Genomic DNA, 57,671 nt, shown 5'->3' with positions numbered 1-57,671 from the left:
GTCGACCCAAGCCTGGGATTTGGCGCGACGTCTGACCGACTTGCTGCCGCATAGTGACAGCGCGGCAATCCTTGGTGCCAAGCTGGTAATGGACGGCACTGTTCCCGCAAGCTTGCCCAGCCTGGCGCAGGAGTTGCTGCGGGACGAAGAATACTCGATTATCCTCCCTCTCGGGGACGAAGAATTGCTTCGCCGCATGGCCCTCTTGTCACGCCGGGATTTTCTCGATGGCCGCACCGTTTCGGTTGCGGGCTGGCGTATTTCATGGACCGAAGCAACCTTGTCCGGACTAGTTTACCTGACCCTGCAGGAGCATGATCAGAGCGGGCTTCATTTATGACACTAGCTTCTGCCTTTACAGGGTTTTTTGGTGAAATCCTGGATGGACGTCTTGGGCGGTTGGGATTTTTGTGGCGATTTGCCGCCCTTCTCGGTATCTTCTTGGCTATATCTGTCGGGCTGGGGATGACCGGGGGAATTGCTCGGTTTGCCGGGGCCTACTTCGTTATTGTAGCCATCTTGGGCTTTACCATGGCCAACATATTTGCCAAGCGATTGCGTACCTTTGGCCTGTGGGGCTGGAGCACCCTGCTCTTGTTCATCGCGGCCGGCGCGTTGTTGGCCTCTTTTGTTCCCGGCCCTTTCGAAATTTACTATGCGTTGATCCTAGTCTTCTTGCTGGCATTTGTTCCGGGCAAATCCGGCAATCGGAGCGGAGCGTGAGCATTCCGCACGCCTTGAGTGTCAGCGTAATAATTCCGACCTACAATCGATGCGATCTTGTCTGCTGTGCGGTGGAGAGTGCGTTGGCCCAGACGCTTGCACCAACAGAAATCATCGTCGTGGACGACGGATCAATTGATGACACACGCGACACATTGCAGGCTCGGTTCGGTGGCCGTATTGAATATGTTGCTCAGCCCAATCAAGGGGTGGCGGCGGCACGCAATACTGGGATTGACCACGCATCCAGCGCTCTGATCGCCTTTCTCGATAGTGATGATGTCTGGACGCCCACAAAGTTGGAACAGCAGGTGCCACTGATGGCAGACGAAGAAATCGTACTGTCAGCGACGAATTGGGCGTGGCAGGGGGATGAACTCAGGGACCAGTACGGCAAGATCGGTCTGGCTTGCGGCGAGCCCGTCAAGGTCGAGCACGATCCGATTGTCAGGCTGTGCTCCAGAGGCGGGCACGGGCTTAACATCCAAACCTGTATTTGCCGCCGCGCTGATCTGCTGCGCTTCGGTGCCTTCAACACGAACTTGCGGATCAGCGAGGACATGGACTTGATCTTTCGCCTGGCTGACGAGGGCGCATTTGCAATCCGATCGGAAATTCTCCTCATCCGCGGTTCTGCCACCGGCGGTAACAATTTGACCAAACCGAAATCGGATGCCTGGTATGAGGAAAATATAGATAACATCTTGACCATTCTGGAAAACCGCAGATCTGCGCCAAAGAAGCGATCTCAACAATCCCGTAAGGCCTTGCGCCGCCGGATGACTCAACTCTGTGCGTTCCGTGCTAAGCTTTACGCGAAACGTAGAGATTATCGCCAAGCCCGACGTGTCAGCCGACAAGGCCTTTCCGGCATGGTTCCGTCAAAACACATGCTGGTCTGCGCAGCAGGAATACTCTGCCCACAACTCCTGCTTTTGAAGAGGCGCAAACCGTAGCGGAGTGACTATTTTCTGTTCGCTCCCAGCATCTTTCTACGCTGATGCGGATTTGACTCCCCGAACACAACAGTTTCCGCTGCAACCCGCACATTCTGCAGCAGTCGTCGTCGGCGTTTATAAGTTTCACGTAGCAGCGCCGAGTAACATTGCATTCGTGTAGAGAATTCGAGTTCAAGGCCGCGGGGCGTCTGCCAAGCCTCACGCATGAAATACCAATCGGGGAAAGTGATCTTTTGGGGCTGGCCAGTGAACCATTGTTGGTAGGCTTGGCTGTTCGATACCAACGCCGTTGACTGCTTGGCATGGCGTCGCAGCACAAATAGAGGTTCGGACACGATGCCAAAGGCACCCAACAGAGCGAGACGAAACAAAAGAACGTTATCCCCGCCACGATGGTTGCCGATCAACCGGGTTCGTTCCAGCGCATCCCGGCGGATCAAACCGAACACTTCGTAGCAGCGATGCCCTTTTTGCACAACCTGTCGGAACCGATCAGCAGCGCCCTTGCCCAACATGTCAATTTCTGGAACAAACAATTCCTCCTCACCGGTTTCGTCGTGCAGGATTTTTGTTTGCGAATGGCAAAGGACTAGATCGGGATTGCGTTCTAACTCTTCAAACGTTTTTTGCAGGAATTCTGGTTCTAACAGGTCGTCACAAGCGCACCATTTAAAATAGTCGCTGCTCGTGTCATAGAAGGAAAAATTGAAGTTGTTAGCCGCACCCACGTTTTCTTCCTGTACAAAGACCCGCACCCTCGAATCTTGCGCGGCATAATCCTGACATATTTCAGTCGTTCGGTCGGTTGAGGCATTATCTGAAATGGCGAGCTCGAAATCCCCGAAGGTCTGAGCCAGAATAGAATTTATGCACTCTTCAATGTACGCTTCCCCGTTGAAGACCGGAAGCCCAAGACACACTCTCTTCATTTACCGGAAAACCTTTCGTTGATCTGCGCTCGACATCTGCCGACCACGCAAACATCTCTTTTCCTCAATACCTGCAATTGCGTTCAAAACAGTTTCACCCCCGCACGTCAGACGTATTTGTGGACAAAAGAAGTATCCGCCGGGAAGCGCTCATAATCCTCACGCGTCTTAAGGGATGGGCAATATATATCATTTTTCCACTCATGTTCCGCGACGCCAAGACCGTTCAGGGTCGCCGCAATCATATCCGGGTTTTTTAAAGCTTTAGTCGCTATTGGATTGCGGTTTGCATGCGGCTTACTGACATGCGCTTCGCTTCCTAGAAAATCGGCAATCCGGGATGCGGCATCCGGGTCTCGGATAAAATTTATCAGCAATAAATCGTCAGGCCTATTCCTAAAATAGGACAGAACATCCAGATGGTATTCATCGCGACGACGCAGCCAAATACGGGCGGAACTCTCTTTGGCTGACCATAGCGGGTGCCGTTTCTTTTTCTTAGGTAAGCGCTTGATATGCTCTATTCTGCTATCAAGCCAAGCATCAAGATCGCGCACCTGCAAAATAAATTTCGAATTTGGAAACAATCGGTCAAGTTTGCGGATATCGTCAGGAGGGCCATCGGTAAAACAATCATAGCGATAAAAGATCGCCTGATGTGACGTATCGCGCCACTTTATCCCATGGTAAGAGCGATATCCAAGATCCTGAAAGATTTTATGGATCGAGGTTGTGCCGGTCTTGTTCTCACCTATTGCAAAGATTTTTCGGGCTTTTCGCCCCGCCAAGATACTTCGCAGTTGCATCGTCTGGTCCGCAATAAATCCAGTCAAATCTAGCATCACGCCAACCTTTCAATTCATAAAATCCAATCCGACGCAAATCTATGAAGACTCTTGCATGGTGCGCGCAGCATTCCAACCGCAATTCAAATGATGTACCGATACTCGATCGCATGGGATCGCCAGCTTGCCGTCATGATAGACAAACTATATGAAGTCTCATACTGCCTGCATCATACAAAAATCAGGACATTATTTTGGTAAAGTGGACAGACATTTCCTGTATTTCATGGCAGGAGTAAACGTTTACATGCGGACCAGAGGGCCATGAACGTGCCGCGCAACAACAGCGTAAGCCGTTTTGTAGTAAACGCAACCAGTTCGGTGCTAACTGTAATTCTTCGACTGACCGCCTTAGTCTGGGTCAACCAATATCTACTGCAGCGTATTGAGCCGTCAGAATATGCACTACTCCCAGTCATAACCTCACTGCTGATCATTGCTGAGTTGTTTCCCAATGTTTTTCTGCGGGGGCTATCACGCTTCATGGTCGAGGCCGACGCGCGTAGAGACGGCGACGCTTTAACAACTATTGTTTCTTCGATGTTTCCGGTGTTGGTCACTGTGGCGCTAGCGCTATTTTCCGCAGGCCTCTATTTGGCAATGCATATTGACTGGGTGATCAATGTTGATCCTCAATACCGAACCGAAGCACAAATGATGCTGTTGATGCTGGTCAGCATCCTGTGTCTGAGGGTCGCCACCACACCTTTTCGGGTCGGACTGCATGTGCGCATGCGCTTTGTCGAGCAGAACATTATTCTGCTGGGATCGGAAATTCTGCGGATCGCCATTCTTGTAAGCCTTTTATTCGGGATCAGCGCCCAAGTCTTGTGGGTTGTGGTGTCTACCACCATCGGGGGACTCGCCAATATGCTTGTGCTGATCCTCTACACCCTATCGATATTGCCGGAAGCCCGCTTCCGCCTGTCTCACATTTCGGGAGCAATAGTTCGGCGTCTGCTGAACTTTAGTCTTTGGACCCTGTTTGAAGGTCTTAACAAGATGGTTCTGCAAGCTGCACCTGCATTGCTGCTCAATCGCTACAGCAGTGCTATAGACGTGTCTTCGTTTCACGTTGGAAATCTGGCAAACACACAAATCCGCAAACTGATCCTCGCCGCTGAAACACCGGCCAAACCAGCGCTTACCACCATATACGCAACCGAGGGTGAAGACGCTCTACAGAGTTTCTACTATCGTGGCGGGCGTTACTATCTTTGGGCTGCGCTGTTCCTATTACCGCCCCTGTGTGTTTTCGCCACACCTCTGATCGAGCTTTATGCAAGCAAAAAATACATCTCGGCAGCAGGTGCAATGACACTTCTGCTTGCCACGTATCCGTTCATCTGGGCCAGTGCAATGTTTTATCAGGTTGCATATTCCATCGGTCGTATCCGTGCTTTCAACCTGTGCATGATGGCGCTCAGCCTGACAGCCCTCGTCGGAATGTGGTATTTCGTGGTGGTCCGGGACATGGGCGCGATTGGTGCGGCGCTGGGGCTTGGTGGTGCCTACGCACTTGTCCACCTTCTGATCATGTGGCCCTTTGGCCTAAAGTTGATAAAAGGCAAATGGTCGATATTTTTGCGCAAAACGCTTCTGCCCGGGCTGACCCCTTTTGCGCTAGCGACTGGAGCCTGTTATGGCTATCTACAGATTTCCCCGCTTGCTACCTGGCTGCAGTTCTTTGGCGGTTGCGCGGTCTCTGCCATTATCTATGCCCTAGTACTCTTCGGCACCTGTATCGATCATGAGGACCGAAAGCTTCTTCGGCGCGCACGCAACAAGATCGCCAGCCGCCTGAACCGTGACAAATAGGATGATCGGGAAACTGCCCTACCCGTCGTTCTGTAATTCCATTAGTCGGGTATGCGCGCCATAGCTTTCCGCCGGGCTGCCTTGCACGGGCCGCAGGTTGTAGATGGTGATAGGCTGGCCCTCCTGAAGCCCGGTGAACAAATCTGAATAGTAGAACCTGCCCTGTGGTTCGAGATGCTGCATGACGATGTTTTCATATTTCAGCGCTCCTTTTTTCCCGGATACGATATTAGATTGCACAATCGCACCGGAAGGCACCGAAATCCGTGTTGCTGGTCTTTTGGCGCTAAATGCGTTGATCAGCGTATTGTCCTGAACAGAAATATTCTTGCCATCTTTGACCCTGATCCCGTTGGCCATCCGTGTGTAGATGATGTTCTGCCGGATGCTGAGAGTGCTGTGTCCGCCTTCGCCCCCAAAAAAAATCCCTTGCATGTCGAACCGGTTCTGCAACAGCAGGATATTTCCGGTAATTTCGAGATTTTTGGACGGCGTTCCCTGGAATTGCATGAAGTCTGCATGCGTATCTTCGCTCGGGTAGAAATGCGTCGGCCCAATATTGTTGCGGATTATGCCATCGGAAACGGCCCCAAATTTGAACGCATCTGCTCCGATATAATCTATTCTGTTGTCAGCCAATGTGAAACGGGCCGTACCAAAGTTTCCGATCCCGTTCAGAACATCATGGATATAGCTGTTCGCAACTGTGATTTCTTCACTCTGGTCGCGGATTTCGATGCCAAACTTGACTGCATTCACCGGCGCAACACGATTAAGCGGGCCGCTAATGTCTGCGTCAACGATTTCTACATTCTGGCTTTGCATGATCCGCACGGCCGACCGCCCTCCTATGGCTTCGACCCGGATGCCGCTCAGCCGCAGGTTGCGGACCTCCGAAATATACAGCTGATCAAAACGGGCTTCGCCGTGGGCATTGAGGGTCACCATTTTATCAAAGGACAAACCATGCAAATGAACGCTGCCATAGTCACCGGGGGCCAAATCGATACGGTCTCCGGCCGCGGCTTGAGCCAGATCGTCCTGCAGGATAGTGGCTAGATCCTCAGCGCGCCCTAATCCTGCCCACACACTGATCATCATTAAAAAGCCTGGCAGCAGCAAAATACTCTGTCGCATTCCTCCCCCTCTTTCCTAAGTGCAATCAGTTCCAGACACGGTGGTGACAGGCCGAGCATGAAAGCGTCGTTCCATGCGCCGCCCAAAGCGCATCAATGGGCCTTCGAAGAGTCGAAACGACAACACAGCTTGGGCCTGTGTCATAATCAGTGCAACCGTTACAACCCCCCAAAACGACAGCACTGAAGCTGGCTGAAACACACCCGGTACTCTTAGTAGAAGTTCAATATTGAACAAGTGAAATAGGTAGGTGAAATAGGAATAGAATCCAATCGCCGAAAACCATGACAGCGCCTGACCTCCAGCGTCTTTATAATAAGTCTCACACACCACTATTAAAAGGCAGGTGATCAAAGCGATGAATGTGTACTTCAACGAACTCCAAAGCGCGACATCCCAGAATACGAAAAGGTATGATAGCCCTGCGAGCAAGGCCAGTGTCCAAATCAGCGGTGTGCTCGCCGCGCGGCGCTGCATGCAGACCGCGACAATCCCACCTATGGCGATAGAATCGATCCGGGCCGGCGGGAAGTTATAAACAGCTTCGAAGCCGGAAAGATTGAGGTGCAGCCGCAATGCCATTGAGGCGATGCTGATCAGAACCAAGAACGCGGTGAAATTCCGACGCAAAGTCCAGGCTGCCAACCCGAAGAGAATATAGGCGAACTCCTCTACCGAAAGTGACCATGTGATGGTGTAGGGAACGGCCTCAGGACCGTCGAAAAAGATCATCCACCCTGTAAGGAACAGATAGTTGATCCAGACCCGACCGACATTCTCCTGTTCGAACCCTAGAACCAAACTCGAGCACAGAAACAATGTCACCGCGACCATGTAGAGAGGCACAATCCGGAACACGCGACGCAAAAAGAAAACCTTAATACTCTCCGTATCCGACCGTCGCAGCAGGAAACCGGTGATCAGATAGCCGCTGAGTGGAAAGAATACATCCACCCCAAGTAGGCCGTAGCGCCGGGCAAACTGGGCTACTGGATCCAGATTGGCAGCGTCATAACGCGTGGCAACATGGTAGGCGAGAACGGCCAAGATAGCGAACGCACGAATGCTGTCCAACGGCATTGAGCGTTTTTTTCTGAATACGGCTTCGGGGGCAGAAGATGGCGGATTATTCGACATGCAGCCACCGCATCACTTCTGCACGATCATAGGCGCAGAACGCGTATACCGCACGGCTTGGGCAGGAAAACGGGAATAGCGCAGTGGTCGCTCTTCTTCGGCAAGGGCTGTTTCGATATGTGGATCCTGCTTCGGGTTGGCCGTTAAGAACCATAATCCACTTCCTAACATGAAAAGGACCATTGAATACACTTCGCCCCAGATTGCGACCGTGCCCAACACCAGCATGACACTGATAAGCGTGAATATCCATGACCGCCGCAACGCGACCAACTCAGGGTCTGCACTGAAATCGCGACGCCCAGCAAGAATCATAGCCACCACAAAGGCACCTGCCAGCAACAGAAATGCCGGCATCCCAAAACGAACTGCAACAAAGAGCCAAAAATTGTCGACACTGCCCGTCATCCATGCAGGCAGGGGCCAAGAATTGTACCCAACACCAAAAACCGGCGCGCGTTGAATCTGCTCAACGCCATAATTAAACAATATCCGTCGGGAGAAAGCAGTGGAGGGATTGAACGATATTCGCGTCACTATCGCATAGATAGCCGAGCGTGTTGAGGCCAATTCAGCCACCACATATGCGGAGATCGAAATTACCCAGAAAACGGTCCAACGATTGGAAACCCGCTTAAAAAGGATCGACCAACCGATCAGCCCGACTTGGGCCATCACGGCCAATACTGGCCCACTGGAAACCGAGAAAAAACAGCACACTCCAACGATACCAGTCAGTGCGGTACGACGAAACCAACCCAAGCGCTCCGTTAGCCCGACATATACTAGCGAAAACATCAGAGAGCAGTAGATTCCATAATGAATCGGGTGTGGGAATACAAATTGCGCACGCCACAGCCCGAACCGCGGGTCATGGTTGATATCTCCATGAGACCGAAGCCCGGGAAGCTGCGCAACCCAGCGCGGAATGGTGGTCTTGCTAGTAATCACCTCATAAAACACAAAAGGCAAAGATAGAACAACAATCCAGGCCAGAAAGCGGATCATGGCAACAAAAGTAGCCTTGTCCCGGATCGTCGCCCGCGCGGTCAGGTATCCGCCCAGCAAGATCACAGTATTCGAGCCGGTATACTCGATTGCCACACGGGGCGTGTGATTGACCAGCATGGCCAATGTCATCCATGCCGCATAGCCAAAAATCAGGAAATCCGGTGCCGACAACCGCCCATACTTACCGCGCAGCAGATTCACGGTCAGGACCGGGACAATAAAAAGGAACAACAACTTGGATGGTGTAAGAACGACCGAGCCCACCGAAAAAAAAGCGGGGAAAAGCAACGCGATCAGAACGAGTTTGGTCAGAAACGGCAGCCTTGCTTTTTCCCCCGCGCCCGACTGACCCGTCGCATCGTTGTGCGCTGGTGCTGCGCCTCTTTGGCTGCCGGTCACGGTCTGCATTACAAACCGCCCCGCAAAAACAGTTCCCGTTGAACTCCCATAGCTCCATGCCTAGCATTGCCTGTGACAGAATACAGGGCCGCGCAAGCAAATTTGATGGCCGATATCGACTGGAGATTATGTTTATGCCGATTACCCGCATCGGGCCCAAGCTGGTCTATTTTGCCCATATCCCCAAATGCGCTGGCAGTTCGGTCGAAGATTACATGAGCGAACGGTTCGGACCTCTGGCTTTTCTGGACCGGAAATATTTGTCCGTGGACCCGGACGGGCGCTGGTCCAATACCTCGCCACAGCATGTGGACTGGGCCATGCTGGAACGTCTCTTTCCCGTGGGCTTTTTCAGCGACATCTTCACCGTGGTGCGACACCCGCTGGATCGGGCCGTCAGCGCCTATCGCTTCCAATCCGAAGTTGAAGGAACTGTCGATCAGGGCACAAGCTTTGGTGAGTGGCTGCAATCCGAAGCCGATCTTTGGGCGACAAGCCCGTACAGGCATGACAATCACAGCCGTCCGCAAGCCGATTTCCTGCCACCGTCCGGAGGGCCTGATTGCGCCATTTTCCATCTCGAACACGGGCTGGATGCGCTTATTCCCTATTTTGACGCGTTGGCCGGAACGCAAGCCAAGCCGCGTGCCATGGGGCATGCCCTGCGCGCCAGCGCTCCAAAGAGCGGTGCGTTCAAACCGGACGCGGCCGACCGCGCGCTTGTCGCCAGGATTTATGCCGCCGATTTCGAGCGATTTGGATACGTGCCGGCCACCCGGATGCCACTGGCCCTTGCACCGGAGCTTTCCGCTGACTTCCTTGCGGAAAACGCGGCGGCGCAGGCGCAGGCGAAACGGCCGCTGTATCAGCTGGTAGCACGCGCGCGGCGCCGGGTTCGGAGATGGCAGGGGTGAAAAGAACCCGTTCCTGTGTTCAGGTATTCCCGGCATGGGATCAGCTTATCTTGCTCTTCACAAGCCGCCACAGAAATCCGGGGTTGTGCCGCAACCCTGTCAGATAAAAGCGACGCGCCATTTTGCTTTTGCCGTGCCGGGCCAGAATACGGCCAATGCGCCACATCATTATCCCATAGGCATCAGGATAACGCGCATAGGCCTCTCGGTTTCGCTTCACAATCCGGATCAACCCGATCGCCTTGGCACGTTTCAGTTTCGAGATGCCGTCGGGCGAGGAAAACGCCATGACCACCGGTTCGGGGTATTCCGCGATTTTCGTGTGTTGCGCCAGCGACGAACTGAACGCCCAGTCGGCGTTCGATCGGGTGACATCATCGAACCACAACGGCTCCGGATAACAATCGCGTCGAAACAAAGCGTTTTGCAGACTGATGCGGTTTTCGATCAGATATTTGCGAACCTGATCCTCATGCGGCTTCATGATGCGATGTGGCGGTGGCCGCATCGAAACCAGACCGACCCCATAGGAACCATCTGGCCCGCTGCCGTAAAGCACCTTGGAATGGATGACGGCCCCTACCTCGCGCGGGGCCGCTTCCAACAAATCCACCTGCATTTGAAGTTTGCCGGGCAGCCACAAATCATCGCTGTCCTGAAAGGCTATATAGCGCCCCTTGGCCGCAGTCAGGCCGGTATTGCGCGCGGCGGAGGCGCCACCATTCTTCTCGCGCTTGATGTAGCGAACCCGTGAATCCCCGATTCCATCTACAATAGGCTGCAAATCCTCGGTCGAGGCGTCATCGACGACAATCAATTCGAGATCACGGTATGATTGGTTAAGAACACTGCGCATCGAATCTTCAAGACTGGCGCTGCGATTATAAACCGGCAGAATAACCGAAACGGCTGCACTCATAGACTGCCTCACTTAAAAAATAACTGCGGTGCAGCATAACATGCTGCTGCGGCACGCACCATCAGCAACACCGCTCAATCCCGGAGGGGTGGACGTTCGCACAACAATACCTCACTTTTTCCAAAAATTTACATCACGAAGCAACAATGCCGCCATTTCAATACGGACCGCTAGGTTTGTTCTTGGGGGGGTTATAATATCATTTACAGGACCAGAGACATTAGATCATGCCCGACATCTTCCAGCTGAGCGTTATCATTCCACACCTCAATGCACCGGATGCCTTGCACAGATGTCTGACGGCGCTGGCGCAACAGGCAGATGACGGGGTTTCTTTTGAGGTCATCGTTGTCGACAACGGCTCGGCTGAAACGCCGGACGAGATCTGCGCCGCTTTCCCCTTTGTCCGCCTCGCCCATGAACCGACCCCAGGACCCGGTCCCGCGCGCAGTCGCGGGGCTGCGCTGGCCAGGGCTGAACTGCTGGCCTTCATCGATTGCGACTGCATTGCGCAGCCCGGCTGGATTAGCGGCATCGTCGATTATTTCAGCCACCAACCCGACACGGGCGTGATTGGCGGCGATGTCAGGATTTCACGCGTTAACCCTGATGCAGCCAACGCAATCGAGGCTTATGAAAGTGTCTACGGGTACCGCATGCAGCTTTATATTGTGCGGGATGGCTATGCTGCGACCTGCAACATGGCGGTGCGGCGCGAAGTGTTTCGCAAGGTGGGCGATTTTGCTGGAATCACAATCGCCGAGGATGTGGACTGGGGGCGCCGCGCCACCACGCTTGGAATACAAACTCGTTATGTGCCGCAAATTGCAATCAAGACGCCGGCGCGCAGCTCCTTCCGTGAGCTGACCCGAAAATGGGATCGTCATATTGGCCACGACTTTGCTGAAATTTCAGGCATCGACGGACAGCTGCGGTGGAGTGCTCGCGCACTGATGCTGGCGGCGTCCCCTATGGGTGAAGTGCTGCGCATCTTCCGCTCGGACCGTGTTTCGGGGGTGCGGGAACAGTTTCTGGCACTGTTTTGCCTGACACGTATCCGCCTTTACCGGTGCCGCCGCATGTTTGCGCTTTTGTTCGGCCGGGACGCGCAGGCCGCGTCTGCCTGGCGGCAAGGAAGCTGATCCGCATGTCACACAAAGCCCCATCGTCGCAAAACCGCTTGTTACTGAACCCAGATGGGGTACAAGTTTTCAAGCAGATTTATTTCAAGCAATCAGTGAAAATACAGCAAAGAGTGCCATGACCAGAGAAGCCATTTTTAACGATTTGAACGAGATTTTTGCCGACGTTCTTGATCTCGACGACCTGTCTCTGACAGAAACAACCACCGCGGACGAGGTCGAGGAATGGGACAGCCTGAGCCATATCCGCCTGGTTGTGTCGATCGAACAGCATTACGGGTTCAAATTCTCAACCGCTGAGATCGAGGCACTGAAGTCGGTGGGAGATCTTGTAGACTGCATTCAGGAAAAAACCGGTTAGCGGAGTGGATCATGGCTGTGTTCTCTATCGAAGGGCTCCACTGGTTGCGTCCTGCTCCATCAGATTTTCGCGCCAGGTTGCGCGCACTTGATCCCGCCACAGAAACCGGCGCGATGGCCGTGCTGGCCAATCACGCGCTTGATCTCAATAAGCTGACCCAACTGAACCGGGCGATGGACAAGGTGGACCCGGCACAGGCGAAAAGTGCATCGCTGTCCCCGGTTCGCCTTGCTGTGCTGGCGGATGCGACCACCGAATATACGGCCCCCGCGATCCGTGCCAGCGCGCTGCGCCACGGAGTTTTCGCCACGCTCTACGTACCGGACTATGGTCAGGCTACGCAGGAAGTGCTGAATCCTGAAAGCGGGTTGGCCAGTTTTGGCGCTGACATGGCGTTGCTGGCGCCGGACTATCGCAGTCTGGGACTGGCCACGGTGCATATGGACCCTGCGGCAGCCGAAGCAGCAGTGGCAGGTGCTATGGCCCATATCCGCAGCCTGCTTGACGGGCTGGCGCGCTCTGCGATCCCGACAGTTATCCTGCAAACCCTGCCTATTCCTCCCGATCCCTGGTGTGGGCACCATGATCGCCGGGCCCCAGGCTCGATTGCGGCACAGATCGCTGCCTTCAATGAAGACCTCCTGGCGCTGACTGAAGAATACTCCGTTACCTTGCTGGACATTGCTGCGCTGGCCGACACGGTTGGCCGGGCGCGCTGGTTCGATCCCGCTTATTGGCACCGGGCAAAACTTCCTTTCTCACTTGATTGTGTCCCCCTTTATGCTGATCACGTCGCCCGGATACTGGGCACATTGCGCGGCAAAGCGCGCAAATGCTTGGTTCTGGATCTCGACAATACATGCTGGGGCGGTGTTATCGGTGATGACGGGATCGACGGTATCCGCGTCGGGCAGGGTACGCCGGAAGGCGAAGCCTTTCTTGCAATTCAGCGATATGCGCTGGACCTCAAGGCACGCGGTGTGGTGTTGGCGGTCTGTTCCAAAAACGAAGAAGACGCGGCACGCCTGCCCTTCCAGAAACATCCCGACATGCTGCTGCGTGAAGACGATATTTCGATCTTCATCGCCAACTGGACCGATAAGGCCAGCAACATCCGCCATATTGCGCGGTTGCTCAATATCGGCACCGATGCGCTAGCGTTCCTCGACGACAATCCGGCCGAACGCGAGCGGGTGCGCCAGATGCTGCCCGAGGTCGCCGTACCCGAATTGCCGGACGACCCCGCATTTTACCCGACCGCATTGGCTCAGGCCGGGTATTTTGAGACCACCGGCCTGTCAGCCGACGATGCGCAGCGTGCCGAGCAATACCGTGCCAACGCCGCCCGCAGCGTTGCGATGGAAGCTATTGGTGACTACGGCGCGTATCTGGAATCACTCGACATGGTGTGTGAAGCGCGCGGTTTCGATGATGTCGGTCGAACCCGTATTGCTCAGTTGATTAACAAATCCAACCAGTTCAACCTGACTACGCGCCGCTATACCGAGGCCGAAGTGGCCCGCATGCAGCAGGATCCGGATCTGTTCACATTACAGATACGGCTGGCTGACAAATTTGGTGACAACGGCATGATCTCGGTGTTGATCTTCCGCAAGGGCCCTGAGGACTGGACCTGCGACACATGGCTGATGAGTTGCCGGGTGTTGGGGCGCCGCGTCGAAGAAGCTGCCCTGGGGCTTGTCGCCGAGGCAGCGCGCCGAGCAGGAGCCAGGCGGCTGGTCGGCGAATACATTCCATCCGAGAAGAACCGTATGGTGTCGGGACATTTCGAGAAGCTGGGATTTTCAAGAACCGCTGAAGACGCTGACGGGCGCACGGTCTGGCACCTTGATCTCACCAGCTATGACACCCCCACTGAATTGCCAATGACATTAAACGGCCCGCGCGCCGATGCAGCCGCCTGAAAAATTGGATTACTCGATGTCTTCGCCTTCTTCCGATCCCTCTTCTGACCTCCTGGCAGCTGACCAGCCCGCAACCCGTCGTATCGTCGAGGCAGTCATGGCGCTCTGGCCTGAGCATGAGCGCTATATTCGCAAAAGCCTTGCGGGTCGCGATGCCGATATGATGCGCACCACCGAAGCCCTGGCCGACGCGGTGCTGTTGCTGGTCGGCGACCGGCTGGACACCATCGCGGCACATTATCGCTGGACCTGCGACCGGTTGCGTGAAGAAGAATTGTTTTTCCACCGCGAAGGCCGGTATCGCCTGTCGACTTTCGCCGAAGCCGATGCAGAGGTCTATTCCGATGCCGACTATATGGAAAAATACATGGATGGGCTGCTGTTCAGTCAGGTGCTGTGGTTTAATCATGCGGCAAGCTGCCATTTCTTCCTGACCGAGGTACCCGCCCTTCTGCGCCCAGGCGGCCATCTGCTGGAGGTCGGGCCGGGTCACGGGCTAATGATGTCGCTGGCCCTGCGCGACTTTGGACTGTCGAGCGCTACCGCCTGGGATTTGTCGCAGGTCTCGCTGGATCAAACCCGTGCGGCACTGGAGCGGCTGGGTCATCATGATTGTCATTTTGCGGTTCAGAACGTCATGGATGTGCCCGCTGACTCACCACCGGCAGATCTGGTGGTACTGTCCGAGGTGCTGGAACATCTGGAAGACCCAAAATCGGTCATGCGCAAGCTGCACGCTCAGGTTCGCCCTGAAACAGGCCGCATCTTCATCAACGTGCCGATCAACAGCCCCTCGCCCGATCACCTCTACCTGATGCGGACGCCCGATGATGCGCGCGCGCTCCTTAACGATACCGGGTTCGAGATTCTGAAAGACGGTTTCTTCGCCACCCAAGGCACCGCATTGGAACGAGCGCTGCGCAACAAGATTTCCGTCTCGGCCTGCATGATTGCCCGCCCGGTCTGATCGTATCCGTTCATGCTGTTCAATTCCCTTCCGTTTGTTTTCATTTTCCTGCCACTGACGCTAGCCGGCTATTACCTGCTGATCCGGATGGGGCTGAAACAGTGGATTTTCCTGTTTCTGGTCATCGCCTCGCTGATCTTCTACGCAGTCTGGAATCCGCCCTATGTTCTGCTGCTGATCCTGTCGGTTCTGGGCAATTATCTCACCGGACTGTGGATCGAGCGGACACGGGATAACGGAAGCGGCTCAGGCTGGGCCCTGGCCCTAGGCGTTGTCGGTAACCTGCTGGTGCTGGGCTGGTTCAAATATGCCAACTTCTTCGTCGACAACGCGAATATACTGGGGGTCGGTCTGCATCTGGAAAGGATCATCCTACCGCTCGCCATCTCATTCTACACTTTCCAGCAGATAGCCTTTCTTGTGGATGTCTCGCGCGGCGAGATTCGCACAGGAGGAATCTGGCGCTATGCCACGTTCGTGATTTTCTTTCCGCAGCTCATCGCGGGTCCGATCGTGCATTACAAAGAGATGATGCCGCAATTCTTCGGACGCAATCCGGGGCGTTTTGTGACCGCGAATCTAACCGTCGGATTGGTGATATTCGCAATCGGCCTGTTCAAGAAGACGGTCATCGCCGATAGCGCCGCGCTTTATGCCAGCCCGGTTTTCGACGCTGCGCAGGCTGGGAGCACAATAGGCTTGCTGGCCGGATGGAAGGCCGCGCTGGCCTATACGGTGCAGCTTTATTTTGATTTTTCGGGCTATTCCGACATGGCCATCGGCCTGGCGCGCATGTTCGGTATCAAACTGCCGGTCAACTTCCATTCACCGCTGCGCGCCGCCTCGATTATCGAATACTGGCGGCGCTGGCATATCACCCTGCAGCAGTTCATCGTATCCTATATGTATCAGCCGCTGGTATTGCCCCTGTCACGGCTGGCCGCACAATGGCGGCTGGGGAAATGGGCATCCTTCTCGGTAACGGTCGCCGCACCCACGGTTGTTTTGTTTGTGGTGATCGGCCTTTGGCACGGGGCCGCCTGGACCTTTGTGTTGTTTGGTCTGATGCATGGCACATATCTGGCGATCAACGAGTTCTGGCGCGCGCTGCGGCGCAAGGCGCGCCGTAAAAGTGGCGTTCCCGGCTCCAGCATGGCGTTGTACCACGCCGTGACACTGATTGCTGTGATCTTCGCCAACGTCATGTTCCGCGCCGACAGCCCCGCTGCGGCGGCCGCTATCTGGCAGGGTATGACCCGCCTGGACGAGATCGCAAACTTGCCTGCTGTGCTGCCTGCCAAAACTGCCGAACTGATAACCGAGCCCGGGCTATTTCTGCTGGGTGCCGCCACGCTGATTTTCCTGTGCCCGAATACACAGCAGATCATGGGACGGTATTCACCGATCCTGCATTGGAATCGCTGGCGCACACGAGCCCCGGCGCTGCTGCACCTGCAATGGCGCCCGACCCTGCCCTGGATGATCTGGACCGGCGTGGTTCTGTTTCTTGGGCTTGCTTTCATCCTGCGCGGGCAGTCAGAGTTTATTTATTTCAACTTCTAGGATGCGCCGATGACCAAACCCCTGCGCCTGCGCACCTTCCTCACCGGCCTCTGGCTTACGGTGCTGGCCTGTATTGTGCTGGCATTCCTTCTGCCGCATGATCCCTATTTCCGTTACCAGGCCATGAGCGGTACGATCTTTGAGCGCGCCCGGTGGATCTATGAGCGTATTCATTTCGACGACACCCCAATCGATATCGCTTTTCTGGGCTCGTCACGCACGGCACGCGGCGTGATTTCCCCCGATCTGGAGGACAATCTGGCCGAAAAAGGGATAGATGCCCGCGTCGTCAATTTCTCGCTGCCCGCCTCCGGTTTCGATGTTCGCCTGCCGATCATCCGCGAATTGTTATCGGAGCATAAACCCAAACTGATCGTGATCTCGGTGGTTGAGCAATTCCCCCGACACGGGCATCAGGCCTTTGGCGATCTGGCCGGCGCTGGTGAAGTTCTGCAAAGCCCGTGGATCGTCAACCGGAACCTGCCGGAAAATCTGGCGCGCCTGCCGATCCGGCAGATGCAACTGGCTGCCGCCGATCTGTTGCCCGAAGCGTTCGGTTATCAGCCCGATTTCAACCCCGCCACCTATGCCGGCACAACGATTGACCCGCGGATTTTCAATCCCGGCAAAACATCCGGCCCCAAAAGCGCTGCCGATATCGAAGCGCTGGAAGGCGAATCCAAATTCCGCCGCCGTAACCTGACACGCCCGATCCTGCCTGAATCGATGGCCGGGATCGAGTTCGGTATTCCCCGCACCTATCTGCGCCGGATCGCCGAACTGGCTGAATCCGAGGGTGTGCAGCTTGCCTTCCTCTATCTGCCTTTCTATGGCGGCTATGCGGAACCCTTCGAGAAAGCATGGCTGGAACAATACGGACCGGTCTTCTCGGCGGATTTCCTGCGGGATGATCCAAATCTTTATAACGATGTGGCCCATGTCTCGGAAACCGGCGCCGTGCTGGTGACAGACTGGCTGACCGAAACGCTTACCCCGCTGCTCGCCCCTTCAACCGGGTCGTAAGAACAGGAGACGATCATGACCATAATGCAGAACTCCCTCCGTTTGCACCATGTGGGAATCGTGCAGCCAGACATGGAAAGTGCCGAAAATTACATGTCGCTGTTTGGTCATACCGAAGACTACCGCGGCTATGTCGAGGAATTCGAATGCTGGTGCCTTTTTTGTACAGCGCCCGAAAATGGCACCGCCGTGGAGCTTGTAGTGCCAACCGGCGGATCGCTTGCCCGGTTCAACCGTGGCGCCGGGGGGCTGCATCACTATGCGTTCGAAACACCGGACATTCTGGCGTTGCAAAAAGAGCTCGCCGCCCGGGATGTCACGATGTTGCAGGAAAACCCGGTTAAGGGCGCCGGGAATTTCCTGTGTAATTTCATCAACCCAATCGCTACACGCGGCGTTTTGGTGGAATATGTTCAGCCACTGGATGGCAGCGCCTGAGACTTAAACCCCATTGGGGCTGTTAAGAGGTCGGCCTGAAACCGGCTCCAAAAATGTTGCAGTCACAATACGACCGGACACAAATACGCCGGCGGAAGAAGTTTTTGGCGACGAAGGGCGTTCGAAACTGTAAACAGGCAGCATAACAATAAGAAAACAGGCTACCCCAGAAAAACAATGACGTATGCGGTGGCCAGAGCGGTAACTAAACGTAAGACTGAGGCACTTGTGAAACGGCATCTAATTTATCGCACCTTGTCGGTTAGCGCATGTTCGATCTGCTGTTTGTTGCCTGCTTCAGCCCAGGAAAACGGGACAGAACTGGTCTTCGGCTTCAATCAAAGCCTTGAAACCGACGACAACCTCGAACTCGATCCGGTCAGTGCTGGCAGAACCACATTTGCTTCCACCGGATTATCTCTCGACCTCAGCCATGAAACTCCTTTGGACCGGATCGGTGTGTCTGCTTCCGGCGTGCTGCGTGCCGTGAACGGACCAGGTGCCGAGTCGGGTTGGGACAATCAGCGCTTTCAGCTAGACTATGGCCGCGAAGGCGCACAATCTGCATTTGGTTTCAATACCAGTTATTTTCAATCAAATATCCAGTTTCTACGACCGCTAGAGGAGTTCAGAAATGACGAGGGCGAAATTGAATTGCCACCAGATCTCGATGATCTGAATGGCACCGGTAACAGGGAACGTTACAGGACTGGGCTTTCGCTTGAGCTTGGACAGGATGCGCCAATTGGCGCCGCATTCGACGCCGATTACCTTGCGCTCAGATATACGGACACCACCGATCCGGGGCTGAACGACAACGACCGGTTCAATCTGGGGACAGACTTATTCCTGCGGCTTTCCCCAGTGGTAGAAGGTACATTGGGGCTGGATTATCGGCTTTTTGAATCTGAAAATACCGAACAGACTAGGCGTGAAACCACTACGGGCTTTTTCGATCTGAACGTTGAGTTGTCACCAATTTGGCGCTTTGAGGCCGGTCTCGGCTATACCACTATCGACACGCGAGAATTCGGAGTCGTTACACGAACCGATGGACCCACAGGGCGACTACGGCTGGAGCGAGATATGCCTGATGGCTCCATCGGAGCCGAAATCGAACAGATCGTGACTGACGACGGTGATATCCGTAATTTCTTAATCAGCAGAAACATGGCATTGCCCGCCGGGGAGTTATCATTCACAATCGGCGTATCGGACTCTGAACTGGACAACGCTACCCCTATCGGATCCTTGAATTGGAGCCAAAACTTACCAAGGAGCGTAATCAGCGCACAAATCCGCCGGTCGGTAGACTTTGATCAGGAGAAAGGGAACGTCATCAGAACCGCCGCATTTCTAGGCTATTTTTACGAAATTAATAACATTTCGGGAATCAGTCTCAACGCTGGATATACGATTAGCGACGAGGTGACGGACACAATTGATCGAGCCAATTTTAGTGCCTCTTACCAGTACACCTTGACAGAAGACTGGGCGCTGAATACCGGGTACCGCTATCGGATGCGTGAAGATCTGACAGACCCGCGTGCGCAATCTCATGCCGTTTTTTTCACCATTGGCCGGGACTTTATCCTGCGCCCTTGACACAGCAGCTGATCAATATCCGAATTTTCGCAACACCGGACCCAGTTCGCGCTCAATATAGGCGACGTGATCAGGCTCCAGCTCTTTCCGCCACTGTCCGGATTTGCCGCTGCGCAGGTGAGATTTCCGGGCGACACCCCCGGTCTTTTTTCCACTCCGGCTCTTGGCCTCGAACAGCCGCATCAGGTCAGTGGCCAGGTCCAGATTCCGCCCCTCGAACCCGAGATGGCTGAACATGTCGCGATAGATGTCGGCACGGCCTTCGCCCATCAGGTCTTCGAACGACACCTCAAAAATATCCGGATCGCCCGTATCCCAGTTCAGCAATGTATCCCGGTAGAAGAAAATGAAGTGATCTATCTCCATGAACAAACCGTCATACGTATTGGCCGCATTCAGCTTGCTTTGATAGGTCTGTCCGTTCTCATCCGGCCGATGCACCCACGCTTCATGGGTCCATTTGTGGTAGTGATAACCTGACACGATCATGTCGCGCGGATCGCGCATCACGTGCACACCCCGGTAGGGAGCCAGCCGCGGCAGATCGAGTTTGCCATGCATCGACATGACCAGACGCGAATGCGGATCAGGATGCTCGATATGTACCTTTTGATAAGGCAGGTTCAGGCCATAACCCAACAGGCGCAGCACCGCCGTAAAATAGGTCGTCATCACCTTATGATGGGTCGCCACAAACATAACCGGGATTTCCTCTGGCACATCCGCACCCCGCATCCGGGTGGAGGTCAGACGGCCCAGCAAGGACCAGAATTCCGGGTTTATCAACAAGCCCCTGTTCTTTTTGATAAAGTTTGATACCTCGCGCCGCAGATGATCCATCCGGGAACGGCGGACCGGCGGCCCGAATCCGGCTGCGGTCATGATTTTTCGATCCTGAAGATTATCCTGCAAATCAATCGTCCGAGAAAAAATAGAAATCCACCATAACGCAATCTAACCTGTCTTAAGAGGACGAACAGTGATTCCAGACCGCCCACACTATTTTTTGGACATTCTCCCGATTTTGGCAAAATAACTTCAATATTGGAAACTATGGACGTGTGACCAAAACCAGGATACGGCGGAACGCCTTATCACTTCAGTTTGAGTAGCCTTTGCCCGCCAATTTTCGTTAAGATCGGAGACGGAACTCCCGCCAGTACAGTTCGTAACGAGTATCAGGGGAAACAGGTGAGTATTACGACGTCTGCGGAAAACTCCGATCGGATAGGCCGCGACAGGATTTTCAATCCCGTCGGGCTGTTCTGGTTCGCATTGCTGGTTCTGGGCTCGATCCCGATTTTCTGGATCGGTATCGTGTCGCTGGGTCAGGCCTGGGCAACCGCTGAATACAGCCACGGCCCACTGATCCCGGTTATCTCTCTCTATCTGTTCCTGCGGGAGATGCGCAATTACCCGCCCCCGCCGGGCGAGGTCAGGGACCGCTGGCCCGGTATCCTGGTGATTGCGTTCGGGCTGGTTGTGGCAATCCTGGGCAATCTTGCCAGCGTCCCCGACATTGTCACCTATGCCATGATCATCTGGACCGGCGGTGTGGTGCTGACGGTGTTTGGCTGGAACATCGGGCGGCGGCATCAGTTGCCGGTGCTGCATCTGGTCTTCATGCTGCCCCTGCCGAATTTCATCTACTGGAAGCTGACAATCTTCCTACAAGGCATCTCTTCGGTCATAGGGGTCTGGTTCGTGCAGCAGGCAGGCGTTTCCGTCTATCTGGACGGGAATATCATCGATCTGGGCGTCTATAAGCTGCAGGTGGCCGAGGCCTGCTCAGGTCTGCGCTATCTGTTCCCAATCCTTAGTTTTTCTTATCTTTTCGCCCTGCTTTATCGTGGTCCGGTCTGGCACAAGGTGGTGCTGTTGATGTCGGCCGCGCCACTGACCGTGCTGATGAACTCGATCCGCATCGGCGTGATCGGGGTTTTGGTCAATCACCATGGAATCGAAATGGCCGAAGGGTTTCTGCATTTCTTTGAAGGCTGGGTGATCTTCCTGACATGTATCGCCATCCTGTTCGCCATGGCTGTCACACTGCAGCGCCTGACGCCAAACCCCAAACCGCTGGCCGAGGCAATTGATCTGGATACCCGTGGCCTGCTAAAAGTGGGCGAACGCATTTTTGCCATCCGACCCTCGCGCGCCCTGGCAGCAGGCGCTTTGCTCACACTGGCAGTATCGGTAGCCTGGGTTATGCAACCCAACCCAGACAAAGAGCCGATCGATCGCAGCCCCTTTGCACTTTATCCACGCCAATTGGGGAACTGGTCGGGGTCGGCAGCGCTTCTGGACCCGGATGTCGAACGAGTACTGGGCGCGACCGATTACCTTAACACCACCTATGCCGCGCCTGGACAGAATGGCTACATCAACATGTTCGTCGCCTTCTACGACAAACAAACCGAAGGCGACGGCATTCATTCGCCCGAGGTTTGCCTGCCGGTAGGTGGATGGGAAATCTTCAGCCTGGAGCCCTATCGGATCGACCCGGGCGTCCCCGCCTATGGCGCGTTCGAGGTGAACCGCGCGGTCATTCAGAAAGGCCTGCAAAAGCAGCTAGTCTATTACTGGTTCGAACAGCGCGGCAAACGCCAAACCAACGATTTCGCCGCCAAGATCGGGGTGGTGGTAGATGGTCTGACGATGGGTCGAACCGACGGCGCGCTAGTGCGCTATGTTACCCCGATCCGCGAAGACGAAACCGAGGCTGACGCGGATGCCAGATTACTGGGCTTTGTTGGGCAGAGCTTGTCGAAGCTGCCAAGGTTTGTGCCGATGTAATTTCCACAATTCCCGCCTAACCAGACAACAGAAACCGCTCTTTTCAGAGCGGTTTTTTCTCCGCCACCCTTCGGTAGGCACCGATCAGTGCGTCCACCTGATGATCCCAGCCCAGTTCTGCTTCGACCCGGGCACGACCAAAGCGACCCATCTCGGCCGATTGCTCCGGGTCGTTCAGCAGTTCGAGAATCTTGTCGGCCATGTCGGTCGTGTCATTAGGCGCGGCATACAGCGAAGACCGTCCTGCAGAATAGCGCCCCTCGGCCACGTCGAACTGTACGATGGGTTTTGAAAACGCCATGTATTCCAAAATTTTATTCATGGTGGATTTATCATTCATCGGGTTCACCCGGTCCGGATTCACACAGACATCCGCCGTCGACAGCACTTCGAACAGGTCCTGATCAGGCGCGCGCCCAGTAAAGGTCACGTGGTCGCCCAGCCCCAGCCCCTCGGCCTGCGCCTTCAGCCCGTCCAGCGCCGGGCCGCCGCCGACCAACACGAACTGCACATCATAGCCACGGTCTTTTACTATGATCCGCACAGAATCGAGCAACAGATCGATCCCTTCCTGATCTCCCATAACTCCCACATAGCCCACCATATACGCACGCCCGTTGCGCCACTTGGGGTTGGGGGCCGTTACAATCAGCCGATTGAGGTCGGGGCCCGAGCGCACAACAAATACATCCTCAGACGCAATCCTGCCGCGCTCCTGTGCTATCTCCCGATAGCTTTCATTGGTCGATATCACCACATCGGCGCTGCGAAATGTCCAGCGTTCGAACAGTACCATGAGCTTCCAGAAAAAACCGCGCTTGCCGAATTTAGCCTCGTAGAGCTCGGGATTGATATCATGGTGATCGAAGATGAACCGTTTGCCAAAAAGCTTGAAGGGCAAGGCCACCAGAAAGATCAGATCGGGCGGGTTGCAGGCCTGCAAAGTATCAAACCCGTGCCGGCGGGCGACCCTCAATGCCAACCGCATCTCTTGAAACAGCGCTGCCCCGTATTCTACCAGATATCCAAGCGCCCCGCTTGCATCGATCGGCAAATTGTGACGATAAATATGCACGCCATCAACTTCTTCATACAGGGCTTCATACCCTTTACCCGTTGGGCAGATTACCGCCACTTCGGCACCGGCAGCGCAGAGCGTACGGCATTCGTGCCAGACCCGTCGGTCAAAAGGCAATGGCAGGTTCTCGACGATAATCAGCACACGCCGACCAGCAAGCGGTTTTGCCTGCCGGGCCGCATCCATACGGGGTGTTTCAACCAAATCAACGTCTTTCATGGTAACTGACCTGTATGGCGGATCTCAGGGTTACCTGACAAGGTAAGCGCTTCAATCGTCGCATTTGACGCGATAACCCGGTCATAACGCGTTGTCTCGGCGTGGGTGCGATCGACCAGAAGACGTTCCAGGACCGGCAACTGGCTGTAGGCATAGCCTAGATTGGCCCCGACCAGCTTGGTGGCATCAATGCCCGGGTCATAAATATCCAACTCGTACCCCGCAGCCAGAAGTTTGCGAGCCAGATCAACATTTGGGCTTTCACGCAGATCGTCCGTTCCAGCCTTGAATGCCAGCCCGGCCAGCAGAATACGCGCCGGTTTTTTCAGCCCTTCAACCGCATATTCGAACAGGCGGTGCTTGTGCGCCTCATTTGATCCCAGCAGGCTGTTGATCAGCGGCAGGTTTGCCCCGGTATCCGCGGCTATATACTGCAGCGCCCGCACATCCTTGGGCAAACACGAGCCGCCAAATGCCCCGCCGGGCCGCATATAATAGGGTGAAATGTTGAGTTTGGTATCCGAGACAAAGATCTCATGCACCTGCCGAGCTGAAATACCCTGTGCCAGACAAACACGCCCGACCTCGTTGGCAAAGGCAACTTTGACCGCATGCCAGCTGTTATCGACGAATTTTGTGATTTCCGCCTCGCGGTAGCCGACGGTAAATGTAGGGGCCTCAATATTGGCGTTCAGTGCACCCATCACCGCATTGGAAGCACCATCCCGGGTTCCGATCACCACTTTTGGCGGGTTGAAATAATCTTCGACTGCGCTGCCCTCACGAAGAAATTCAGGGTTATAGACCACCTCGACCCGGTTTTGCATCGCCTTTCCCAGAACAGCCTCGAAGATTGGCAGAACAAGTTCCTCGACAGTACCAGGGCGAAACGTCGAACGATAGGCGACAACCAACGGGTGTACCCGGTCAGCGGTCAGCGCCATCGCTATCTGCCGGGTCACATCTGCGATGAACCCCATATTGTGCGATCCATCCGCAGCTGAGGGTGTGCCGACACAGACAATAGCCAGATCACACCCATCAAGATGCGCCCCTATCGTCACATCCGCTGAAATCCGGCCTGCCGTGACCCCTTCGGTCAGCATCTCCTGCACACGTGGCTCCACAATCGGAGCCTGGCCGGCCGTGATCTGACGCACCTTTTTCTGGCTCACGTCTATCCCGATGACCTCGTGACCTTCACTGGCAATACAACAGGCCGCCGTAAATCCGACATAGCCAAGACCCAATACCGCAACCTTCATTAAATTCTACCTAATTCTGGAAACTCGAAATCAACCTAAAATGAAGCGGCCGGATGACCCGCGCCCGCCTAGTCACCCCCTGTTATAAACATCCTCATACCGTACGATGTCGTCTTCACCCAGATAGGACCCGGTCTGCACTTCGATCAGATACATCGGCACCTTGCCAGGGTTTTCCATTCGGTGCACCGCACCCAGCGGGATATAAACGGATTGGTTTTCTGTCAGCAAGTTCACCTCCTCGCCCACGGTCACACGCGCCGTGCCGGCCACAACGATCCAATGCTCAGACCGATGCACATGACTTTGCAGACTCAGGATACCGTCCGGTTTGACCATGATCCGTTTGACCTGGAACCGATCCCCCAGACACAGGGTCTCATACCAACCCCAGGGGCGGTGAAAGCGGGGATAGTCCTCGGCCTGCGCCACCTTGTTCGCTTTCAGTACGCCAACCGCCTTTTTAACGTCCTGCGCCCGGTCCATATCGGTAACAAGTACCGCATCACGCATTGCGATAGCGGCAATATTCTTCAACCCAAGGCCTACTAACTGGATATTGGCATCTTCGCTGCGCAACAGCGTGTTCTGGCAATCAATCGCCGTGGCCGCCCCCACCTGAGCGACCCTGTTCTCATCCAGTGGCAGGGTCGCATGCAGAGTATCCCAACTGCCCAGATCAGACCAGTCAGCCTCTAGCGGGACAGCAACGATATTCCGGGCCTTTTCCATAATCGCATAGTCGATCGAAATCGGATCAATCCCCTCAAAAGGGTCCGCCGCCAACCGGAAAAACCCCAAATCCGTTTCCCCCTGCGACAGAGCCGCACGACACGGTGCCACCATTTGCGGCATATGTTCCTCGAAGGCCGCAATGATATCGCGGACACGGAACATAAACATTCCCGCATTCCACAGCACATTGCCACCTTGCAACAGCTGGACTGCTCGCGCCTTGTCCGGCTTTTCGCAAAACTCTGCAAGCGGGGCAGGCTGCCCGGGCGTCACCACACCATCCAGCCGCAGATACCCGTACCCTGTTTCAGGGCGGTCCGGCACCACCCCGAATGTGACCAACGCCCCGCCCTGAGCCGCTTTGGCCCCCACAGCCACGGCGTCGAGAAAGGCCTGAGTGTCGTGCACCAGATGATCCGAAGGTGCGACCAACATCAATGCATCAGGTATTTTCTCAAGACTCAACGCCGCAGTCAGAATAGCAGGTGCGGTATTACGCACAGCGGGCTCTAAGATGACCTGACCATCCGACAGGCCCAAAGCAACGGCCTGATCTTCCACCAGAAAACGGAAATCCTCGTTGGTTAGAAAGATTGGCGCATCGAATTCCGGTCCGGAAAGCCGTGACAGGACGCTCTGGAACAGACTTTGCTGACCGTCAAAAGATACGAACTGCTTAGGATACGCACGCCGCGAACTGGGCCACAGTCGGGTTCCCGAACCACCACAAAGAATGACCGGATAAATCATTTAACATACTCCAAATTTAACGAATGCACCTCTTATTGAAACTAGATTGTACCAACGGAAACGTCCTCGCAATCACTCACCAATCCGTACATTCCTAGTGGCACATCAACCGTACCCATAACCGTACCCATATCCGTAAATACTGTCAGTATAGTGGCATTTGTTCATAATCACGCCCATCACGTTGGTGAGTTCTGCTAATTGACGCTCAGCCACATCAATCTGATCAATCGTCGTGCGTTCAGCTTCCGTCATCAGCAGAGCGCAATCAGCGTTTTTGAGAAATCCAAAATTGTCGTCCGCCGCCAGTAACGGCGGCATATCAAACAAAACAAGATCGGGTTCGAATTCTGCCTCAATTGCCGCAATAACATCGCTGGCCTTCTGGCTTTGCAGAATTTCAGCTGCATCTGTAACGGCCCCACGGCTCAACCCCAGCGCCACGTTCTCCCCAACTCTATACCCGTGGTCAGAAAGTAACGCCTTGCCTTGCAGAATGTCACCCATCGTGCATTGACAGTCCTGCTTCAACATCAAGGACAAACCTGCCCGACGCAGGTCAAAATCCAAAACAACAGTGCGCAAATCAGTCTGCCGCCCGAAACTGAAAGCCAAGTTTGCGGCAGTGGTACTTTTACCGCATGCACTGTGTGGAGAAACCATCGCTACCCTCTTCCAACCATTGACGCCAGCCTGCTGCAATATGCGTGTACGCAACATATCATAAGGCCCTGCTGCGGCACCGCCGTCGTAGCTGACAAGCCGATTTTGACTGATATCTGTTTTGGAAATATCGAGTGGCGTCAGGTCAAACCAGGGATCAGTAGTTCTGTTTGTAGACACCTCTTCTTGGATAGCCTTCTCCGGTACAACATCGGACTGAGCAGACGCCTTCTTGTTTCTCTGTGACCGTGCTTTTTCTATAGCTTTCTGCAGTTTTTCCATTCAGCACTATCCTTCCAGGACAAAGACTGTCCGTTTCGTCTCACCACCGGATACCAATTTTGTCCATAACCCGCTCAGCCAACAGATCCAGAGGCTGGTAGAATACATGAACCGCATAAACAGCCGCTGGCACGCCGACCACAATGACAAACACCCGCAACAACCTCAGCACCCTGAAACGCATCACTTCTCCAGAGGTCGAAATATAGGGAATAGTCGCCAGTGGCGTAATATCCAGTTTTGCAACCAAATCTTCTGGCCGGCGCAAAGTCCGATTCAGCAACTCCAGCAAAACAATTAGGCCAATCCCAGCCAAAATACCGAAAAAGCTGCCACCACCGGCGATCATCATCCGATTAGGCTTGGTCGGGCTACTTGGAGCGACTGGTGGTTCTATCACAGATATGCGCTGACCTTGCGCCGTCACTTCAATCCGCTCACCTGTACTGGCGCGGGCCAAGCTCTCGACCGCAACATTGTACTGCCCCTCTATATGCTGGTAGTCGAGCTCAAGATCATCAAGCCGGATCTGTTTTTCCGGCGTTTGATTAATAGTCCGGCGCAGTTCGTCTAATTGCAGATTCAAATCAATTTTTTGTTCTTCGGAAGCTGCAATTCTGGAATCCAGATCCGCCAACTGAACATCCAACAACGGATTCCCGGACTGCGGCTCGCTCTCTTCTACAAGTTGCGGCATTGAATCAACCTGTTCCTCAAGCTGTTTGATACGAGCTTCAAGAAGCTTAACACGCGGATTGGTAGTGGAATAAATCGCCAGGGCTTGATTGAGCTCCCGGCGCAGGCCCACCAGTTCCAGTTGCTCAGGGGTCTGATTAGGTATGCGGTTTCCCGAAACCTGACCAGTTGTCTCATAGATATCGATCAACCGGCTGCGCTGCGAATTCAGCACAGCCAAATCTCGGTTCAGCTGTGCCAACCTCTCTTGCAGAAGAGTCTGCTGATTCAGTCGGAAATTAAGTGTATCCGGTAACACACCCGCGTTTTTGGTTTTAAAAGCCAAAATCTGGGCGCTGCGTTCAGCCAGTGTCTCGCTCAACCGATCTACTTCTGTTCTGAAAAACTCGAGCGTTTGGGTAGCGCGCCCCGTTCTAGACTGCACGTCTTCCTTCTGGATCAGTGTTAGGTATTCGTTGAGAACACCCGCAGCGCTTGCGCCTGAAGGTCCCTCAAAACTAATTTCCATCAGCGCAGCTTCGTTGCGACCTGTGCGTATTTTGATGACTGTACGGACCCGCATACCCGCCACAATCCTATCAGCCGTCATAACAGAGGGGTCTTCGAAGACATTTTGCCGATTGGCTATCTCCAGCAAGTTGGCCCGGGTCAACAGCCTCTGTTCTATGATTTGCAGCTGCTCCGGTGCCGGTGTTCGCACCGTCGACGCAGCCAACTCATCCGGAATACGTGGCGATTCCACAATCAGCTTCATGCTGGACACGTAAGCCGGCGGCAGAGTCATCGCGATGATGACCGAGGCCGCGCTAATCACCGAGGCCACTATCAGGAAATAGGGCAAACGCCGCACAAAAATCGACCAGTAGTAACGAAAATCCACGTTCAGTTTTCCCGTTTTCCGTTCATCTGCGTCCGAATACTACTCATCCTGCTTTTTCCTCCGGCGGCACTTTTTGATGAGCTCCAAGCTTCAGCACCTGACCCGCCTCCTCCGGTTCAGATACAGAAATAGCACCAAAACAGACCTCGTCCTCCAGCACGCTTCTCACAATCTGCGAGGTGACCAAATGAAGCTCCTCGCTCCATGCATAAAGCATTGCAAACTCGCAGATCTGGTTCACCAACCGTGGCACACCTTCGGTCGCCGCATGAATAAGGTCACAGGCCTCGGCCGAAAATTCCTCTCCTGTACCGCCTGCAACCTTCAAACGATGTTCGATATAGCCAGCAACCGTTTCCGCATCCATGCGAGGAAGATGAAAACTGGCCGCAACCCGCTGCGCCATCTGACGCATCTTTGGCTGCAGTACAACGTCCCGCAACTCGGGCTGACCAACCAGAATTAATTGAATCAATTCGTCCTTGTTAGAGTTGATATTGGTCAGCATTCGTATTTCTTCCAGCCCCTCTCGCGACAGGTTCTGCGCTTCATCGAAGATCAGGACAACCCGTCGCCCCTCGGCATATTCGGAAATCAGAAAATTCGCCAATGTCTGGAACAATTGTACGTAGGGTGCCCTTGGAGTGGCTGGCACGTCCAGCGCGTTGAGCGCCCATTGTAACAACTCTCCACGCCCACCCTGAGCGTTTGAGACCAATCCGATCGTGATATCGTCATCGATCTGGCTGATCAGCTTTTGTAGCAACGTCGTCTTACCTGATCCGATTTCACCCGTGATCAATGTAATCGGAGCTTTAGAGATGATGCCAAATTCAAGGATCGAATAAGCGCGCTTGTGTTGTGTGGACCAATACAAAAAACCCGGGTCCGGCAACAATGTAAAAGGCCGCTCCCTGAGACCAAAATGTTCGATATAGAGATCACCCGTCGTCATGGTGACCCAGAAACTTTTAAAACCATCTACACAACAAACCTTTGCGATATGATCGGGGTAAGCCTGACCAGAACCGCGTACACTCCACACTGACATGGCCCGGCAGGGCTATTAATACAACCGTCTACCTCTTTTTATCACGCTCAGACCCCTGTTAACTTATGTGTGGCATCAATTTCAGGCAATTTTAAGGAGATGCACCAAATCACACAGAAACAATTTACAGCAAGGCACACCTTCGTTCACTGTACGACAACAAACCAATGAGCATACCAAAACTACTTCATTTCAAACTCTGGATTTATACTTCGGAGTTTAACTCTCCATAGGTGTTTTGGGTATATCTCTTACGCAGCGAGCATAGCCATATTACTGGCAATGCAACCAAAAGGATGCTGGCCAGCCCGGTAAGACAATATACACCCATTACCGCGAATGCCCCATAACCCGAGAGGAATGCTATGGCAGCACCGATAAAACCTGTCACTACTGCCAACACCAGAATTCCCATCGGAACACTCCAAGCTACAAAGATAGCGCGCCACCCTCATAAGTAGAGTAAATGTGCCGAAAATCCACTTTTGTCGCAACAGTTTTCCGGTACACCGCGCTCCCGTTAGGAGTAACTATTGCATCAAAAAGAGGCCACTCTATGGCAGCCCCTTGATAATTCAAAAAAATTCTTGAAATCAGGCGGTCGATCTGCGTCGACGCAATAGGCCGAAACCAGCCAATGCACCCAGCAGCATGAATCCGGCAGCCGGCAGCGGCACCGGTGCCACGGCAACCAGGTTCTGGTAACGATATGGCTGCGCAGTGCTTTCCAGAAAGCTCAGACGCCATTTCTTGTCACCAGTATAGTTCTGTGCCGCGTCAAGGTAAGCGTTAGCCTGGGTGATCACACCATTGACCCCCCCATATTTACCTACGGCATTAAAGCCGTCTCCGACTGCACCAGTGACGGTCCAGTCATCATCGTAGACGGCGTTCCACAAAGCTACCTGGAAAGCAGCCGATGTTGTCCTGTTGTCAGCGGCAACGGACTGGCTGTAATTCGCATCAAAAATCGCCTGGATGCGTTGAAGCCCACCATTAGAAATTAGGTCAACGCTGTTCGAGAATGGCGTCTTCGTGATTTTGTAATCATATCCCGTTCCAGTCCCGATCCAAGCTGCTAAATCTAGGCAGAACGCAACGAAATCGCCAAGAACATTGTTTGGTGCCGGAGTTGTTTCGGTCATATCATAAGCACCGGCGTTAACGCGGGTATCATGATAGCCAATGCTTGGAGCGGTCACCTTGACCTTTTTATAACCTCCAGCGGCAGGTCCATTGAGATTTAATGTTGCTGCCGTTGCCGGAACAGCAACTGCGATTGTGACAGCTGTCGCCGCCACGGCAACTTTCTGCAGAAAGACTTTCATAACCCCTCACACGACTTACTCGTTAAACGAGATTGAACGGTAGCCAAAACACGCTTCGCATCTCGTATCGCTTGACCATATTAATTATGTCAGAAAGTGACAATGAACTTGTTCATACTGCCGCATTCCGGCACAATACGCTGCACAAAATCACACCATAAACATCATTGTTTCCATTTTAGGGATATCTGGCTGACTGCATGCCTGATCATTCGACATGATGTGATTGCGGCGGCCGCTCTCCGGTGGCGAGCGAGGTCCGGTATGTTGGCCTCATGGATAAATGCCGTGAGGAGAACGACCATGAAGTACTTTGCTGGTTTGGATGTTTCTTTGAAAGAGATTTCCATGTGTGTTGTCGATGAAGAGGGGCGTGTCGTCTTGCGTAGAAGCTTGCCCTTTTGTCCGTTGGCCGTCCGGGATGCCTTGGAAAAGCAAGAGGTGGCGCCGCAGAGGATCGTGCATGAAAGCGGACAGATATCGATCTGGCTTCAGCGGCAACTTGAAGATTTGGGGCAGCCTGCGATTTGCATTGATGCGAGGTCAGCCCACAAGGTTTTATCAGCCAAGCTAAACAAATCTGATCGTTCGGACGCGGAAGGATTAGCTCAATTGGCCAGGATCGGCTGGTTTACCGCCGTTCACGTCCGCAGCGTAGATGCGGACCGTCTTCGTACAATCATTGGGGCTCGGGATCGCTTTGTGCGTCTCAGAATGGAGATTGAGGCTCATATGCGGGGGATCCTGAAGACATTTGGCATTCGCCTGACCGCAATCGGCAATGGGCGGCAGCGACAGCGGTTCAGAGATCAGCTGTCAGTTGCGCGGCAATCCGATCCGGCGCTAGCCGTCATCATCGATCATGTACTCCCCTCGCACGAGGCAGTGTGTTCAGCGGCGGCTGCGCTTGAGGATGAGATTGCCGCGATTGCCAAACGCCATGACCTGTCGCGTAGATTGATGACGATCCCAGGCGTAGGCCCGGTTGTCGCCTTGAGCTTTCTGGCGCTGATCGAGAACGCAGAGCGATTTCCTAAAACAACAAATGTAGGAGCGTTCCTGGGCTTAACGCCGAGGCGATATCAGTCCGGTGAGGTCGACTATTCTGGCCGCATATCCAAGCGAGGCGATGCCGCCATGCGTCGTCTGCTGTACGAGGCGGCCAGTACATTGATCAGTCGTGTGAAGCGATATTCGCCTTTGAAGTCCTGGGCTGTCCGGCTCGCCGCGAGGCGCGGTTTCAAAAAGGCCGCTGTGGCGACCGCCCGGAAACTCGCCGTGCTCATGTTGACACTCTGGAAAACCGGAGAAGAATTCCATTGGACCAAGGAGGCCGCTACCTGATCTAGATATCCGCCGGAAACGGTTGGACGCGAAGTCCCTGCGGGACGGAAGGCAGATCGATCTCGTTCGAGAACATGGGGCAAAGCATACCCCGCATTCGACATATGGAGACGTTCAGCCCCCGGAAGCCATTATGAGGCGACACAAGTCGACCTCGGAGAGAACAGTGCCCCGCAGCGACAATGCCGACTTCCGTTGACATCCCCGCAATCAGAGAACGGTTTTCCAAGAACCGGCATGGCCGGTTCCGTGAGAGCGAATTGTTGCGGCATCTGTTCGAGACAACTGTCGCCCACTGCATCGCTGAAGATTTGGTCAGCGGCGGGCATCGATCCGGCAGATGCGCCCCGCGCCGTGCGTGAGTATCTAGACACACTGGATGAAGCTGCGTTTGGCGCCGCCAGCGAGAGAAAAAATCATCAGGAACAGAGCCTAACGAAGCATGCACACCCATATGCCATCGTCGTCGAAAACCTACAGATGCATGTCCAAAGTCAATCGTTTTTCAGTGTACGGCACCTCAGTGCATTGGTCTTCCAACCTTTCTCACAAGTGTTCGGCATGATGACTGGAATGTTGATCAATCCCGAACAATGGGCCCAAAACGGAAACATCTGTGATTGCCCATGCATGGAATGGAGCACTGCCTAAACTTTACTCAACGTGAAAATCATTGAAATATAACCACTTAAAAACTTCCTGACCTCTGTCATTCAATTTTTATGCAAAAACAAAATTAAAGCTGTTAAACTTTTGGTGGGGGAAATTACAAAGAACCATCGCCCATTTGTGTTATGCGCCAGTTTTAGGCGCGAATTTAATAGTGACAACGAGGTCTGAGCAGACTGTTGTAAGTGTTTGGGGTTATTTTGTTTATGACATCTCATGTAAAAGAATTCGCTGCGGCCGAAACGGCGTCCGCCGAGCGGCTTCGTCATCACAGCATCGCGACACAGCCTTCAAGATTCTATCGGGATCGCATCAAGCGTTTGTTTGACGTTGTTTTGGTTGTCCTGGTGGCACCGTTTGCTGTGCCTTTAGTGACCGTCTTCGCGCTTATTATCGTGATGACCGGGAGGTCGCCGTTTTTTCGCCAGCGTCGGATCGGCAAAGATGGCACAATCTTTGAAATGCTGAAAATCCGCACCATGGAACCCAATGCTAAAGAGAGGCTGGAGGCTCATCTGGCTGCTGATCCCAAAGCCCGGGCCGAATGGAACAGCACACAGAAACTGAAGAATGACCCCCGCATCACACCGATCGGGAAATTCCTGCGCAGATCGTCCCTCGACGAATTGCCTCAACTGTGGAACGTCCTGCGCGGAGATATGTCCATCGTCGGCCCCCGCCCCATGATGGAAGATCAGAAGCCCCTGTATCCCGGAAAGGTCTATTACGCCATGCGCCCGGGCATTACCGGGTCGTGGCAGGTTTCTGATCGCAACGAGACAACTTTTGCCGCGCGGGCTCGGTTTGACAAAAACTATTATGACAGTCTGACATTCAAAACTGACCTGTCGATTCTTGTAAAAACTGTGGGCGTTGTTCTACGCTGTTCGGGTTACTGACACGAACCGACAACGCATGGTTCCTGCATCTGGGGCTGGAAGATCAATAGCATGCTGCAAAACAGCTTACTGAGGTTTGCCCTTATCCTCGGGCTCGGTCTTCTGGCCGCCTGTGATACGGCGGAAGAACGGGCTGAAAAACACTTTCAAACCGCACTGGAGCATCTGGAAAACGGCGATTTCGAACGAGCCAAAATCGAGTTTCGCAATGTTTTCAAGCTGAATGGCACACATAAAGAAGCCCGTCTGACTTTTGCCCAGATGCAGCGTGAACTTGGTGCTATCCCCGAAGCATATGGTCAGTATCTGCGGTTGGTCGAACAATACCCGGACAATCTGGAAGGTCGACAAGCCTTGGCAGAGATGGCGTTAGAAAGCGGCGATTGGGAAGAGGTTGAACGTCATGGGCGCGCCGCTGCTGAAATCGCTCCAGAAGACCCGCGGGCCCGATCTATGCTGGCGGTGCTGAATTATCGCGATGCTACAAGTGATAGGGACAGTGCCGCGCAAACGACCGCCTTTGAAACCGCGCGGTCGCTTTTGGCCGAGAACCCGGATCTGATCGGCGCGCATCAGGTCGTGATTGACAAACTGATCCAGGGTCAGGACTGGCCTGCTGCGCTGGACGCGCTGGACGCGGCGTTACAAACATCTCCAGACTTCACACCCCTCTATACAATGCGTCTGGCAGTACTGAACGAGATGGACGACATGGCCGGCATCGAATCACAGATGCTGCAGATGACCGGGCAGTTTCCCGACGATCCGAACGTCGTTTCGCTGTTGCTGAACTGGTATCTGACAAACGAGAATTTCGAGGCCGCCGAAGCTTACCTGCGAGCCGAAGTCGACCCGGATGCAGAGACTCCCGACAACCGCATCCGGCTGATCCGGTTCCTCAATGAGTATCGCAGCCCCGAGGCCGCCCTGACCGAGCTGGATGCGGCCTTGGCGACCACCGGTCCTCATGACACCGCCTACCGGTCACTACGGGCCGTTTTCGCCTACGAAAACGGAAATGCCGAGGCCGCTATCGCCGAACTACGGGATGTCCTTGTCAAGGCCGAGCCCTCAGCAGAGACCAACAATATCAAAACCACACTGGCCCGCATGCTGAACGCTACTGATCGCACTGAACAGGCAAAAGCATTGGTTGAAGAGGTTATAACCTCGGATGCGCGTCATGTGGGGGCCGCAAAACTCAAGGCCCGCTGGCTCATAGAGGATGACCGCACCGGTGAGGCCATCGCACTGCTGCGCGCCGCCCTTGGGGAAAGCCCGCGCGACGCACAATTGATGACACTTTTGGCCAGCGCTCACGAGCGCGACGGCAACCGTGACCTGATGGCCGAGATGCTGTCACTGGCGGTCGAAGCTTCCGGTGCCGCGCCCGAGGAATCCATGCGGTATGCGACATTTCTGGCCAGCAACGAACAGGGTCTGAATGCAGAATCCGTACTGATCGATGCGTTGCGGGCGCGACCGGACAATATCGAGCTGCTGGCGACCCTCGGGACACTGTACGTAGATCTGCAAGACTGGGGCCGGGCTCAGGGTGTCATCGACCGACTGGACGTTTTTGGCGAGGACACAGCCGGTATCACGAACAACCTCACGGCGCGGATGCTGGCAGGACGAGGCAATGAAGAGGCGCTGTTGTCCTTTCTGGAAACACTCTCACAAGACCAGACCTTCGGTCAGGTGGCCGAGGTCGGCCTGATCCGGTCCTATATCGGGCAGGGTGAAATCAACACAGCCCTGACCCGGGTCGAGCAAGCCCTGCAGGAGACACCGGACGACCCGGCACTGCGGTTCGTGAAAGGATCGATCCTGATTCTCCACAACCGCCCGGACGAGGCAGAAGCCGCCTTTCAGGCGCTTTTGGAGGACGCACCCGAAACCGAACAGGTCTGGCTGGCACTCTACCGTTTGAAAACCATTCAAGGCAATCCGGACGCAGCCGCCCAAGTCCTGGCTGAAGGCTTGGCAGCCCTGCCCGGCAACCTTAATCTGCGGTGGGTCAAAGCCGGAGCACTGGAACAACTCGGTGATATTGACGGTGCCATCGGAATGTATGAGGTACTCTACGCCGAAAACAGCCATATACCAATTTTTGCCAATAACCTGGCAAGCCTTCTGGCTTCATATAGGGACGACGCAGAAAGCTTGGAGCGCGCATTTACCATAGCACGCCGTCTTCGCGGTACAGACATACCTGCTTTTCAGGACACCTATGGCTGGATTGCCTATCGCCGGGGCGATTTCGACGATGCTCTGATTCATCTGAAACCGGCGGCACAAAATCTGTCTGGCGACCCGATGGTGCAATACCATCTGGGAGCCACCTATGCCGCGCTGAACCAGAACGCCGAAGCTCTGGAAGCGTTCCAAGCCGCCATCGAACTGGATCCCCCTGCCCCGCTGCTGGAAACCGTGACGGCTGCGATCGCAGGTTTGACATCGGAATTGGAAACAGTCCCGACAAACAGCGCAGATAATTGAATTCCAAGGGGCATTCCGGTCACAACCTGCGGACCACGACTCTGCCAGGTCTTACGGACTGCGTGGATACACGCTAACCTGCTCTCTCAACTTAAGCATTTATGAGGACCAGCTATGTTCAGGGTTCTGTTCGGATTTTTTACCATAATGCTCCTTGCAGTCTCAGCGCAGGCGCAAAGCAATTACCGGATCAAATCGGGCGATTCGCTCAATATTGAAGTGCTGGAAGACACCAGCCTCAACCGCAACACGCTGGTCTTGCCCGACGGATCGATCAGCTTTCCGCTTGCAGGCAGTATTTCCGCCGGCGGACGTACTGTCGATCAGGTTAAAACTGATCTGACAAGTGCACTGGCATCCAATTTTGCCGCTCCTCCGACCGTATTCGTCTCGGTTGGTGCCGTTGCTGTACCACCGCCTGCAGCCGCCGCCATCCCGGCCACAAAGGAAGTCTACGTCACAGGCGAGATCGCCAATCCGGGAAAACTGCAAGCTACCCCCAGCACCACAATTCTGCATGCAATCGCCCAGGCTGGCGGGCTGACCCGTTTCGCAGCGGACAAACGTATCCAGCTGCGCCGGGGTGATCAGGTCTTTTTGTACAATTATCGCACAAATGGCGGCGGCATCTCGGGCAGCACGGTTCTGGCCCCGGGCGACGTGATAGTTGTACCGCAGCGCAAGTTATTCGAGTAACACCAAATCACAATAGAGCCACTACCCCGAAAATCCGCGACGCCATTCCTGGCGGCGCTTCCATATTTCGGACCACACCTGCGCATTGTCTCCACCCGGACGCAGCACGGAGAAAGCCAACCGCCGGGTCAGAGGCCAGAACCCAAACAGCACCTTCGCTAGTGGTCTTTGCCAACCGGGAATATGGCGGTTTATCAGTTCGTTCTTGGCCTGCAAAAGACGCACCATCTTGTCGCTACGGACCTTCTCGGAAGCTCCGCCATAGTGCACAATCACAGCATCAGGGGTCATGCGCGGTGCGGCCCCGAGGGTTTGGGTCGCCCGCAGACATAGATCGGCCTCTTCGCCGTACATGAAAAATGTCAGATCAAACCCACCCAGCGACTGCCAGTCTTCCCGCCGGATCAACAGAAAGCAGCCCGTAACGATATCCACCTGGCGTTCGGCGCCACGGTCCCACCCGCCATAGGCCTCGGAGTTAAAAACCGGACTGTTCGGGAAAATACCGGTCAGCCCGAAGGTACGGCAAGAGATATTCCACAGGTTCATCCGGCGCCAACAGGAGGTGGGGTTGAGGCTGCGGTTGCCGTATAGCGTACGCCCGCCCCAAACGCGGGCGTCAGGCCGGGTCTGGGCAAAGGCGACCAGTTTGTCTATGGCCGCGTCCAGAACCACGGTATCCGGATTGAGCAGCAGGATATATTCCCCTAGGGCCCGCTCGGCGGCGATATTATTGGCCTTGGCAAAACCATGATTTTCCCCCTCAGCCAGAAGAGTGATATTGGGAAACTCGCGGGCGATCGCCTCAGCGGACCCATCGGTTGAAGTGTTGTCCACCACGAGCAGTTCATAAGACAATCGGGTTTCAGCCTGAACCGAACGCAGACACTCCAGCGTCATTTCGCAGGTGTTGTAGCTGATAACTATAATGGAAACTTTGGGCACAGGTGCTGACACGAAACTCTTCCACAAACTAAAACTTAAAACGGATCATACATTCTCAGAGTTATGGCCAGCCCTACGATACAACGCAAGCTCCTGAACCGTGATGTTTCGCGCGCGAAACACTTCAGAGCTGATCGGCCAGCCACGCTTTCAGCCGTGTGTGCAGATCATCGGTCATCCCAGTCAGTATCAGGGATTTACCATTGGTAGAACGGGTCAGAGTGACGGATCCAATAGTTTCACCTGGACAGGCTGGCATATTAGAACCCTTGTATAGAGCCTGTTTCTTTGCCTGAGACAGCCGATTCAGCAGCGCTGCCTCGCCCTCAACTGTATCCGGCTGCGCCCTGCCCAGTTCCCGGGCAATACGGGGCCCCAGAGCAGGATCTTCCTTCAATGCCTTCGACAGGCTCAGTCCGAGCCTTTCCGGGATTGCCGCAGCAAAACGCAGATGGTCGTCCAATGCGTGATAGATGACAATGAAGGATCCGATCTTGGATCGTTTCGCCCGGCTGACGGAGGTGAACAAGCCGCGCAGGGCGGCACCCTCATTAGTATAGACCCCCTGCTCGGCCGCGCGGGCCGCAATCCGGGCCCGTTCATAATAGGACAGCCCGACGCGGATTTCGTTTTCCTCGACCATCGCCAGATAGGCATCCGAGGCGCTCTCAGGCCGTCTGAGAAGGGTTTGTACAGTGGCAAAGCGCTCTTCTCCTGTTTCCGAATAAAGGGCCTTCAACGCGGTTAGGCGGCGCCAACCGGAAATCAGGCCGAACCGCCCCTCAGCCAGTTTCACCACTTCGATCGGAGTCTGCTGGCCACGCGCACGCAGGCTTTCGACCAGAGCAGCCATCTCATCCCCGTCCACCAGAATGCGGTCACGTACCAGATGGGTTTCCTCAATTGCGTCCAGAGGCACCTGCTGCACCAATCGGCCCTCCGCACGGGCGGAGCGAATTTCGGTGCTCAGATCATCCACCGCAGCCTGTAAGGCCGTATCTCCAGCGACCTGCGCAATCGGTGGAGCCGATTGAACCGTTGGAAACATGGAATTTGTCTCGGGTGCTGCGCCCGTGGCACCAGCAGGCAGAAAATCGGTACGAGCCGGGGTTAGCCGTTTGCGTTTTGCCATCTCAGGTTTCTCCTTGTCCGGCTGTCATAGACTCTGTTGCGCGCCGTTCGGTTACCACTGCGTGCGGTCTTCCGAGCGACCCAGACGGAAGACAGACATGTTTCGCGTGCGAAACATTACACGGGCAGGGCAGGGGTCTCATGGCGCGGGTTCCGGCTGCTGTTCGGCCTGCGAGGCCAGTTCCTCGCGCCGCCAGACGCCCACAACCAGCCGTTTGAAGGCCGCATAGGTTTCGTCAAAGGTCTCGCGCCCCCGTGCATAGGTTTCACGGTTGAAATCCCGGTAGTCGGCCTCATAGATACCGTTCACCTGCTCACCCGCCTGACCGATCAGCGCCGTGAATTCCTGCCGGTGGGGCGACAGAGCGCTACCCAGATACGATTGCATCAGCCCCGCCAGTTCGGCCTGCTGAGTGCCGTCATACCGGGTGATCACCGTACGCACCGCATCCCATTCAAAGGCCATCTCTTCGCGCCCCAATGCACGCGCGGCCATGTTTTCCCCTTCTTCGATTGACTGAAAGGTGGAATGCAGCATGTCGAAGAACCTACCCGTGGAATCAAATTCCAGAAACGAGGCACCCATGGGCACCAGCAGAATATCCGCCGCCGACAAGCCATTGATCGTCAGATACCCAAGCGCGGGCGGGGTATCGATGAAGATCAGGTCATAGTCGTTAAGGATGCCATCCGCCTCAAGCGTCTCGGTCAAGGCGTCCCACAGTTTCCAGCCGCGCGCCTGCATCCGCCAGACAGGGATCTGGAATTCGGCCCAGTACAGGTTCAGCTGCGCTCCGATCAAGTCGATATTGGGCCAGTGGGTTTTCTGGATCAGACCATCGGCACGGGTTTCCAATGCTTCCATCAGCGTGTCGTCGATGGGGTGGGGGACTTCTCCGCGATCCAGCCGGCCCTGGTTTTCCCGCCGCAGATATCCGGCGTAATGGCGGGCTAGCAGGGGGAATACTGTTTGCCATTCATCCGTGACCTTGCCGCCAAAGATCGATGTCATCGAGCCCTGACTATCCAGGTCGATCACAAGCACCTTGTAACCGTCCAGCGCCGCCGACATGGCCAGATGGGCACAGGTCGACGTCTTGCCCACGCCGCCTTTGAAATTGGCGACCGAAACCAGCTTGGCCGGCACCCCCTCGGGTCGATATGGGCGGTACTCCTTCGCCTTAGATCCTTCCGATGCGAAATGCGTTCTCAGCTGCAACACCTCGTCCAGCGTAAACCACTTGGCGCCGCCTTCGGTTTCGGATCGGCCCTGCGGCAAACCCGGGTTGGCGCGTAGCACCCGCCGGAAGTGGGGGGCCGCAACCGGGATCAGATAGCGGGTGATTTCCCAGGTTGAAAACAGACGAAGCTGCCGCGCTTCGCCATCCTCCAAGCCCCGACTGGACAGGTCTTCGCGACCAAGTGCGCAAGCACTGGCGATTGCGGCAAAACCCGCTGTTGTAGAAGGTTCGCCCAATTCGGAAAGTGCTGTATCCGGATCAATATTGAAATAAGGCGGAAGCCTGTCTTTCGATGATGTGGCCATGTTGTTTCTGCTCGATGTGCCGTGTTTTTCTCAGTGTATCATAAAACACAGCATACGGAAGAGCTTTGAATACTCAGATACAATTTTATAAGAAAATCAATGGCCTGTGATCATCTCAATCGGGGCTTCAGAATGTCTGCTCAAATTTTTTTTTAGTTAGAATATGGTTATATATTAGTTACGGTTTTCGATCCTGTCACTTAAAGCTTTGAAAACCAACAATTCTGAGAGCTTTTTCGGGGGCTTGGTGAATCTGATCCCACGATAATGCGATTCTGATCCCACGTTGGACCGACTCTGATCCCACGATCTGATGCTTTACCCGACCTGTGGATAACTCTAGGGTGAGCGTCAATAAAACCACGATAAAAGATTCGGGCAGGTCAGGGGCAGAAATATGGGCTGGAGCGCTTCAGTTCTGATTGATTTTTCATGAGCAGCGATGCAACTGCCGGGGCAGGGGGGCTGCTGCCGGACCGGTATCCAACAGCTGATTTCTTCGTCTGCGATATTTTCGATGCGCTGCCCAAGACCGACATGGGATCGATGGAACATCCGATGTTCTCGCTGTCGACCCGGCCTGACCGCCGCATCCTGAACTATGAACATAACGGGGTGGAAATCACCGTCACGCCTTCGGTGCGGGGGTTGGCGACGATCCATGACAAGGACATCCTGATCTTTTGTATTAGCCAGCTGATGGCTGCGATCAACGCCGGGAAACAGGTCAGCCGGGTGCTGCATCTGAAGGCGCATGATCTGCTGGTGGCCACCAACCGCGAAACGTCGGGGGATGGCTACAAACGGCTGCGCGAGGCGTTCGAGCGTCTGGCCGGCACCCGCATCACCACCAACATGGTCACCGGCGGCGTCGAGACGACCACGGGCTTCGGCCTGATCGAAAGTTGGGAGATCGTGCGCCACACACGGGCAGGGCGGATGGTCAGCGTCTCGGTCAAACTGTCGGACTGGTTGTTCCGGGCGGTGCTGGCGAAATCAGTACTGACGCTGAGCCGGGACTATTTTCGCCTGCGCAAACCGCTGGAGCGGCGCATCTATGAGCTGGCCCGCAAGCATTGCGGTCGTCAGCCCGACTGGCGGGTCTCAGTCGAGACGCTGCTCAAAAAATCAGGGTCGGCTTCTCCGCGCCGGGTGTTCCGCAAGATGCTGCGCGACATGATCGCCGCCGATCATCTGCCGGATTACGTGTTGACCGAAGAGCCGGGCGACATCATCCGCGTGTCGCGTCGCGCTGTGGTAATCGAGACAGGCGACGGCCTGCCCCTGAAACCCGAAACCCTTGAAGCCGCGCGCGCTTTGGCGCCTGGCTGGGATGTCTACGCGCTGGAGGCCGAATGGCAGGGATTTTGGGCCAGCTCCGGTCGCAAGGCGCTGCGCAGCCCGGACAAGGCGTTTCTAGGCTGGATCAAAAAGCGGGTGGGGTAGACAACAAGTAGGTGGGCTTTACGCAACATTTGTATCCCCACGATTGAGAATCGGGTGCTCCGAAACCCTCTCTCAAATGTGAACAATGGCACATTTCTCCTTAAATTGTTCACAAACCTTTAAAAAGAGCAGTCATAACATCTTAATGAATCCTTAATCTTATAGGTAAGCCTCTCTGAAATGAGGTTATTGTGTGTCGATGGGCAACCTTTCACTTTTTGGAATGTGTTATTTCTGCTAAGATGAATGAAAGGAATTTAACGTTTTAAATGTTGCTAGGGGTTAAAATGCACCGAATTCTCGCGATAGCTTTCGTCATACTGATGATGGCCATGGGCGCGCATGCCGCCACTATCAACCTCATGAACGGTGGTGATCTTCACATTTCGGGTGCCAAAGGCACATTCAACGTGGACGGTGTTTCGGGCACAGTCACAGCGGGTTCACTTGCCCACAACCCCAGAATTTCTCAGTTCCGTAATGGTATTGGAGTGCGCACGAAATGGGATGACACATCCACTCTGGATGGCCTGTTTGATGAATGGCTGACATTCGCCTTTAACAAGGCGGTGCGTTTTGTTTCGGTGACCTTCTCACATGTTGATGACAAAGACGACTGGGATATTTATGTGGGTCACACGATCGCCGCTGATGAGAATACCCAAAATTCATTCCATTTCGGTGGCGTGATTGCGAGGGCCTTTACCGTTCTGGCGGATGGACATACATGCAAATACCATATCTTCTGCGTATCGGACGATAACTTCATCATCAAGAGCGTTGAGGTTGCCCCCGCTCCCGTACCGCTCCCAGCAACCGGTCTTCTGCTGATTGGTGGCTTGGCGGGTCTCGGCTTTATGCGTCGGCGTAAGCAGCAAGCAGCCTGATTGCCCAAAACTTAAGTTTCGAGTGGCGGCAAACTTGCCGCCGTTCTTTTTTGTGGTCGGAATTATGTTCCGAGGCCTCATTTGGATATGTGGGAAAATCGACAGCCTTAGCTATTATTTCTAAAATGCAGAGTTGCAAAAATACAAATTTGTAACGCAGTCACCTTATCCTGCCATGCCGCGATTTTTTAGGTGCTCAGTCGGCCCTACACACCACACAGATTTCTCTGGCATACGTGACAGGCTTGGGGTGTCACAAATATCTGCGTGTGGTTGTGCCGCTGGTTTTTGCGCGGTCTGCGGCTTTCGGGGAGATACCGGTCGAACTGCTCGTCACGGCCATCCTTGATATAGGCAAAACGGTAGATTGTCTCATGGGATACACGGATCGGATGACGTTCCAAGCGTATACGCTCCGTGATCTGTTCCGGAGACCAGCCAGCTTTGCGGCTACAACTTTGCATCCGGTAAGATTTATTATGTTAATAGTGAAGGTTTTTTTTGCACATGCTGCTCAAAACTAAATCGGGCCGGAAACCCTGTGATTTCCGGCCCGATTTAAGATCAGTTCCTACCGCATCTCTTTTACACGATCAGGTCAATATCCTGTGGTGTGTATACTTCGTCGAAGATCGCAACATCAGAGATTGTACCGTCAAAAGCATATCCCACGGCATCATCGCCAGTGTCACTAGCCCAGCCAAGACCGCCAACCTGCAGATATTCAGCATTATCGGTCCAGTCCATATTCAGGACTTCGGTTCCGAGTAGTTCACCATCCAAGTACACGCCAACCTCGCCCTGTTGGAAATAGGCGGTGACTTCGTACTCTTGGTTGGCTTTGATGTTATCAACCTTGAATAGGGCATCATTTTCGCCATCCTGGAAACGGACATATAGGGTCCCCTTATGTATCCAGGCCGAGAAATGATCGCCACCACCTTGGTAGCCTGACGCGTCCTTCGACATCAGGCCCTGGCGGGCGTTGACGCTGTCGGCATTAAAGCTGAAGGAAATGGTACCTTCGCTGAGTTCGAAAGCCGACTTATGCGCTTCATTGACGATATCTTTGGTGAAACCGAAAAATTCGCTATCACCCTCCATGCTGAAGACAGAGTTTGGATAAACAGGCGGTTCGTCCACGACCGGTGAGTCCTGATCACTACCAGGTGAAGTTCCCTCTCCGGCCATGATTGCCCCCATCTCGTCCGGGGTTTTCAGTCCTTCTACAAGTACAACATCTGAAATGGTGCCATCAAAAGTGTGCTTGAACCCGTCTTCGCCTGATTGGGAAGCCCAACCAATGCCGCCAATCTGCAGGTATTCCGTATTCTGCGACCAGTCCATATCCGTAGAGACTGCTCCGGCAATAGAACCGTTCAACCAAACGGTTGCTCCGCCTTCGCCAACTGCCACCTGCACATCATAATCAGTGTCGGCTTTGATACCTTTGACTCGGATCGTTTCAGTGTTCTCACCATCCTGGAAACGGATGTAGAGACTGCCTTGCTTGATATAGCTGGTAAAATGATGGCCGTCGCCAGAAGCATCCTTGGAGACCAGCCCCTTCGTGCCCGAGACCGTATCGGCATTGAACGAGAAGGCGAGTGTTCCGGAAGATACTTCCAGATCTTTGGAATGTGCGGCTTCCAACACATCACCAGATCCGGCAATTTCGCGCTCGCCCATCATCGCAAATATGGTGCCCTGTGTCGGGGTGACGACGGACCCTTGGTCAGTGTTTCCGCTATCCGGTTCCGGCGTTGGTTCTGGTTCCGGCGTTGGTTCTGGTTCCGGCGTCGGCTCTGGTTCCGGGGTTGGTTCTGGTGTGGGCTGACTTCCGGTATTGTCACCCTCTGTTCCGTTGAGCAGTTCCATGAGGCGGTCATAAGCACCATAGCTTTCCGCTAGGCTACCTTCGACGGGCTGCAGGTCTTCAATCGTGATGCCCTTGCCGTCCAGCAGGCCAACGAACAAATCCGAATAGTAAAACTCGTCACTCGGATCGAGGTGTTGCATAACAATGTTATCGCCGCTGAGTTCGCCATTCTTTTTGGAGTGGATATTATACTCCACAGTTGAACCCGAGGGGGCAGCGATCCGGGTGACCGGGCCGGTCGTGCTGAGTGCATTGATTAGTGTGTTGTGGGAGATCGTGATTGTGCTGCCATCACCATCATTGATGTAAATACCATTTCCCATCTGGGTATAGATGATATTCTGCTCGATATTCAGGTTGTTATGGCCGCCTTTGCCGCCAAAGAAGATGCCCTGCATATCAAATCGGTTTTGAAGGAGCAGGACGTTACCCGAAATGTCCAGATTACTGGACGGGTTGCCCTGAAACTGCATGAAGTCGGCATGGGCATCGTCGGAGGGATAGAAATGAGTCGGCCCGATGTTATTCTGGATCACGCCGCCGTCGACTCCGCTGAATTTAAACGCGTCTGCGCCGATATAGTTTACGTTGTTTTCGGTCAGCGTCAGGTTGGTGACTGCAAAGTTAGCGACACCGTTCAGAACGTGATGAATGTCGTTGCCTGAGATCGTGATCGTATCACTGTTGTCGTGAGAATAGATACCAAAAGTCGGACCTTCGATCGGATACGGTTGGTCGGTGGGGCCGTGGATCTCAGAGTTAATGATAGCGATGTGATCACTGGCGGAAATCTCAATAGCAGATTGAGCCATTGGTGACGAAACTGTTACACCATCAAGGCGTATGTAGCTTGACCCAAAAAAATCGACAGAATCAAATTCTGCCCCCATATTGCCGTCTGCGGATTTGATGGTCACATAGTCATCGAATTTCAGACCATCTAACTTTATTGATCCGTAATCACCGGATTTCAGCAGGATTGTGTCGCCACCCGACGCTTTGGAGAGTGCCGAGAGCAATTCTGCCTGGCTTGATACGTAGATTTCTGACATGGTAGTTTCTCGTCTTCCTGATTGAAGCTGCCATCCCCGAGCGAGGGTTCCTGCGCGTGAGTGGGCGCTTGTGGAAATTCCCCCGCAGCTTTCAGGCTGCATTTGTTATGCACATTTGGTTCAGTCATACAGAAACACGCCCATAAACACGTCATGCTGACGGGCAAAATACTCACTAAGTTGGCAAGATGATCGAAGTGCCGACCCACCTGTCAGGTCGACTTCTGTCCTTCTGATACTACTCACCCCCAATGCTTACTTGGTCGCATAGCAATAGGACAAAACTGGGGCAATTCTTGTCCGTTTTGATGTAACAATTTAGGCGGCGAGTTGCTCAGAACATGTGAGATTGGAAGAAGTTTTCCGCCGGTAGCCACACTTCACGGCGAAGTTGACCTTAGGGAATGCCAATAAGTAAAAAACCCTTAAAGTCGGATAGTGAAAATTCATACATGTTAGAAAAGGGGGCCGTATGGTATCTATACGAAAGAATTTTTTGGGTGGCCCTTTTTTTGAGGCCTATCTGGATGTGAGTTATTGTTTCCATGTTTCGTGATCCAAAAGTACCAAATCTCTTTGTAACCGGAGTTCCCAAAGCTGGAACCACTTCGTTGCTGCGTTGGTTGGGCGACCATCCACAAATCGGACGAAGCACAGAAAATGAACTACGCTTCCTAATGGATTCGGACGATCCACTGTGCCGTCCGGACGGCTATTTAGCGAAAGGGTTGGCTGGGTATGCCCGTTTTTATCGCCGGGATTTAAGTCAGGATCGCACCAAATATCTACTCGATGTTTCGCCACAATATTACTATCAAAAAACCGCACAATCGGTCATTGGCAGCATTCCGGACAGCCGGGTCATCTTCATTCTGAGAAAGCCATCGGCTCGAATCTATTCTCTCTATAACTATGCCAAGAACAACAAGGTGGCGCTCGATTCGGATATGGGGTTTGCCGACTTCGTGCATGAAATTAGACGCGCCGAAAAATCGACGGTTCTGCGCCATCGGCCAATGTTGCAGCATGCGATCGATCACAGCAAGTATGCACCCTACATTCAAAAATGGCAGGGCATAGTTGGACCGGAGCGCCTGAACGTGTATCTGTTCGAGGATCTCGTGGCAGATGCTCCTGGCATGTTGCGCAACATTGCGCAGCAGCTTGGATTGGATGAATCCTTCTATGACAGTTACGGTTTTCCGGTACAAAATGAGAGCATCACTTTGAGGAATCGCGGGTTGCACAAGCTTTTGCACCGTTCCCGAAAAAAACTGCCGCGCTGGATTCGCAGATCACTTAAGCCGGCGTACCTCTACTTCAACACCCGCAAACCGGGTCGTACTAAATCGGATACCGAACGGGATCTCCTGGCGCAGCTGGATATCGAATTTCAAGAATCAGAATTGGATCTTGCCAAAACATTGGGGCGGACAGTGCCCCTCTGGCCGCATACCCGGCAAAATGCAGAAGATCGGCTCAATCTTCCTGTAACACAGGAAAGCTGATTAAGACTCGCTATCTCGCGATGACAGAGAATTCCGGGTTCAGACCCATGCCGCGCACCTGTTCGGTGATTTCGGTCTCATAAAGCGCGTTTGAGATCAGGACCAGATCGGGACTGATACCCGGCAAGGCCTCGGGGGCGATAACCGGCAGGGCCACACCGGGGGCCACCAGCCCGTGTTTGCGGGTGTTCAGATCAATCAGCGCTGCTAGCGGACGGGCCGCATCGCTCAGAGCGTTGGCAAAAGTGATACCTTTGGACCCCGCCCCCCAGATGACCACATTGCCGTCAAAGCCCGATAGCCGGCCACGCCAACGATCCAGTTCTGCTGTGGCAGCCCGGCCAAAGGCATGGGCGGCGCGTGCGATCTCGGCGGCTCCGGCGTCCAGATAATCCGGTTCACGGGTGGCAGGCCGTGCTTCGACCATCAGGAACTGGTCGCCGTATCCGGCACTGACCGAGATCGGCTCAAACCCGGTGCGGCGGAACAGGGTGGTTATGGCAGGGGCGCTCCAGTACCCGACATGTTCATAGATCACATCCCACATGGACACCGCATCCAGCATCCAGCCGGCATTGGGCACTTCGAAATAGACCGGCACGTCGCGGCCCCCGATGGCACGGCGGATATCGCTTAGCAGTGGAACGGGTTCATCGACATGTTCCAGCACGTGGCGACAGAGAATGGCGTCGAACGGACGGTCCAGTTGATCCGAGCGAAAGTATTCCCCCACGATCTCGACATTGTCGCGAGCGGTAAAGGGCGTCTCCTGTCCTTCCATCGACGGATCAAAACCGGTGGCGGTGGCCACGCCGTTCTGGGCCATCAGGTCAAGGATATGCCCGTCGCCGCAACCGATCTCGACTACATGTTTGCCCTTCAGATCATGGCGGGCCACCAGCCCGGCGACCAAATCTTCGGCAAAAGCCTGAAACTTGGGCGAGAAATGCAGGGCGTTTTCGTATCCCGGAGCATAGACCATGCGCGCGGGGTCAAAGGCACCGTTCCAGATGAACCCGCAATCTGGGCACAGTTTCAGATCCACCATGCCGGCCGGGGCCGCGCGGGCGGCGGCGGTATCTGGCCAGAGCTGGTTACAGATCACCGGAACATGGTCCAATCGGAAGATATCCTGCGCCTTGTTTGCGGCGCATACGGGGCAGGTCATGCTCATACCGCGACAAGCTCCGGTTTCAGGCCCATATTGGCCAGTTGTGCCTCAATCTCGGGCAGGTAGATCGGGTTCATCACAATCACCGTGTCAGGCGGGGCGTCCTTCAGGCTTTCGGGACCACTAACCAAGTGCCCGGTACCTGGCAGGTACTTGCCCTGTTTGAACGGGTTGATGTCGATGACCTGTGCCACTTCGCCCCCTAGATCATTGGTGGTCAGGAAGGACACGCCCTTGGACCCACCACCCCAGATTGCCACCCGTTTGCCCGCACCGTGGCGGGAGCGGACGAAATTGGTCCAGTAGGTGCGGATCTCGGCCACCTTTTGTGGGAAGACGGCGGCCAGTGCCCGCACCGCACCCAGATCATCCTCTTGCTGCAGCGCCGGACGACCGGCCGTCGGTTCGGCATATTGAATGATGTATTGATCATCATAGGCCAGATACAGCTTTGTCACATCGAACCCAGCGCGCCGGAACAGCCGGGCATGGCTGCCCTGAGTGAAGTATGAACAATGCTCGAAATAGATATCCCAGAACGCGCCTTCGGCCAGCACCCTGTACACATCCGGGGTCTCGAAAAAGACGCCCACATCGGGCCGTCCGTCGATCACCTGCGCGATCTCATGCATGAACCGGCCCACTTCAGGGATATGCTCCAGCGTGTGACGGCAGGCAACGAAATCAGGGGTCTTGGTAATGGTGGCGGGGTCGAAATATTCGCGCTGAAATGTGATCTCGTGCCCATCCGCGCCGGGCAGGCGCTCGGGGATGAAACCGGGATCGACACCCAGCCCAATCGTACCGGTCTGGTCCGCCAGTTCCTGCAGGAACTCGCCCTTGCCACAACCAATCTCCAGCGTCCGCTTACCCTTAAGATCGTAAAGCGAGGCGACCTCGGCCGCCAGATCACGGGCAAACCGGTTGAACGTGCCGGAAAAATGCTGGCTTTCTTCGGTGGTCGAGGCGTAATCCACCTTGGACAGATCAAAAACCGAATTGAAGACAAAGCCGCAATCGCCACAGAATTTCAGCACCAGCGGGTGGCGGGGGAAGTTGCGCGCCTCGTCTTCGGTGTCCAATAGAATGCAGCTTTGCACCGGGATGGCATCCAGCCGGTAAATTTCTGACAGGGACTGCCCGGCACAAGCCGGGCAACAGGTCAGTTCACTCATAGATGTACCCTCCGCCGTCAGGATTCGACAATTTCCAGTTCGGGGATCGGTACGACAAACTTGCCGCCCGCCTGCAAAAAAGCCTGCTGCTGGCGGATGATCTCGTCCCGGAAATTCCACGGCAGGATCATCACATAGTCAGGCTTGTCCGCCATCAGCCTCTCCGGCTCATCAATGCGGATGCGCACGCCGGGCATGTATTTGCCCTGCTTGTGGATGTTCTTATCCACCGCATATTCGATGGCCCGATCGTTGAGCTGCAAAAAGTTCAGCATGATCGTGCCCTTGGCTGCCGCACCATAGGCCGCGATGCGTTTGCCGTCCGCTTTCAGATTGCCCACCAGCTTGCGGGCCTGATCACGGAAGGCGCGGACACGAGCGCCGAAGCTTTTGTAATAGTCGAAGCGGTCCAGCCCCAGGTCATGTTCTTCGGCCAGAATGTCGGTTACAGCCTGCGTGGGCGCTGCGGTTTTGCCAAAGAACAACCGCAGAGATCCACCGTGAATTGCCACCCGGCGCACATCGTTCAGATACAGACCGTGCCGTTCAAACAGGGTCTTGGCCGAACCTACCGAGAAATAGCACAGATGCTCGTGGTAGATCGTGTCGAACTCGATGAAATCGATCATGTCACGAACATAAGGGAACTCGACCACAACCTGCCCGTCATCGGCCAGCAGTTCGGCCATGCCCGCCACCAGATCATTCTGATCGGCCACATGGGCCACCACATTATTGGCGATGATGACATCGGCGCGCTTGCCTTGTGCACGCAGCTCACCAGCAACGCGGGTGCCAAAGAACTCGATCACCGTATCGATGCCCTTTTCACGCGCTGCCGTAGCAGGTTGCGAGGCCGGGTCTATGCCCAGAACCTGAATCCCTTCGCCCTTGAAGTTCTGCAGCATATAGCCGTCATTCGACGCGATCTCGACCACCAGGTTATCCGACCCAAGCTTGCGTTTCTCGATCAATTCCAGCGCGTTTGCGCGGGAATGTTTCAGCAGATCTTCGGAATAGGACGAGAAATAGACATAGTCGTCGCCGAACATTTCCTCGGCCGGACGGGTCTCCAGCAGCTGCACCAGCGTGCATTCAGGGCAATATCCCAGCCGTAGTGGCACCAGAGACTCTTTATGGGCCAAACCGCTTTCCTCCAGAAGGCCGTCAGACCGCGGCATCAGGCCGAGATCGAGAATGGGCTGCAGTCCTTTGTGACCGCAGGATATGCAACAGACCTTCGCACTGTCGGTCACGAAATCCGAAGGTTCGGCCTCTTGTGTGTTTTCAGGGGTGCGCGCGGACAGGCCATTCTCGGTATGTTTCAGGGTGACGTCGATGATGTCATCGGCGATCAGTTTCTTGATATGACCGATCCGCTGGTACCGGGGGCCTTCGAACTCTTCCAGCGTCAGTTCCTGCGCCAGATAGGATTCATACAGCGACTGCGCCCCCTTGCGGGCGTCCCATTGCGGTTTGAAATGCGGCATGATCCGTTGGATCTTGTCGCAGTTCACCCGGTAGGACCGTTTGTCGGGGCCAGCATCATCGGCAAAGGTCACTTCGCAACCCGGAACCACATCGGCGACGATCTCGGCCAGTTCGCGGATCTGGTAATTGTGCTCGGTCACGCCGACGTTGAACGCCTCGTTGCGGATTTTTTCGACGGGTGTGTCCAGCGTTGCCAGGAAAGCGCGGCTGATATCTTCGATATGGGTGATTGGCCGCCAGGGCGTGCCGTCGGATTTCATATGGATGTTGCCGGTGGTCACCGCCCAGGCGACGAGGTTGTTCAGCACCAGATCAAACCGGATGCGCGGGCTGACACCATAGGCCGTGGCCGAACGCAGGAAGGTCGGGCAGAACGTGTCATCCGCCATCTCGGCCAACGCCAGTTCGGACTTGACCTTGCTTTCGCCGTAAGGCGTCACCGGGTTGAACGCCCCGGTCTCATCGATGAAATCCGATCCCGACGCGCCATAGTTCGAGCAGGAGGACGAGAATACAAAGCGTGACACTCCAGCTGCCTTAGCAGCGCGGGCTACATTCATCGTGCCTTCGTAATTGATTTCATAGGTGGTTTCAGGGCGGAAATCGCCCAGCGGATCATTCGAAAGCGCCGCCAGATGCAGAACGGCATCAAAACCCAGTAGATCGGCCGCCTCGATGTCGCGGATGTCCTTCAGGATCGTCGGGACCTGTGGCATCTCTCCGCCCGGCGCGAAAGTGCAACGCTCGTACAGATCGCTGTCGATACCCGCAACCTCATGTCCGGCAGCCTCCAGCATGGGGGTTAGCACCACACCGATATACCCACGGTGACCAGTTACCAAAACACGCATAATTACTTCTCCCAAACCGCCCAGGGGCGCTCACCAGAATCCCATAGCTTTTGCAGATTGTGCTTGTCGCGCAGAGTGTCCATCGCTGCCCAGAACCCGTCGTGGCGATAGGCCATCAACTGGCCGTCCTTGGCCAAATTCTCCAGCGGCGCATGTTCGAACATGACCATGTCGCCTTCGATATAGTCGAACACCTGCGGCTCAAGGATAAAAAAGGCACCGTTGATCCGGCCTTCGGCCGTTTGCGGTTTTTCCTCGAACGCAACAACCTGATCTCCCTCGAACCGCATATGCCCGTAGCGGGCGGGCGGGCGTACCGCAGTGATGGTCGCCAACTTACCGTGATGACGGTGAAAGGCCAGCAGCTTGTGCAGATCCACGTCCGACACGCCATCACCCCAGGTCAGCATGAAAGTCCCGTCACCCAAATAGGGTTGCAGCCGTTTGACCCGTCCACCGGTAAGGGTTTCATCGCCGGTTTCGATCAGATCGACGGTCCATGGTGCGTGATCCTGGTCGTGGCGGACCAACGGTTCCGGATGTCCCATGTTGACCGTGATATTACCCGCCAACGTTCCGTATTCCGCGAAATAACGCTTGATGTAATTGCCCATATACCCAAGGGCGACCGCAAAATCGTTATACCCGTAATGGGAATAGGTCATCATGATGTGCCAAAGGATGGGCATACCGCCAATCTCGACCATTGGCTTGGGCCTGATCGAGGTTTCTTCTGCCAGACGCGTTCCTTTGCCCCCAGCGAGAATTGCAACTTTCATGGAAATTCTCCGTTAACACAAATGTAATCGTAATCTTGCCAAAGAGACTCTGGCAAAGAAATAGGCCAATATTATGAAATGAAGCATTCCTCCGGAAACTGACAATATTTACTCGGTACCGTATCTCGATTGAGGTAATATGATGATTTGTTACATTCCTCAGACCAAAAGCGTATCCGCATAGATGAAATCATCACTGTTGAGATCCAGCCCGTAGACACTGTTCAGAAGGCCGACAAGCTCGTCAGCTTCGCCATTTTCACCAATTCGCCAGATCGCGGTGCCCGGTGATAGACCCGGCGCATCCGTACTGAGTATGTAGTCTGCGGCAGATCCGGACAGCTGCACCTGGTCGGTGCCCGAGGCAAAATCGTAGACAAAGCCGTAATCGTCTTCGCCCGCATCAGCCCCGACCCCGTCATCGTAATAGGTGCCGTTCGCGTCTCCGAAGACAAAGACATCCGCGCCGCCAGCGCCGACAAACACATCCACCTCGCCCAGGCCCGGCGTGGCGCTCCCGGTATCGACGGCGACCTGAACCTCAGCGCTGTCATCGCCCTGGATAATATCGCTGCCGGTGATCTCGGTGACCGTCAGATCGCCGAAAGTAACGTCATAGTAATGGGCGTTGAGGTAAAGCGACCCTGTGGCCGGTGCTTCGTCCAGGCTGAAAGTTTCAGTTGCCTGCAGTGTCCAGCCAGTTGGCTCAGCCGTTCCAACCTCCCAAATCTTAATACTGTAGATTCGGTCATAAATGCCGGTCTGTTCGACTCGGACCGTGAAATTGTAGGTCAACCCTTCCTGAAGGCTGAAACTCTCGAGCCCAAGGGTTTCGGAGAAGGAATGGTAGCTGAAGCTCGTCAGATCGTTGTCTTCCCAGAACAACAGGGCTCCGGGTTCCCAACCCGATTTTGGTTGGAAGTTGCTAACAGGCTCGTCTGTATGCCCATTCCACAACAGGCCGAAGGCGAGGCCGCCGCCATCGCGCCCCCTTGGGTCGACATTTTCGAGATCATGCATCGTAACGGTGAGATTCAGTTCGTAATTGTCCCAGCCCTGATCACCAATGACCAAGACACGGTCATATCCAAGATCGACAGGGCGCACGCCAGTGCTGTCCCACGACCAAGTGCCGTCGATCACCTGAACCACATCCTGAAGATTAGTGACCGTTTCCCAGTCAATACTGTAATTGGGGTTCCAGACATTGTCGGATTCATATTTAACAGTCACGTCATAAGTTGCGGTAGATCCGTCTACGAAGTCGGCCGTAATGGTAATGAGATCGTCAGTTGCGGATCCATCGAGTTCGGCAAAAGCGAGGTCGATGTTAAAATCGCCCGGATCCTGCAAACGGCGGGTATCTGCGCCGACAGACAATACCCGATCCGCTCCGCCATTGAGCGAATAAGTCAGCCCCGTTACTTCTCCGACGACATTGCCCAGAATGTTGATCCACACCTGCCCTTCGCCAGGAGAACCGAAGGTCTGTTCTTGGCCATACCAGACATTGATCGGATTACCGACAGTCAGGTTGACGGTGGCATTGTCACTGCCACTGCCATCCGAGATGGTGTAAGTGAAACTATCCGAGCCAGAATACCCCGCGTTGGGCGTATAGGTCCAGGTGCCGTCACCGTTGTCAAACAGGGCACCGTTGGCTGGCTGCGTAAACGCTGTCAGGCTAAACGGGTCTCCTTCGGGGTCGCTGTCATTGGCCAGCAAATCCGCAGTGACATTAATCAACATAGCAGTGTCGACGGGGGTCACCAGACCGCTGTCATCCATTGCGTTCGGCGGTTGATTAATTGGGGTAAAGCTCTTGTCTTCATCCTCAATAATATCGGTCCAAGTCTGAAAATAATCCACTTGCGCAATAAAGCCAGTCGCATCGCCGGTATTGCCCGCGAATACGCCGGTTTTAGTCGCGTTCAGCGCATGAGAGAAATTGCCGGCTGTTGTCCAGGTCGATCCGTTGAGAGAATACTCCAGCGTCCAATCGTCTCCCGACCGCACTACGCGCAGATAAGGTGCAGTACCGGCAGGAATCTCGACCTTAAAGGCCACACTTGATGCGCCATTCACAGTGATGCCGGCAAAGGCATAGAACTTATTGCCATCAGAATAAGTATCAAAGCGCAGCCAGTTATCTGCGTCCTGTTCGACCAGCAATCCCTGAATTTGATATCTTTCCGTTGGCGTGGTCAGGAAGCGGGTCTCGATCTGGAAATCTACGTCCAGAACTGATTGGGTCGCGCGGGCGGAATTATTGACATGCCATGCATCATAGGCTCCGTCCGGTGTGACCAGAGCGAGGTAGGCGTCTGTAGCCGTTGTCCCAAAATTTGACGAAATTCCCGATGGGCCTTCGATGGTCCAGGCCGGATCAAGAACACCTGCGGCGAAATCGTCTGAGATCAACCCGTTTGCAGGTGGTGGAGTTGCGATATCCAGATCAATGCTAAACGTGGAGCTAGGTGCTATACCGTCACTCAGCTTCAAAACAATACTGTCGCTGCCTTCAACTGCGCTGATCTGATGATAAGCCACCCGATCTAGATTTATGTCTTCCTGCGTGAAGCTGTCACCGACACCAAGCGCCACACCGTCCAGGCGTAATTCACCCAGCTCGGGCAATGCATCCAACGTGTAGGTCAGTAGGGCCGCCGATTGCTCGGCATCGGTTGCTGATAAAAGGTTTGCATCAATGGCCAGACTGTTGCCAGGCGCCAGATCAACGGCCTGGAATTTTTCGTGGAATAAAATGGAAATGGTGCCATCCGTCTTGCTGGCTCCAAGGATATCCACCAACCCGTCACCGTTCACATCCGTCGGAACCGCGCCATAGGCGCCAATGGCATTGCCATCCGCAATCACAGTGGTGAAATTGCCATTACCGTCATTGAGATACAGCCGGATCGTGTTGTCATCGACACTGGCCGAGGTCACGTCGATATCCCCATCTCCGTCAATATCAGCGGCATCGACATAGCGTGCGGCCACTGCCTGCGTGGTGATCGTTGCCTTAGTGAACACCCCACCGTCATTACGGTACCAAGAAATGGTGTTATCGTTCTTGCTGGCGTTCAGGATATCCAGATCGCCATCCCCATCGATGTCAGCAGCCGTGGTGAAATAGGACCCGTCAGCCGTCGTGTCGATTACCCGCTTGGTGAAGTTTTCGCTGCCATCATTTTCATACCAAGCCACCGTATCGTCTTCGAAGCTGGCAGCGACAATATCTAAATCCCCGTCCCCATCAACATCAGCGGGTACCGAAGATTTCGCGGCCAGCGCTGCGGCATCGATGATATAAGTGGTGAAATTCTGGTTGCCGTCATTCTCGTGCCACGAAATGGTACTGGCCTCTTGCCCGGCGGTAACCAGATCAAGATCGCCATCCTCGTCGAAATCGACGGCAAAGATCGAATGCGCACCATCCTCGTTCAAGATCACGGTCTTGGTGAAGTTCCCTGTACCGTCATTGCGGTACCAGGCATAGACATCCTCGCGATAGCCGCCGACCAACACATCCATATGCCCGTCCTGGTCTAAGTCAGCCAGAGAGGCCGGATAAGATGATTCCAGTGCCGCGTCGATCACATGTTCGGTAAACCCGAAGGTCCCGTCATTCTCGAACCAAACAACGGAATCGTTCTGCTCGGAGGTAGCGACGATATCCAAGTCGCCGTCATGGTCGAAATCCGCGGCCAGTGCGATATGTGTCAAAGGCATTGCGGTGCTGACAATAGTTTTGGAAAACCGGCTGTCACCGGTGGTAATCAGAGGCGCAGTGTTTAAAGAACTCAGCGAAACCGTAGCAATATCGCTGGCTCCTGAGGGATCGGTCACCCGATATGTGAAACTATCATTGCCTAGGTGGCCGGGATCGGGGATGTAAGAAAAGCTGCCGTCAGGGTTGAGGGTTAGCGTGCCGTTTTCCGGGCCGGTCTCAAGCGTAGCCGTCAGAGCATCTCCGTCCGGATCGCTGTCATTGCGCAATACGCCGTCCAGCGCGGAAACCACAAGGCTTTCACCCTGATCAAACAGATAACTATCAGCTGTCGCATCTGGCGGGTCATTGTTCGGGGTGGTGTCGTTAACGGTGAGATTTACAGTTGCGGTGTCGGAGCCGGTGGCAT

44 protein-coding genes and 2 pseudogenes (1 of these 46 running past the window's edge) are annotated in these 57,671 nt (G+C 54.6%); 22 read left to right on the top strand and 24 right to left on the bottom strand.

Annotated elements, in window-relative coordinates; all coding sequences use genetic code 11:
• The 3 genes in view from AC2FFP_RS21650 to AC2FFP_RS21640 are tightly spaced (each overlapping or abutting the next) and all read left to right on the top strand, a layout consistent with a single transcriptional unit that may run on beyond the window.
• Nucleotides 1–340: the 3' portion of a hypothetical protein gene (locus AC2FFP_RS21650; protein WP_496770209.1), read on the top strand. The gene continues 95 nt to the left of window position 1, outside the view; the window shows 340 of its 435 coding nt (coding positions 96–435); the start codon falls outside the window, past its left edge; the stop codon is at nucleotides 338–340.
• Complete coding sequence (locus tag AC2FFP_RS21645; protein ID WP_496770213.1) at nucleotides 337–723, top strand: DUF805 domain-containing protein; 387 nt, start codon at nucleotides 337–339, stop codon at nucleotides 721–723. The genes AC2FFP_RS21650 and AC2FFP_RS21645 overlap by 4 nt, the downstream gene beginning before the upstream one ends.
• Complete coding sequence (locus AC2FFP_RS21640) at nucleotides 720–1,679, top strand: glycosyltransferase family 2 protein (protein WP_496770215.1); 960 nt, start codon at nucleotides 720–722, stop codon at nucleotides 1,677–1,679. The genes AC2FFP_RS21645 and AC2FFP_RS21640 overlap by 4 nt, the downstream gene beginning before the upstream one ends.
• Nucleotides 1,680–1,687: 8 nt before the next feature.
• Here AC2FFP_RS21640 and AC2FFP_RS21635 read toward each other — a convergent pair whose 3' ends face one another.
• Together AC2FFP_RS21635 and AC2FFP_RS21630 are read right to left on the bottom strand one after the other, a co-directional pair.
• Complete coding sequence (locus tag AC2FFP_RS21635; protein ID WP_496770217.1) at nucleotides 1,688–2,611, bottom strand: glycosyltransferase family 2 protein; 924 nt, start codon at nucleotides 2,609–2,611, stop codon at nucleotides 1,688–1,690.
• Nucleotides 2,612–2,718: 107 nt separating this feature from the next.
• A complete protein-coding gene (locus AC2FFP_RS21630; protein ID WP_496770220.1) occupies nucleotides 2,719–3,453 on the bottom strand; it encodes a sulfotransferase in 735 nt (244 codons plus the stop codon).
• A 486-nt stretch (nucleotides 3,454–3,939) separates the two neighbouring features.
• Here AC2FFP_RS21630 and AC2FFP_RS21625 point away from each other — a divergent pair, with 486 nt between their 5' ends.
• A complete protein-coding gene (locus AC2FFP_RS21625; RefSeq protein WP_496881497.1) occupies nucleotides 3,940–5,274 on the top strand; it encodes a lipopolysaccharide biosynthesis protein in 1,335 nt (444 codons plus the stop codon).
• Between the two features lie 18 nt (nucleotides 5,275–5,292).
• On the opposite strand, the gene AC2FFP_RS21620 is transcribed toward AC2FFP_RS21625, so the two are convergent.
• The 3 genes from AC2FFP_RS21620 to AC2FFP_RS21610 all read right to left on the bottom strand — a co-directional run bounded on the left by AC2FFP_RS21620 (nucleotide 5,293) and on the right by AC2FFP_RS21610 (nucleotide 8,967).
• Nucleotides 5,293–6,411 carry a right-handed parallel beta-helix repeat-containing protein gene (locus tag AC2FFP_RS21620; RefSeq protein WP_496770224.1) on the bottom strand — a complete coding sequence of 373 codons (1,119 nt, stop codon included), beginning with the start codon at nucleotides 6,409–6,411 and terminating at the stop codon, nucleotides 5,293–5,295.
• A gap of 15 nt (nucleotides 6,412–6,426) precedes the next feature.
• On the bottom strand, nucleotides 6,427–7,491 hold the full coding sequence (locus AC2FFP_RS21615; protein ID WP_496770226.1) for an acyltransferase family protein: 1,065 nt from the start codon (nucleotides 7,489–7,491) through the stop codon (nucleotides 6,427–6,429).
• A gap of 69 nt (nucleotides 7,492–7,560) precedes the next feature.
• On the bottom strand, nucleotides 7,561–8,967 hold the full coding sequence (locus AC2FFP_RS21610) for an O-antigen ligase family protein (RefSeq protein WP_496770228.1): 1,407 nt from the start codon (nucleotides 8,965–8,967) through the stop codon (nucleotides 7,561–7,563).
• A 125-nt stretch (nucleotides 8,968–9,092) separates the two neighbouring features.
• Here AC2FFP_RS21610 and AC2FFP_RS21605 point away from each other — a divergent pair, with 125 nt between their 5' ends.
• Nucleotides 9,093–9,872, top strand: a complete 780-nt coding sequence (locus AC2FFP_RS21605) for a sulfotransferase family 2 domain-containing protein (protein WP_496770231.1) — start codon at nucleotides 9,093–9,095, stop codon at nucleotides 9,870–9,872.
• Between the two features lie 40 nt (nucleotides 9,873–9,912).
• On the opposite strand, the gene AC2FFP_RS21600 is transcribed toward AC2FFP_RS21605, so the two are convergent.
• Entirely contained in the window at nucleotides 9,913–10,791 is an 879-nt protein-coding gene (locus AC2FFP_RS21600) for a glycosyltransferase family 2 protein (protein ID WP_496770233.1), read from the bottom strand.
• Nucleotides 10,792–11,018: 227 nt separating this feature from the next.
• On the opposite strand from AC2FFP_RS21600, the gene AC2FFP_RS21595 reads away from it, so the two are divergent.
• The 8 genes from AC2FFP_RS21595 (at nucleotide 11,019) to AC2FFP_RS21560 (ending at nucleotide 19,815) form a co-directional block, all read left to right on the top strand.
• A complete protein-coding gene (locus tag AC2FFP_RS21595) occupies nucleotides 11,019–11,933 on the top strand; it encodes a glycosyltransferase family 2 protein (RefSeq protein WP_496770238.1) in 915 nt (304 codons plus the stop codon).
• Between the two features lie 118 nt (nucleotides 11,934–12,051).
• Nucleotides 12,052–12,294 carry an acyl carrier protein gene (locus tag AC2FFP_RS21590; protein WP_496770242.1) on the top strand — a complete coding sequence of 81 codons (243 nt, stop codon included), beginning with the start codon at nucleotides 12,052–12,054 and terminating at the stop codon, nucleotides 12,292–12,294.
• 11 nt (nucleotides 12,295–12,305) lie between these two features.
• Nucleotides 12,306–14,219, top strand: a complete 1,914-nt coding sequence (locus AC2FFP_RS21585; protein WP_496770245.1) for an HAD-IIIC family phosphatase — start codon at nucleotides 12,306–12,308, stop codon at nucleotides 14,217–14,219.
• Nucleotides 14,220–14,235: 16 nt separating this feature from the next.
• Entirely contained in the window at nucleotides 14,236–15,186 is a 951-nt protein-coding gene (locus AC2FFP_RS21580; protein ID WP_496770248.1) for a class I SAM-dependent methyltransferase, read from the top strand.
• A 12-nt stretch (nucleotides 15,187–15,198) separates the two neighbouring features.
• Entirely contained in the window at nucleotides 15,199–16,749 is a 1,551-nt protein-coding gene (locus AC2FFP_RS21575; RefSeq protein WP_496770250.1) for an MBOAT family O-acyltransferase, read from the top strand.
• 9 nt (nucleotides 16,750–16,758) lie between these two features.
• On the top strand, nucleotides 16,759–17,772 hold the full coding sequence (locus AC2FFP_RS21570; protein WP_496770252.1) for a hypothetical protein: 1,014 nt from the start codon (nucleotides 16,759–16,761) through the stop codon (nucleotides 17,770–17,772).
• Nucleotides 17,773–17,787: 15 nt separating this feature from the next.
• Complete coding sequence (locus tag AC2FFP_RS21565) at nucleotides 17,788–18,210, top strand: VOC family protein (RefSeq protein ID WP_496770254.1); 423 nt, start codon at nucleotides 17,788–17,790, stop codon at nucleotides 18,208–18,210.
• A gap of 228 nt (nucleotides 18,211–18,438) precedes the next feature.
• Nucleotides 18,439–19,815, top strand: coding sequence for a hypothetical protein (locus AC2FFP_RS21560; protein WP_496845276.1), 1,377 nt, complete (start codon nucleotides 18,439–18,441; stop codon nucleotides 19,813–19,815).
• A 12-nt stretch (nucleotides 19,816–19,827) separates the two neighbouring features.
• On the opposite strand, the gene AC2FFP_RS21555 is transcribed toward AC2FFP_RS21560, so the two are convergent.
• The gene (locus AC2FFP_RS21555) at nucleotides 19,828–20,697 is read right to left on the bottom strand and encodes a sulfotransferase domain-containing protein (protein ID WP_496881496.1); all 870 of its coding nucleotides are present in this window, start codon (nucleotides 20,695–20,697) and stop codon (nucleotides 19,828–19,830) included.
• A gap of 309 nt (nucleotides 20,698–21,006) precedes the next feature.
• On the opposite strand from AC2FFP_RS21555, the gene xrtD reads away from it, so the two are divergent.
• Nucleotides 21,007–22,611 (top strand): VPLPA-CTERM-specific exosortase XrtD, encoded by a 1,605-nt coding sequence (gene xrtD / locus AC2FFP_RS21550; protein WP_496770260.1) that lies wholly within the window; start codon nucleotides 21,007–21,009, stop codon nucleotides 22,609–22,611.
• Nucleotides 22,612–22,654: 43 nt separating this feature from the next.
• Here the strand turns inward: xrtD and AC2FFP_RS21545 are convergent, their stop codons facing one another.
• From AC2FFP_RS21545 to AC2FFP_RS21515, 7 genes are all read right to left on the bottom strand, one after another.
• Nucleotides 22,655–23,908 carry a glycosyltransferase family 4 protein gene (locus tag AC2FFP_RS21545; protein WP_496770262.1) on the bottom strand — a complete coding sequence of 418 codons (1,254 nt, stop codon included), beginning with the start codon at nucleotides 23,906–23,908 and terminating at the stop codon, nucleotides 22,655–22,657.
• A complete protein-coding gene (locus AC2FFP_RS21540) occupies nucleotides 23,905–25,173 on the bottom strand; it encodes a nucleotide sugar dehydrogenase (protein ID WP_496770264.1) in 1,269 nt (422 codons plus the stop codon). The genes AC2FFP_RS21545 and AC2FFP_RS21540 overlap by 4 nt, the downstream gene beginning before the upstream one ends.
• Before the next feature lie 72 nt (nucleotides 25,174–25,245).
• Entirely contained in the window at nucleotides 25,246–26,658 is a 1,413-nt protein-coding gene (locus AC2FFP_RS21535) for a mannose-1-phosphate guanylyltransferase/mannose-6-phosphate isomerase (protein WP_496770267.1), read from the bottom strand.
• Between the two features lie 105 nt (nucleotides 26,659–26,763).
• On the bottom strand, nucleotides 26,764–27,603 hold the full coding sequence (locus AC2FFP_RS21530; protein WP_496770268.1) for a CpsD/CapB family tyrosine-protein kinase: 840 nt from the start codon (nucleotides 27,601–27,603) through the stop codon (nucleotides 26,764–26,766).
• 40 nt (nucleotides 27,604–27,643) lie between these two features.
• On the bottom strand, nucleotides 27,644–29,179 hold the full coding sequence (locus AC2FFP_RS21525; RefSeq protein WP_496770272.1) for a GumC family protein: 1,536 nt from the start codon (nucleotides 29,177–29,179) through the stop codon (nucleotides 27,644–27,646).
• Nucleotides 29,180–29,222: 43 nt separating this feature from the next.
• Complete coding sequence (locus AC2FFP_RS21520; RefSeq protein WP_496770274.1) at nucleotides 29,223–30,134, bottom strand: ExeA family protein; 912 nt, start codon at nucleotides 30,132–30,134, stop codon at nucleotides 29,223–29,225.
• A 689-nt stretch (nucleotides 30,135–30,823) separates the two neighbouring features.
• Entirely contained in the window at nucleotides 30,824–31,558 is a 735-nt protein-coding gene (locus AC2FFP_RS21515) for a VPLPA-CTERM sorting domain-containing protein (protein WP_496770277.1), read from the bottom strand.
• Between the two features lie 303 nt (nucleotides 31,559–31,861).
• Between AC2FFP_RS21515 and AC2FFP_RS21510 the strand changes: the two genes are divergently transcribed.
• From AC2FFP_RS21510 to AC2FFP_RS21490, 5 genes and pseudogenes are all read left to right on the top strand, one after another.
• Nucleotides 31,862–32,902 carry an IS110 family RNA-guided transposase gene (locus AC2FFP_RS21510; RefSeq protein ID WP_496881495.1) on the top strand — a complete coding sequence of 347 codons (1,041 nt, stop codon included), beginning with the start codon at nucleotides 31,862–31,864 and terminating at the stop codon, nucleotides 32,900–32,902.
• Between the two features lie 221 nt (nucleotides 32,903–33,123).
• A pseudogene (locus AC2FFP_RS21505) lies at nucleotides 33,124–33,316 on the top strand (IS5/IS1182 family transposase); the annotation flags it as partial.
• 461 nt (nucleotides 33,317–33,777) lie between these two features.
• Nucleotides 33,778–34,470: a sugar transferase gene (locus tag AC2FFP_RS21500; protein ID WP_496770285.1), complete on the top strand. Its 693-nt coding sequence runs from the start codon at nucleotides 33,778–33,780 to the stop codon at nucleotides 34,468–34,470.
• A 51-nt stretch (nucleotides 34,471–34,521) separates the two neighbouring features.
• Nucleotides 34,522–36,972, top strand: a complete 2,451-nt coding sequence (locus tag AC2FFP_RS21495) for a tetratricopeptide repeat protein (protein ID WP_496881494.1) — start codon at nucleotides 34,522–34,524, stop codon at nucleotides 36,970–36,972.
• A 147-nt stretch (nucleotides 36,973–37,119) separates the two neighbouring features.
• Nucleotides 37,120–37,668, top strand: coding sequence for a polysaccharide biosynthesis/export family protein (locus tag AC2FFP_RS21490; protein WP_496770290.1), 549 nt, complete (start codon nucleotides 37,120–37,122; stop codon nucleotides 37,666–37,668).
• 21 nt (nucleotides 37,669–37,689) lie between these two features.
• On the opposite strand, the gene AC2FFP_RS21485 is transcribed toward AC2FFP_RS21490, so the two are convergent.
• From AC2FFP_RS21485 to AC2FFP_RS21475, 3 genes are all read right to left on the bottom strand, one after another.
• Nucleotides 37,690–38,568: a glycosyltransferase family 2 protein gene (locus tag AC2FFP_RS21485; protein WP_496845279.1), complete on the bottom strand. Its 879-nt coding sequence runs from the start codon at nucleotides 38,566–38,568 to the stop codon at nucleotides 37,690–37,692.
• A gap of 169 nt (nucleotides 38,569–38,737) precedes the next feature.
• Entirely contained in the window at nucleotides 38,738–39,745 is a 1,008-nt protein-coding gene (locus AC2FFP_RS21480; RefSeq protein WP_496770295.1) for a ParB/RepB/Spo0J family partition protein, read from the bottom strand.
• 138 nt (nucleotides 39,746–39,883) lie between these two features.
• Complete coding sequence (locus AC2FFP_RS21475; RefSeq protein WP_496881493.1) at nucleotides 39,884–41,290, bottom strand: AAA family ATPase; 1,407 nt, start codon at nucleotides 41,288–41,290, stop codon at nucleotides 39,884–39,886.
• A 432-nt stretch (nucleotides 41,291–41,722) separates the two neighbouring features.
• Here AC2FFP_RS21475 and AC2FFP_RS21470 point away from each other — a divergent pair, with 432 nt between their 5' ends.
• Both AC2FFP_RS21470 and AC2FFP_RS21465 read left to right on the top strand, forming a co-directional pair.
• Complete coding sequence (locus AC2FFP_RS21470; RefSeq protein WP_496770306.1) at nucleotides 41,723–42,736, top strand: replication initiator protein A; 1,014 nt, start codon at nucleotides 41,723–41,725, stop codon at nucleotides 42,734–42,736.
• Between the two features lie 332 nt (nucleotides 42,737–43,068).
• Nucleotides 43,069–43,623 carry a VPLPA-CTERM sorting domain-containing protein gene (locus AC2FFP_RS21465; protein WP_496845282.1) on the top strand — a complete coding sequence of 185 codons (555 nt, stop codon included), beginning with the start codon at nucleotides 43,069–43,071 and terminating at the stop codon, nucleotides 43,621–43,623.
• Between the two features lie 260 nt (nucleotides 43,624–43,883).
• Here the strand turns inward: AC2FFP_RS21465 and AC2FFP_RS21460 are convergent.
• Both AC2FFP_RS21460 and AC2FFP_RS21455 read right to left on the bottom strand, forming a co-directional pair.
• Nucleotides 43,884–44,078, bottom strand: a pseudogene (locus AC2FFP_RS21460) (IS30 family transposase); the annotation flags it as partial.
• Nucleotides 44,079–44,208: 130 nt separating this feature from the next.
• Nucleotides 44,209–46,554 carry a LamG-like jellyroll fold domain-containing protein gene (locus tag AC2FFP_RS21455; RefSeq protein ID WP_496881492.1) on the bottom strand — a complete coding sequence of 782 codons (2,346 nt, stop codon included), beginning with the start codon at nucleotides 46,552–46,554 and terminating at the stop codon, nucleotides 44,209–44,211.
• Nucleotides 46,555–47,099: 545 nt separating this feature from the next.
• Between AC2FFP_RS21455 and AC2FFP_RS21450 the strand changes: the two genes are divergently transcribed.
• Complete coding sequence (locus AC2FFP_RS21450) at nucleotides 47,100–48,062, top strand: sulfotransferase family protein (RefSeq protein WP_496770312.1); 963 nt, start codon at nucleotides 47,100–47,102, stop codon at nucleotides 48,060–48,062.
• 10 nt (nucleotides 48,063–48,072) lie between these two features.
• Here AC2FFP_RS21450 and AC2FFP_RS21445 read toward each other — a convergent pair whose 3' ends face one another.
• From AC2FFP_RS21445 to AC2FFP_RS21425, 5 genes are all read right to left on the bottom strand, one after another.
• Nucleotides 48,073–49,230, bottom strand: coding sequence for a class I SAM-dependent methyltransferase (locus tag AC2FFP_RS21445; RefSeq protein WP_496770315.1), 1,158 nt, complete (start codon nucleotides 49,228–49,230; stop codon nucleotides 48,073–48,075).
• Between the two features lie 2 nt (nucleotides 49,231–49,232).
• Entirely contained in the window at nucleotides 49,233–50,408 is a 1,176-nt protein-coding gene (locus AC2FFP_RS21440) for a class I SAM-dependent methyltransferase (RefSeq protein WP_496770318.1), read from the bottom strand.
• Between the two features lie 17 nt (nucleotides 50,409–50,425).
• Nucleotides 50,426–52,750 carry an NAD-dependent epimerase/dehydratase family protein gene (locus AC2FFP_RS21435; RefSeq protein ID WP_496881491.1) on the bottom strand — a complete coding sequence of 775 codons (2,325 nt, stop codon included), beginning with the start codon at nucleotides 52,748–52,750 and terminating at the stop codon, nucleotides 50,426–50,428.
• Between the two features lie 2 nt (nucleotides 52,751–52,752).
• Nucleotides 52,753–53,529, bottom strand: a complete 777-nt coding sequence (gene rfbF, locus AC2FFP_RS21430; RefSeq protein WP_496770325.1) for a glucose-1-phosphate cytidylyltransferase — start codon at nucleotides 53,527–53,529, stop codon at nucleotides 52,753–52,755.
• A 159-nt stretch (nucleotides 53,530–53,688) separates the two neighbouring features.
• Nucleotides 53,689–57,671: FG-GAP-like repeat-containing protein (locus AC2FFP_RS21425; protein ID WP_496845285.1), on the bottom strand; the 3,983-nt coding region annotated here is incomplete at its 5' end.

It is taken from the genome of Ruegeria sp. YTSC004 (assembly GCF_059609805.1).
The sequence above is the reverse complement of the archived record's forward strand: the minus strand, read 5'-3'. Positions and strand labels throughout refer to the sequence as shown.

Bases quoted from the DNA above. Each gene is read 5' to 3' on its own strand.
- AC2FFP_RS21645 (WP_496770213.1), top strand. From the start codon at position 337: ATGACACTAGCTTCTGCCTTTACAGGGTTTTTTGGTGAAATCCTGGAT.
- AC2FFP_RS21635 (WP_496770217.1), bottom strand. From the start codon at position 2,611: ATGAAGAGAGTGTGTCTTGGGCTTCCGGTCTTCAACGGGGAAGCGTAC.
- AC2FFP_RS21630 (WP_496770220.1), bottom strand. From the start codon at position 3,453: ATGCTAGATTTGACTGGATTTATTGCGGACCAGACGATGCAACTGCGA.
- AC2FFP_RS21625 (WP_496881497.1), top strand. From the start codon at position 3,940: ATGGTCGAGGCCGACGCGCGTAGAGACGGCGACGCTTTAACAACTATT.
- AC2FFP_RS21620 (WP_496770224.1), bottom strand. From the start codon at position 6,411: ATGCGACAGAGTATTTTGCTGCTGCCAGGCTTTTTAATGATGATCAGT.
- AC2FFP_RS21615 (WP_496770226.1), bottom strand. From the start codon at position 7,491: ATGCCGTTGGACAGCATTCGTGCGTTCGCTATCTTGGCCGTTCTCGCC.
- AC2FFP_RS21610 (WP_496770228.1), bottom strand. From the start codon at position 8,967: ATGCAGACCGTGACCGGCAGCCAAAGAGGCGCAGCACCAGCGCACAAC.
- AC2FFP_RS21605 (WP_496770231.1), top strand. From the start codon at position 9,093: ATGCCGATTACCCGCATCGGGCCCAAGCTGGTCTATTTTGCCCATATC.
- AC2FFP_RS21600 (WP_496770233.1), bottom strand. From the start codon at position 10,791: ATGAGTGCAGCCGTTTCGGTTATTCTGCCGGTTTATAATCGCAGCGCC.
- AC2FFP_RS21595 (WP_496770238.1), top strand. From the start codon at position 11,019: ATGCCCGACATCTTCCAGCTGAGCGTTATCATTCCACACCTCAATGCA.
- AC2FFP_RS21590 (WP_496770242.1), top strand. From the start codon at position 12,052: ATGACCAGAGAAGCCATTTTTAACGATTTGAACGAGATTTTTGCCGAC.
- AC2FFP_RS21585 (WP_496770245.1), top strand. From the start codon at position 12,306: ATGGCTGTGTTCTCTATCGAAGGGCTCCACTGGTTGCGTCCTGCTCCA.
- AC2FFP_RS21580 (WP_496770248.1), top strand. From the start codon at position 14,236: ATGTCTTCGCCTTCTTCCGATCCCTCTTCTGACCTCCTGGCAGCTGAC.
- AC2FFP_RS21575 (WP_496770250.1), top strand. From the start codon at position 15,199: ATGCTGTTCAATTCCCTTCCGTTTGTTTTCATTTTCCTGCCACTGACG.
- AC2FFP_RS21570 (WP_496770252.1), top strand. From the start codon at position 16,759: ATGACCAAACCCCTGCGCCTGCGCACCTTCCTCACCGGCCTCTGGCTT.
- AC2FFP_RS21565 (WP_496770254.1), top strand. From the start codon at position 17,788: ATGACCATAATGCAGAACTCCCTCCGTTTGCACCATGTGGGAATCGTG.
- AC2FFP_RS21555 (WP_496881496.1), bottom strand. From the start codon at position 20,697: ATGACCGCAGCCGGATTCGGGCCGCCGGTCCGCCGTTCCCGGATGGAT.
- AC2FFP_RS21545 (WP_496770262.1), bottom strand. From the start codon at position 23,908: ATGAAAGACGTTGATTTGGTTGAAACACCCCGTATGGATGCGGCCCGG.
- AC2FFP_RS21540 (WP_496770264.1), bottom strand. From the start codon at position 25,173: ATGAAGGTTGCGGTATTGGGTCTTGGCTATGTCGGATTTACGGCGGCC.
- AC2FFP_RS21535 (WP_496770267.1), bottom strand. From the start codon at position 26,658: ATGATTTATCCGGTCATTCTTTGTGGTGGTTCGGGAACCCGACTGTGG.
- AC2FFP_RS21530 (WP_496770268.1), bottom strand. From the start codon at position 27,603: ATGGAAAAACTGCAGAAAGCTATAGAAAAAGCACGGTCACAGAGAAAC.
- AC2FFP_RS21520 (WP_496770274.1), bottom strand. From the start codon at position 30,134: ATGACGACGGGTGATCTCTATATCGAACATTTTGGTCTCAGGGAGCGG.
- AC2FFP_RS21515 (WP_496770277.1), bottom strand. From the start codon at position 31,558: ATGAAAGTCTTTCTGCAGAAAGTTGCCGTGGCGGCGACAGCTGTCACA.
- AC2FFP_RS21510 (WP_496881495.1), top strand. From the start codon at position 31,862: ATGAAGTACTTTGCTGGTTTGGATGTTTCTTTGAAAGAGATTTCCATG.
- AC2FFP_RS21500 (WP_496770285.1), top strand. From the start codon at position 33,778: ATGACATCTCATGTAAAAGAATTCGCTGCGGCCGAAACGGCGTCCGCC.
- AC2FFP_RS21495 (WP_496881494.1), top strand. From the start codon at position 34,522: ATGCTGCAAAACAGCTTACTGAGGTTTGCCCTTATCCTCGGGCTCGGT.
- AC2FFP_RS21490 (WP_496770290.1), top strand. From the start codon at position 37,120: ATGCTCCTTGCAGTCTCAGCGCAGGCGCAAAGCAATTACCGGATCAAA.
- AC2FFP_RS21485 (WP_496845279.1), bottom strand. From the start codon at position 38,568: ATGACGCTGGAGTGTCTGCGTTCGGTTCAGGCTGAAACCCGATTGTCT.
- AC2FFP_RS21480 (WP_496770295.1), bottom strand. From the start codon at position 39,745: ATGGCAAAACGCAAACGGCTAACCCCGGCTCGTACCGATTTTCTGCCT.
- AC2FFP_RS21475 (WP_496881493.1), bottom strand. From the start codon at position 41,290: ATGGCCACATCATCGAAAGACAGGCTTCCGCCTTATTTCAATATTGAT.
- AC2FFP_RS21470 (WP_496770306.1), top strand. From the start codon at position 41,723: ATGAGCAGCGATGCAACTGCCGGGGCAGGGGGGCTGCTGCCGGACCGG.
- AC2FFP_RS21465 (WP_496845282.1), top strand. From the start codon at position 43,069: ATGGGCGCGCATGCCGCCACTATCAACCTCATGAACGGTGGTGATCTT.
- AC2FFP_RS21455 (WP_496881492.1), bottom strand. From the start codon at position 46,554: ATGTCAGAAATCTACGTATCAAGCCAGGCAGAATTGCTCTCGGCACTC.
- AC2FFP_RS21450 (WP_496770312.1), top strand. From the start codon at position 47,100: ATGTTTCGTGATCCAAAAGTACCAAATCTCTTTGTAACCGGAGTTCCC.
- AC2FFP_RS21445 (WP_496770315.1), bottom strand. From the start codon at position 49,230: ATGACCTGCCCCGTATGCGCCGCAAACAAGGCGCAGGATATCTTCCGA.
- AC2FFP_RS21440 (WP_496770318.1), bottom strand. From the start codon at position 50,408: ATGAGTGAACTGACCTGTTGCCCGGCTTGTGCCGGGCAGTCCCTGTCA.
- AC2FFP_RS21435 (WP_496881491.1), bottom strand. From the start codon at position 52,750: ATGCGTGTTTTGGTAACTGGTCACCGTGGGTATATCGGTGTGGTGCTA.
- rfbF (WP_496770325.1), bottom strand. From the start codon at position 53,529: ATGAAAGTTGCAATTCTCGCTGGGGGCAAAGGAACGCGTCTGGCAGAA.